Origin of the sequence: Sphingopyxis sp. (assembly GCF_035565275.1) — a bacterium.
Taxonomy (GTDB): Bacteria; Pseudomonadota; Alphaproteobacteria; order Sphingomonadales; family Sphingomonadaceae; genus Sphingopyxis.
This window is the reverse complement of sequence record NZ_DATMST010000153.1, coordinates 1-57671: the sequence shown is the minus strand read 5'-3', so window position 1 is coordinate 57671 and position 57671 is coordinate 1. Positions and strand designations below refer to the sequence as shown.

Below are 57671 nucleotides of genomic sequence, written 5' to 3'. Positions count from 1 at the left end.
TCGGCAGGGCGGCATCGAAACGCCGGTCGCGCAGCGCGTACAGGGTGTACTGCTCCCCGGCATAGTCCAGCTCGCCATAGGCGACCTTCTCGTAGCGATCGGCCAAAGCGTCGATACGCGGCAGGATATCGAGGTCATATCGACGCAATCGCGACTGACGGCTTCGCCATAGCTCGACCTCGGTCTCGCCCCAAGGCTGCCCGACGGTGCCGACAGGATAGAAGTGCGGATGGTTCATCATGGTTTCGATCGTTTCAGTGCCGGAAAATTCTTGTGCCGACCGCGGTGCAGCCTCGGCCGGCCTAGCCTCTCCGAGCATCGCTCGGCCAGAAATTTCTGGATCGGGCATGCGGGATTGTGCCGTGGATTGTCCTCGGCGCTTGAACTGGGGATCAGAAGAGAAGGAGGAAAAAGCCTCCGCGCTATCGATGGCAACCGGCCAGCTCGCTAATGGGATCCGGCCGGGACAAAGGCTCTAGGCGTGCGCGTCGTCGAATTTCAGTCCGCTCGACCCCTCACCGAAACCGCTTTCGATCCGCCTCGCGATCCAGCGGATGCGATTTCCCTTTGCGTCTCGCGTCATGCTTGGCACGCGCATCACTTTCAGGCCGGTGCGGGGCAATTCTTCGTCCATCAGGTCGAACGGGGTCGCGGCAAGGATGCGGCCTTTTGCCTGCTCCGTTCCCGTCATCGTCCCTTTGCGCAGCTTGAAACCGCCGCGGCCGGTGGTGGGGACAGGGACGAGCGGAATCCAGTTGTCGGGCACGCCGGTCATCAGCCGATAGGTAAGGTCGGCATTTTCGGTGCCCTCCGCACGTTCGGGCCCGGTCAGCGCGCGTCGTCCCCGACGCGGATCGCCGCCCGCGTCGGGGACGACGCGCTCCACCGCCCAGCCCATGTTCGCCATTTCATCGCGCAGGAAATTGACCTGTTCGATCGGACGCCCCTCGTGGACGTCGAGCGAGGAGGGCGGGACGAGCAAGCCGTCGAGCGCGTCGTCGCCGCGGCTGTTGCGAAACAGGCGGAAGCGCGCGTCGCCCGCGCCATCGGCGCTGCGTGCCAGTGTCTCGGTTTCGCCAAAGCTGTCGCGCAGCGTCACCGAACCAAGCTCTGTGAAGGCGCCCGCTGGTATATCGAGCGGCGTCAGGAACCAGTCGCAGCCATAGATCATCGCGAATTCGATCAGGCACAGCCGCGCGAGATCGTTGGGCTGAACGTCCATCGCGCCGAAGTTCGCCGCGCTGTCCTCGAACTGCCACAGGCGGTCGGCGGGCATGCCGCTGTAGCGAAGCGGGCTGGCGAATGAGGTCAGGTCGATCTCTTCGTCGCTTTCGGGTGCTTCGCCCGGCAGCGCAATGGGCGCCCCGCTTGCATCGAAGCTATACCAGTCGATCGCCCCGCCTTCGTGCATCGGCGCTTCGAAGCCGGCTTGCCCATCGCCCGATCCGGCGCGGATCGCGAAGCGATATTCGAGATGCCGGGGCAGCCAGCTCTCCGATGTCGCAAGCGGCGAGACCTGGGTGCGATACCAGTCGAGCCAGGCGGTAGCGGCATCGTGTGCGGCCGCCGGCGCTCCGGCAAGCCAGGGCGTGTCACCGGCCTCGATCGCAGCTGCGATCGCTTCTCCATCGGGGCTGCGTGCGCCAATCAGCCGCGTCGCGGCGCCGACGTCGGAGGCGGGAAGGGTGAAGGGATAGGCTGCAAGCAGCGTGGCACCGGCATCGAGACCCGCCTCGCCGAGCATCACGATTAGCAGGCCGGCTGCTTCGGCGCGCGCGCGAACTCCCGGCGCGGCCTCGCGCGGTTCGCGTTCGATCGCCTGATCGAGCAGCGCCCCGGGAGCGAGCGGCACCGCCGAAGCGGCGCCCGCGGGTTTCCATGCCGATACGCGTTTCGCCCTCGCCTTGACCTGGACCGTCAGCGGCGTTCCGGCGTCTTCGCCCGAAAATTCCGCAAACTGCCACTGACGCCCGAGCATCCACAGCGGGTCATGCACCGCCATTTCGAGGCCCGGCGTCGGATCGCCGCTGATCGATTGAGGTTCCAGTCGCGTCAGCGCTGGCGGGACCAGATAGATGCCGATGTTGATGCCTTCGCGTGCGACCTCGGCGAGGCTGCCGATCAGCGGAATATGCCTGGTGTCGACGATACTCATATCGCTTGCCTCCCCAGATAGGGCATGATGCTGACCGCCGCGGCGTCGGTAAGAAGCTCCTTGTAATCGAGGATCTTTTCGCCTTGGAGCGACCAGCTTTGCGTATAGATTGCCGGCAGGATCTGGCCCGCGACCGCCGTATGTTCGAGCCGCACCGTGCGCAGCTTCGCGAGTTCGATCGTATCGTCGAGTACCGCTTCGATCCGCGCGCTGCTCCACGGTTTCGTATCGGGCGGCACCGGTAGCAGCAGCGCCTGCGGCGGGCGCGCCGACGCGGCGCGGGCGTGCATCGCGATCCCGCTGACGTGGCGGGGCGGCTTTTCCGGGTCTTCGGGTTTGATCCGGTGCGGCGGCTCGGGCAGGTTTTCGGTGAATTGATCGACCACCAGGGCGACGGTCGGCTTGCCCGGCCCGTAATCGGGCGTGGCGTCGATCAGCCAACTCGTGACGGCGCAATCGGGCGGTGCCGGTAACGGCTCCGCCACCCAGCTTTCGGGCATTTTTTCGCCAAGCGCGGCGATCTGCGCGATCCGTGGTCGGGCCGAAACACCCAACGCCTCGGCCAACAGCAAAACCTCGTTATAGCGCGACACGCCATCGCGTACCGAGCCCATGTCGGCGAGCCAGCGGCGCACGGCGGGTGTGGTCGCGCCGACGGGCGGCGTCTTGAGCGCGCTGTCCCAGACTTCGGGCGTACCGGCGGCCGGATCGAGCGGGGCGAGAATCCAGAAGCCGTCCCCGAAAACAGCCCGGCCGACCTCGACCAGCAATTCGCGCGTCGTCTCGCCCGCCAGCGCGGCGACGGCGCGTTCATGCCGCTGCCGCGCGGCAGCGAGCGCCAGCGCCGCGACATCTGCGCGCTGGCCGCCCATCGGCGGCGCGACGCCATAGGCGTGGAGCGCGACCAACGCCTGTTCGCGCCCTGCATCGTCGTCGATCGCATCCGCCAGCGCGTCGATGGCCGCCCCGAAACCTGCCAGCGCCGTCTGCGCACGCGTTGCCGTAGCCGTGAGCGTCGCAGCGCCGGTTTCACGCAGCTTTTCGACGACAAGCGCAAGATCCTCTCCGGCAGCTGGGGTAGCAGTAGCCAGAAGCTGGCGCATGGCGGCCGCGAGGACCACCGCTTCGCCCAGCGCGATCGATCCGGCGGGCCACGCCGGATCGGCGGTGTCGGCAAGAAGCGTGTCGGCAGCGAGCCCCAATGCCGTGCGCAGGGCGTTATATAGGCTGATCTGCTCGGGCGCGCCATAGACGAGGTCGAGCGCGCAAAGCCCCGCATCCGCCAGCGTGCGCCGGCCACCGGCGTCACTATGCACGACAATCCGCGCGGGATCGCCGAGACGGGCGGCAGCCCACCCCTCGATCTCCGGCGACGCCTTGGCGCGCGGGCGCTGATCGTTCCACGACGTACCGCCGCCGACGATCAACAGCTTGTGAGTGACGATCGCGCCGCCCGCGGGAGTCAGCGCGACGTCGGGGATCGGTACGGGCGAGTCCCCCGTCGCCGCGGCGTCGATCGCCGCCGAGGCCCGTTCGGTATTGCCTTTGACGAGTTGGTGCACCGATTCGGCAAGCAGCAGATCGGCGACCGCGTCGAGTGCCGCCGCCGCGTCGGCGATATATTTATCGAGACGGTCGATCTGGGGCTGGGTCGGCGCCGCCCATGTCGTGACATAGGGGTTGTTCTCGGGCTTGCGGCTGATCGCCGCAATCACGCCGTCGCGCCCGTTTTTCCACATTTCGGTCAAGCGGATGCCGTCGACGACGTTGCTGGGCGCCAGCGCTTCCTGCGCGGTCGTCTCCGGCTCGTCGCGATCGGTCAGGCGACCCTGGACCAGCGGCGCGGCGACGCGCAGCGAAAAGATAAACGCATCGAGATCGCCGACGTGCATCGCGCGTTCGATACGGTAACCGATCAACGCGGCGAGGCTCTGCCCTTGGCGAATACCCTCTATCAGGTCCATCGCATCGCGCACGCGTGCGCTCGTCAGGTCGATGGCAAAGGCTTTGCGTTCGTGGGCGCGATAGGCACCGCGGAGTACGCCGGCAGTCGCGGCGTGCGGAACGCTCGGCGCGTGGATATATCCCTCGCTCTCGCGGGGCCCGGCCGGGACGATGCCTTCGGCCCAGCCATAAGCGCCGATCAGCGTCGCGCCCGGTTTGGCGGCGCGCCGCGTGCGCCGGCGCCGCTCGACGAGTGCCGTGACCCACGCATCGAGGCGGTGCGACGCGACATCGAGCGTTTCGCCGACGAGAATCCGGCGCTCTTCCTCGCCGATCGTCTCGTCCGCGAGCACCGCGAGCGCCTCGCGCATGTCATCGAGCTCGGCGCGCGCGTTGGACCAGGCGTAGATTGCAAGATCGGCGAAGATCTTCCGCGTCGCTTCGGAGGTCGCGGTGATCGCCATCTCGGCATAGGTCGTTCGCGCCGCCTCGATCGGCTGATAGGCGTTGATGCTCGCGGCGGGATCGATGAATGCCGCGAAGATATCCGCCTGCGCTTCATAGACGATGGGCTGCGGCACTTCGATCTGCTCGGCGCTGCGGATGAAAGCGTTGCGGAGGCGGGTGTCGGCCGATGTCGCGGCGACCAGATCGGCAAGCCGGCCGCGGCCACCTTCCGCCGCGACCTTCTCGTTGATCTGCTCCCAGCCCAGCAGGACGAGCGCCTGGAACACGCTTTTCGGCGCGCCGGGCGAGCCGCCATCGAGGATTGCACGGCAAAAGGCGGCGTCGCCCGCCAGCGCGAAGGGCAGGCGCACAGGGCGTGCCTCTTCTTCGAGCGAGACCGGCATATTGGTATAGCTCGCATTGTTGAGCGCCTGCCAGGCGAGGCCGCCGATCAGCAATTCGGCTTCGGCATCGGTGTCGACCGCGCCCGCAACCTCTTCGTACAGCATGCATGTCGGCCGCGTGACCGCGCCGCGCGCGTCGACGGCGCGGCTGACCGGACCCGCGCCGAGCAGTTCGATCAGCGTCTCCGATATCCGGGTTTCGCCGTTCACGATATGCGGCACATTGCGCAGCGCGGCGCGCCATTCGGTCCGCACGCGCCGCAGCAGGTCGATCATCTGCCCTTCGAAACCCGTTCCCGACCATTCGGCATCGGTTGCAGCGACGGGCAGCAGGCCATAGGGCTGGTCGCCAACGCGGATCGCGGGCAGCGGGCCGCGGCCATAGACTGCGTCGCGGTGGAGCCGGCGTGCGTCGGCTTTCTGCATGTCGCTGAGCTTCGGGCCGCCCATCCCGTCGCACTTGTCGAGGAAATTGCCCCAGGTCGGTCGCCACAGCGCGATATTCATCGCGCGTGCGCGCCATGCCTCGGGCCGCGCGGCTTCGGGCACATCGGCAAGCAGCGCCGGATCGATCCCTAGAGCTTCGGCGACGACCGCTGCATTGGCGACAGGCTCGGCTGTTGCGGGATCGAGGCCGGGAGGGGAGGCCGCGCGTTTCGCGCTCCAGGCGCTGCGGCCTTCCTCGCGATTGTTGGTCGGCGTGCCCTGCGGCAGGAAACCGATGCCGCGCGACAGATCGTGCGATTCAAGCAATGCGCCCAGTTCGGCTGCGCCCTTCGCTCCGTCGATGCTGCGGCGGATGCCATAGACGAGCAGGCTCTCGACGCGTCCGCCGGGTTCGGCAAGCTTGACCGTCACCGCCATCCCCGCTTCGACCGCATCGTCGTACCGCACGATCCACTCGGCACCCGGCGCGACGGGAACGCCGTCGACCTCGACGAGCGATTCTTCGGGGCCTTCGAAGATGCCCATCGGCAGCGGCGACTTGATCGCCTTGCCATTCACCCGGACGGTGCCACCCTTTTGCCGAGCGACGACGACGAACTGGTCGGGCAACAACCGCGCGGCGATCGTCAGCGGATCGGTCGGTGCGATCTCCGGAAAAGCGGGCTCGCTCGCGCCGCTGCGGTCGGCGAGGTTGGTGGGACGAAGTGCATGCGCGATCCACCCCGCACGCGACGCACCCACCGCGCCGACCAGCGTCGCCCATGCCTGTTCCTGCCCGGATTCACCGGCCGACCAGACGCCGCGCCAATAGATTTCACCCGCCTCGCGTTCTTTCGTCGCGAAGCTGCGGTTGAGCCGGTCGATATGAATGGTGTCGGGATAGATGCGAACGCGCAGATGCTTGCGATCGGCAGTGTATCGCGTCTCGACACGCAGGGGCAGCAGGATCAGAGGCGTGTCCGATTCGACCGCGCAAGGGTCGATAAATCGGCCCAGATCGGGCAGTTCGAATTCGCGGTCGAGTTGGCCGAGACCTTCGTGCAGCTCGCGATATTTGCCCGCCGCCGTCTCGCGCTGGCGCCCGAGCCGCTTTTCGGTGGCGAGATCGCCCACGCTGCGGGCGGCAGTCATCGCTTCGTCGATCTCGCGCATCTTCTGCGCCGCCGCGTCGATCTTTGCACCGGCCCTGGTGCGCGCGGTTTCGTAGCTCGCACGTTTCTGGCGAAGCTGGCCGAGGGTGGGTTCGCGTGCCATCTCAATTGCCTCCGATGAGGGCGCGGGCATAGAACATCGCGCGCGCAGGACTTTGCAGCAGCGCGTGCGCAACTGCCGCGCTGTCCTGTGCCCAGGGGAAGACGTCGCCTTCCTTGGGCTTGATGTTGAAACCGGGGCTGGTGCCGACGAAACCGCCCGCCGCCGTGCCGAACGTGTTCCAGCCGATCTCGTCGCGTACCACCGATCCGTTGCCCGCCGGGCGCGTCTGGCCGTTGCTGTCGAGCCCGAAACGCGGTGCGGTCGGATGTTCGCCGATCATGAACCACCAATGCGCGCCGCTCGCGGTCAACTCGTCGATCGTGAGGTCGAAGCCCACGCACAGCGTGTCGGGCTGGATCAGCGCGTGGAACAAGGGCGCGCCCTTTTCCCCCGGAGCCGGCGGATCTTCGAACCCGACCGTCGCCGGATCGCTGCCGCTGCCCTTGACCGCAAGGAACATCGCGTCGGGATAGCGCCGGATGAGCTCTGCCTTGATGACAAGGACCGCGCGGCCCTTGATTTCGCCGTTGGCGGCTTGTGCTCCCCCGATATGGCTGCCGAGCTTGCCGGCGCCGAAACGATGGATGTCGCGGACGATCTCATCCTTGTGCGCATCCCAGAAACGGCGGAAATAGGTGCCGCGCTGGTCGGTAGGATAGTCGCGCCACAGCAGTTCGCGTCCCATCTCGTCGGACAGGCCGACGAGGAACGCTTCGGTAAAGCGGGGGTTGGTTTCGAGGACCGTCACGAAATCCGATGCGCTCAGCGCGCCGAGTCCGGGAACGAGCCAGTCCATGTCGTAATCGGCTAGCGCCTCGTACATCGGCCGCGGGAATTGCGTCCCCGCCATGATCGGCTGGATCCGCAGGTCGTCGAACCACCGCGTATCGAGCCAGTCGGGGAGTTTCGGTCCCAGACGCGCGCGCGCATAGGCCGTTGCGGTCCGCGCCGGCGCGAGGTCGGCGAGTAGCGCCTTATGGTCGAGCTCCAGCTTCGGCAGGACTGGCTGATGCGGTATCTCGAAGGTCCCGATACCGCTGATCAATGTGCCCAGGTGCGCCGCGACCTCACTCCGCTTCACGACGCCTAGCGTGCCCAGCGTCTTCGTCAGTCCTTTGGAGGCTTCGGTCTGGAACCGCTGGACCGACATCGCAGCGCCGCGGCGGCTCGTGCCGGCGCGGCCGATCGCCCGCGTGCGGCCCCGGGCCGGGGGCATCCCGATCACCCGCCCGCTTACCCGCAGCGGCTCGATCGATCGTCCGAGCGCCCGGTCGAGCTTGTCGAGGCGCGTCAGCGCCGATGCCGCGACGCTTACCCCGTCGGTCTCGGCGATCGCGACGAGCATCCCGGTGAGCGCTTCGACCTTTTCGGTCTTGCGCGTGGTGCCGATCGCGCTGTCGACCTGCCGCGCAATCTCGCCCACCGCGCGCGCCTTCAGGTCGATGTCTCCCTGACCGATCGACCATTCCGACACGGGGCGCGCCATCCTGGTGGCGGTGGTTGTCGCCGCCTTCATCCGGCGATCGAGCAGCGCGGGAGTTACCGCGCCGACCGCAACGCCGAGGCGCCCGGCGATGATGTCGGGAATCACATCGATCGCCTGTTCGCGAACCATGCGGATGCCGCTCAGTTCGGCGCGCGGGATCTGGAAGTCGCGATATGCCTCACCCGGCCGTACGAGCTGTTCCATCGCGGAAAAACCTGCGGTCGTCGCGCGCAGGTGCAGCGCGGCGGTGCGCCGGAACGCGGCGCTCATGACGGCGGGCGCAACCTGGCTTTCGCGGACGCGGGCATAGACGGTCCGGCTGTCGTCGACGCGCAGCTTGCCGTGCACGGGGCGCAGCGTCTGGGCAAGGGTTCCGGGTTTCAGCCGGTCGAAGATACGCTCGTGCAGCCGCTCGGCAACATAGCGGCCGAACTGGATCTGGCCGAGGACGCTGTTGAGCCGGCGAATCTCGCCCACCTGTGCCCATGCCGCCTGAACGAGCTTTTCCTGATCCATCTGGACCACGCGCGTGCCGATGCCGGCGACGATGCGGTCGGCGGGCGAGGTGTTGAGACCGACGAACCAGTCGTTATCGAAATTCGCGGCGGGCATGTTTTCGGGAAGCGAGGCCAGCCCGCGCTGGAACCGGGCATAGAGCCGGGGGTCGACCCGCGGGAGATCGGCATCCGACGGGCCGGGCGACACGGTGTCGCGCAGGATTTCGCGCCGCCCGACGCTCCACGCCGCCTCGTCGGCACCATCCGGGGCAGCGGCGGGAGAAACGAGCGCGGTGCGCAGCGTCAGGATATTGCCCCCGGTTCCGTTGGGCATCGCCGGTGCGCCAAGCGCGGCCGACGTATCGACCCGTCGCCGCCCGATGGTATAGGGGGCGGGAATTCCTTTCAGCCGTTCGACGAGGGTTTCGAAATCCTTCGCGCTGCCGCTGGTGAAGATCCAGCTGTCATAGACCGGCAGCCGGACTTCGCCCGTTTCGCCGCGCCGCCAAGCCGGGTCGAGCGTGCCCTGACCCGGCCGGCCCAGTCCGGCCTGCGCTCCGCAATCGAACGTCGGGACGACCGCCGCTAGATAAGTGATGCCCGGTTCCAGCCGCCGGGGGCAGAGCAGCCGCGACAGATTTTGTGCGCCATGCGCGTCGGACAGGCGGGTCGGAGCGTCGATCCCGGTGCCGCCCTTCACCTGCGCATGTGCCCACGCCCAGCTTTCATCGAGCGGTGGCAGCTCGGTGCCGTCGACGACGAGTATCGGGGGCAGTCCGGGTTCGTTACCGACGATCCGCGCCGCATCTTCGCGAACGACGACGAGCGCGATCCACGGCTGCAGCGCGCCGCCGTTCACGCCATGCGGGGTAAAGAGCCAGGGCAGTTCCGGGCGATCGAATTCGACATGTGCGATCCGCGTGGTTTCGACATCATTCGATCCGGGGGCGGGAAAGCGCCGGATGATCTGGCTGCGGTCGATTCCGATCACATCGCCGGGACCGTAAAGCGTCAGCGGACGCGGGGCCTCGATCGCGTCGACCCCTTCTGCCCGCACCTCCACGGTGAGCAGGCTTTTGGCGCGATTGCCATCCAGTTCGCCACTGAGCCCTGCTGAAAGGCCAAGGCGAACCCATGGCATGAAACCGAAACGATCGAGGACGACATTCTCGGGCTCGAAGGGTTCGAACGGCACCAACGCTGCGTCGGCGCGAATATTGACGAAGGATTTCAACGTACCGTTCATGACGCTATCCCCATTCCGACGATCTGGACGCGCGCGCCCGAAGCGATCATCGCCTCCGCTTCGCGGGCGGCAGCGGTCGTGGTGATCAACTCCGCCGCGCCGACGGTTGCGAGCGTGTCGAGATCGCGGACGGTCTTGAGCCCCGGATCGAGCACCGTCACCGGTTCGGCGCGCGGCGGAAGATAGGGGTTGCCGCGTTTCTTCACCGCGAGCGCGGGGGCGCCCGAATTCAGGATATGCGCGGCGGCGGGGGTGAGCTGCATCGCGAGGTCGCGGCGCAGGCCGCCCTGATGCGGGAAGATCGTTTCCCACTGATAGGCGACGTTGACCTCGCCCCCGGCGCGCGGACCATAGCTCGCCGCGATGCGGACCCCGGCGGGGAATTGTTCGAAATCGGCGCGCGCGACCTTGTCGTCGTCGCTGAGATTGAGAAACTGGCCCGGCGGGAACAGTTCGGTCAATTCGGATGCGGCGGCTGCTGGCAGCCCGTCGATCTTGGGTTCGGCCAGATAGAGCCGGCGCACGCTGGTCCGGCAGGCACCGATCCGGTCGATTTCGGTTTCGAGCGGCACCGACTGCTGGATCAGGTCGACGGTCGCCATCGGGTGAATCAGCGGCGGCGCTTCGGGATCGACCCGCAGCCGTACGTACTGATCCGCGCCCGCAGGCATGTTCGCGCGCCACCCGCTGTCGCTGCCCAGCGCGGTCGCAACGGCCTCTTGCGCATCGACCACCGGCGGCAGCTCGGTATTCTTCTCGCCCCATGTGATCGGGCCGACGGGGAGTTCGGCTTCCCACCAGAGGAATTCGACCCCGGCATAGCCTTCGAGCCGCCACGGATGGACGCCCTCGATGCTGCCGCGAAACGTGACCGACGCGACGCTGTGCCCGAAGGCTTTGAGCGAGACCGACGCCCTGATCGCATAAGCGAAGTGAAGCTTTGGCGCCCATTGGAAAAGCGCGTTCACCTCGATGCTGCCTTCGCCCGAAACCGGGCCGATCTTGGCCTTCAGATAGGCCGCGCCGCCCCATTGCACCGAATTGGTGGTGAAGGCGCTGTAGCCCGAGACATTGAAGGTCACGCCCTTGATCGGCGGATCGAGCTTGATGCTGATCCGCTTCATCTCGCCGAGCATCGGCGGGCCCTGATACCCCGGATAGAAACCGCCGGCCGAAAAGGCGACGCCGGCGTCCGATGCCCAGCCGATATAGATGCCGAGCGATCCGCTGACCGGAATCTTGGCGAGGCTCGAATTGCGCAGTTCGATCCGCGTGACGAAAGCGTCGGCGGTGATCGGACTTGCGATATCGGCGTTAAGATCGATCAGCTTGAACTTGTTCTTCTCGTCGAGCTTGGGCGGAACCGACAACGACACGCTGCCGATCAGCGTGATCGGCGATTCCCCGGGGATCGAGATCATCGCGCCCAGCTTGGCGCGGATCAGGCCGCTCTGACTGCCCCAGCCGAGTTCGGCGATCGGCCCGATCACGAAAGCGCCTTCGCGATAGGGAAATACCGTTTCAAGCTGCTGCAGGATCGTCGGCGCCGCGCCGACCGGATCGTCGGGAAAGAGCAGGTTGGAAACGACCCCGTCGGCAAGCGCCGCCATCAGCGCATCGGGATCGAGTGTGCGGTCGATCGCCAGAAGTCCGCCGAGCCCGTTGAGGGTGAAGCCGAAGCTCAGCTCGATCGCGGGGACGAAGCGCAGCCCGATCACGATGACGAACGACGAGGGATCGACCGTGAACAGCCCGACCGCCGTCGCCGAGACCGGCCCGATCTTCAGTTCGAGCGCGCCGCCATAATCATTCTGTTCCTCGCGGTGGCGCAAATAGCCGCCGCCCTTCACGATCCCCGCGTCGACCTTGATGCCCATCCCGTCGGGCGGGCGGGGAACGACTTCGAGCGCGCCGCCCGTCGCGTCGCTCCAGCGCAGCGAAACGCCGAGACCTTCCGCGACTATGGCGAGCACCGATCCACGCTTGCCCGCCACCGTGGCGGTCACGTCGATCCGGCCATTGCCATCGGCCTGTTCGGGGCGCGCGATCGTCAGGTCGCGAAGTTCGGCGTTGCCGCCGCCGACGCGGATCGGAAGCAGCATTCGCCGGTCCTTGCCCTCGCCGAACGTCAGGCCGTCGCGCGTGTCGAGAGTAACGAACACCCCCTCGCTCTTCGCCGCATCGCCGGGCAGGGGGTGATCGAGCAACCCTTTCGAGGTCAGTTCGGCGGTGACCGTCGTCTTGATCCGGAAGCCGAGAAGCGCATCGCCCGAAAAATCGAAGAAGGCCTGGAGCTCGCTCTTTTCGAGTTGGATTGCGCCAAGGTCGCCGCCGGGAAGCTCCGTAAGGGATGCGGTGATCGTCGATTTGTCATGATCCCAGTCGAGCTTTTCACCCAGCTTGCGCGTGCCGTCGTCGAGTCCGAACAGTTCGCGGCACAGCTCGTCGAAATCCTCGGTCATCCCCTGTTGCGCGAGCAGGAAGGGGTGCGCCCAGGGCGCCGTGATATTGCGGATGTCGTTGCGGACGATTTCGCGGCGGCCGGGATCGGTTTCCTTCGCCGCTGCGGCATCGGCGAGCGCCTTGATCGCCTTGTCGAGCGCGGTCATTGCGGTGGCGAGGCTGGCGATCGCCCGCGCCAGCCCCTCCCAACTGAAGGCGGCGTCGAGTTCGGTGCCCATCTTGCCGATTTCGGTGGCGAAGGTCGACAGATGCGGCTTGACCGCGTCGATCAGCGCGGTGCCGGTCGCCGCGGCCGTTTCGACATCGTCCTTTACCTTCTTGAGCGCGGCCTTGGTGTTTGCATCGCGCGCGCCGTCATGCAGCGATCCGACGAGCGCCCTCGTGTCCGACGCGGTCGTTCCGACGACCGATACCGCTGCCGAATGGATGAAAGCCGAGCAGCCATGAAGAAGGGACTCCCAGACATCCGCCATCCGCTTTCCTCCACTATCTGAAGATTTCCCAGCGATAGGGGGCGAGCCGGGGCGGCTCTTGGACGGAAGCGCCAAGAGGGACAGGCTGTTGCGAAATCAGGTTTAAAGGAGGGGGCGGGCACTCATCCGAGCCGCATTTGTTTCAACCAGGCACAAAATCTGTCTATTGCTTTGGACGCATACTTGGGTGGATGCGCAATATGCGATAATGAATGGCCGCTTTGAGGCGGATGCGAGTTGAAAGCAGAAATTCCGGCCATGAGCCGAAGAGCGGCTCGACAACAATGCACCTCGTGTCAGCGATTCAAGCCGTAATTTCCCTGTGCCCGAAAGCGGTCATTCCGTGGCCGATGGACGATCCCTTGTCTTGCTCGCGTATGCGCCCTCTTGCAGATAACTGAGGGTCTCCGCGGTGTAGAAGTAGCGAGACTGGATTGTCGACAACGCTGATCTGAAAGAATCGCCGATGACCCTGTCAGCGGCCACAAAGCGCGAATGCTAGCCCAAGGCCAAGAACCGCTCGATCAGCGTGTAAGTTAGAGGAGGCGCTTCTTGCATCGGGTAGTGCCCAGCCTCGGCAATTTTCTCAACCAGCAAATCCGGACAGAGCGGCGCCAGTGACTTGCGGACTGCTTGAGCCCGCATGATCTCGGCATCACACTCTCCCGTCAGCGCGAGAACCGGAACGCTGACCGGCAGCTGTCGATCGGGCAACCCCTGCCGCGCGAACATCTTCACAAAGCCGGCCGCCGCTTTAGGGTCTGCCGTCTCACGCCATCGCGCTTCCTTGAAGATTTGCCATTGCGGCGACAGCCGATCGCCCCACATCGCCTCGAAGCCCGCCATTCGCTGCGCGTGATCCCCCAGCGCGACGCTTTCGAGATAGTCGAACGTTGGCTCGTCCACGCCCAGCCCGGCAGGCGGCGCCGGTGCCGTCACCACGATCCGGCTGATGCGCTCGGGGAAGATCTGCCCGAGATGCAGCGCGATCAGGCTACTCATCGAGTGCCCGACCACGGCGAACTTCGTCCAGCCAAGCGCGTCCGCGACAATCATCACATCTGCGGCAGCTTCCGTTACCGTGTGCTCGCCGGGGAACGCCCGGGAACGCCCGTATCCGCGCAAGTCGACAAACGCCCAGCTGAATCGTTCCCCGTCCAGCAACGGCCGGCACATGTCCCAGCTGGTCGTATCGGAAATCCAGTCATGAAGCAGGACAATACGGATCGGACCCTCGCCGACAACGTCGTGGCCGATGATCGTCATTGCGTATCTCCATCTTTTCGTTCGGTCGATAGCCAGCTTTCCGCCAGTTCTACCCAATAGCTGGCGCCGATCGGCAGAATGCGGTCGTTGAAGTCGTAGCCGGGGTTATGCAGCATGCATCCACCTTGATGCTCCGGACCATTTCCGATCCAGACATAGCTGCCGGCCTTGCGCAGCAGCATCCATGCAAAGTCCTCCGATCCCATCACCGGGCGTTCGTCGCGCAGCACGTTATCGGGACCAACGATGCGCTCCGCCACGGCGGCCGCGAATTCGGTCTCTGCCGGATGATTGAGCGTCGGGGGGTAGCGGCGGTCATATTCGAACGTGACCGTGGCGCCATGCGCGGCTGCGATGCCTTCGCACAGCTGCCGCATTCGCTGTTCGAGATGATCCTGTACGGCGAGGCTGAACGTGCGCGTCGATCCTGCAATGGTGGCGGTTTCAGGCAATACGTTGGTGCTATGGCCGGCATTGAACATCGTGACACTGACCACGGCCGACTCCAGCGGGTCGATCGTCCGCGCCACGATCTGATTGAAAGCGAGCACGATCTCGCTGGCGACCGAAATGGCGTCGATTCCGGTATGGGGCCATGCCCCATGCGCGCCCCTGCCGGTCACCTTGACCTCGAAGAAGTCGGCGGAGGCCATCATCGGGCCTGGCCGTACGACGATCTGTCCCTCCGGGATCATCGGAAAATTGTGCATGCCGAACACAGCGTCCATCGGAAACAGCTCGAACAGCCCTTCCTCCGTCATTCGTCTGGCGCCGGCTTCATTCTCTTCCGCGGGCTGAAAGATGAAATGGACGGTGCCGTCGAAGTCGCGGGTCTGCGCAAGATGGCTTGCTGCGCCCAGCAGCATCGCCATATGTCCGTCATGGCCGCAGGCATGCATCTTGCCAGCCGTGCGCGACGTGTGCGCGAACCGGTTGCTTTCGTCGAGATGAAGCGCGTCCATGTCGGCGCGAAGGCCGATGGCGCGGCCGCTTTCGCCAACGCGCAACGTGCCGATTACGCCCGTGCCCGCAAGCCCGCGTGAAACGGCGATTCCCCACTCGCCCAACTTCGCAGCGATGAAGTCGGCCGTCGCATATTCTTCATAGGCGGTTTCCGGATGGGCATGGAGATGATGGCGCCAATCGCGCATTTCTCCGGCGAGTGCCGTAATATTGTCTCGAACGGGCATGCTCGCTCCTCAAATGCTGCGCCCGGTCGCGGCCCAATATGTCGCGCGGATGCTCTTCTTCATTATTTTTCCGCTGTCCTCGCGCGGCAGGTCGGACGCGATCTTGATCAATTTCGGTGTGCGCAGGCTGCCCAATCGGTCGCGCAACCAGTCCGAAATTTCTTCGGGGGTACATGTTGCGCCTTCGAGGAGTTCGACATGCGCACAGAGGGATTCGCCGAATTCCTCGGCGGGAATGCCGAACACCGCGCAGTCCTTGACGCCCGGCATGGTGACCAATGCCTGTTCGATTTCGGCGGGATAGATATTCACACCGCCCGAGATTACCATGTCTCGTTTGCGGTCACGCAGAAACAAATAGCCGTCCTCGTCGAGATATCCGATATCTCCAACCGTAATAAGGTCACCGCGCTGCACTTCGGCTCGTTTGTCGGGCATGCCGATATAACTGAAATCCGGGAGGTTGTAGTTACGGCAAAACACTTCGCCTTCCTGATTTGGCGGGAGTTCTTGACCGTTGTCATCCAATATCTTGACGATGCAATTCTTGAGCGGACGGCCAACCGTGCCCGGCTTCGCCAGCGCTTCATCGCTCCCGTGGATGGTCACGGTTCCGGTCTCGGTACCGCCATAGAATTCGTGGATCACCGGCCCCCACCAATCGATCATCTGGTGCTTCACTTCGATCGGGCAGGGCGCAGCGGCGTGGGTCACGCGCCTAAGCGATGTCAGATCGAATTGACCGCGCAGCTTCTGGTCGAGACGGAGCAAGCGGATGAACATGGTCGGGACCATGTTGAGATGCGTGATGGCGTAGCGCTCGACCATCTCAAGGAGGGCCTGTTCGTCGAATTTGGGCTGCAGCACCATCAACGACCCTGGCTGGGCCGCACGCATTCCCGAAAAATTGGGGGCCGGGTGATAGAGCGGTCCGGTCGCGACCGACCGGATTGGCGCCCCTTGCGGAACCCCCATGATTTCGTCGACGATACCGAACATCCGTTCGCGCGCTTCCTCCGCGGCAGGCGCGCGAACGACCCCCTTGGGACGACCCGTTGTGCCGGAGGTGTAAACAATGCTGCCGCGCAGGCTGTTGGCGAGTTCGACGCGTTCCGATTGCGCTTCGAGCCAGTGATCCCAGTTAACGTCGCCTTCGGCGACGGCACAGACTTGCGCGGATAAACCAAAGATGTCCATGATTTCGGCTGGGGTTTCGACCGACAGCACCGCGCAGCCAGCCGGCACGTTTCCGCCCAGCTTCGCAAGAAGGTCGGCGTGGGCAACAAGGACGCGGGCATTACAATCCCGCAGGATGTAGCCTACATCCTCGGCGGTACCGTGCCAGTTCACGGGAACGGGATAGGCATCGGCTCCCTGTGCCCCCATGGTCGCGACAAAGAATGGAATATCGTTCCGTAACAACAGGGCGACGGTTTCTCCGGGCTTGACGCCGAGCCGTTCGAACCCGCATGCCGCGCGCCGAACCATGCTGGCCAGGCGCGGGTGATCCACATGACGCTCGCCAGCAACGATTCCGGTTATTTCTTTGTCGAAGTTTGGCACTGATGTCCCCGTGCAACCTGTGGAGCGTCTCTCTTAGCGCAGCGCGTTGTGACGGCCCATTCCCCAATAGTGGGGGGGGTGTGGGCCAAGCCGCGGCTCCGGGGGTGTGTCCCCCCCCAACTTGGGGACTTGAGGGCAGCACCAATTTTTCTTCATTATAAAACGAACAGGGAGCAGGAGCGGGATGACAGCCATGGTGCCGATGAATACCGGGGTCGTTTATCCCGGACCCGCGCAACGCAACTACATCATCGGCACGATATTTCTTGCCGGGTTGTTCGGTTTTCTCGACCGCCAGATCATCTCCTTGCTGGTCGTGCCGATCCGGGCCGACCTGAATCTGAGCAACACGCAGGTCAGCCTGCTGTATGGCTTCGCGTTCGTGTTCCTTTTTGCAACGGCAGGGCTGTTCATTGGCCGCCTGATCGATCGACACAACCGACGAACGATCCTGGCGATCGGTGTGGCGGTTTGGAGCCTCGCTACCATCGCGTGCGGACTGGCGCCGGACTTCACATGGCTTTTCCTGGCGCGCGTGGTCGTCGGCACCGGAGAAGCGTGTCTTGCGCCCGCGGCCTGCTCGATCCTGGCCGATTGCTTCCGCCCCGCTTACCGCAGCCGCGCATTGTTCGTGTACATGCTGGGCGCATTCGTTGGCCTCGGGGCTTCGATGATCGTCGGCGGGATCGTGTTCGAGATGGTCGAGCGTGAAGGATGGACCATCGCCGGCATCGGCTCTTGGCGACTGGTGTTCGTGCTCATCGGGGCACCTGGCCTTTTGATCGCTGTCCTGGTGCGCATGATGCCAGAACCGACCCGCAAAGGCGTCGTACTGACAGAAAGTCTGGAGCCGGAACGCATTGTGCCTTATCTCAAGCGCCATTGGCGCCTGTTTCTGGCCGTCTATGTCGCTCAGGCGGCAATGGCCTTCTGGTCCTATGGCATACACGCGTGGATGCCGACCTATTTCATCCGAAGGTTCGATCTTTCGATAGCGACCTTCGGCACGCAGATGGGCTTCATGCTCGCCATAGGGGGCATAGTGGGTGCTTTTGTCGGGGTTCAGCTATGCGACCGCTGGACGCTTCGTGGTACGCCGGCCGCCAAGTTTCGGGTTGCCGCGATCGGATCGATGATTGCGATCCCGCCCATGCTGTTGCTCCCGTTTGCTGCAGTGCCATGGCAAGCATGGACGTGCCTCGCCGTGCTGGTGACAGCGGGTCCGTTTTCGTCGAGCACCGGAACGATCATGATGCAGGACCTGTTTCCAAATCGAATGCGGGGGCAGGGAACGACACTCATGCTGTTCATCATCAGCCTGCTGGGGACGTCCGCCGGTCCGTTGACCGTCGGTTTGCTCATCGATCGGATGGGCGACGAGCCCGCGCACATCGTTACGGCCATGATGTTGGCCTCACTGCCGGCGCTCATTCTGGTGCCGGTGATGTGGCTGAGTTCCATCCGTCGCTATGACGCGGTGAGGCTCCCCATATTCAAGGCCGACACGGCCGCTGATTAAGTCATCCGATATTTGCCCGGTGTCGCTTCGCGTGTTAGCCTTTGGCTTTAGCCGGAGAGTTGCGTGTGATCCAGGATGTTCCCAGTCTCCGGCAGTTGCGCGACTGCGCAAAAGGCTCTGCCGTGCAGCATGTGAAGCGGGCAAAACAGCTCGGCTTCGGCCATATGCTACTCAGTTTCGAAGAATCGTCCGATCAGATGGGCCTGCGGGTCGAGCGCCCATCGGTTTGCATCGCACATGGAATTGCGCCTGAAGTCCATCGCCAGTGGGCGTCCACCCGTTTCCAGCAGGACCCGATGCGCCGCATGAAGGCGTCGGGGGACTTCGCCGGTAGCGGCAACAAGCCACTGCTGTGGGAAAATCGCCAGGGCCGCATCATCCTGTCCGACGGCACGCCGAACATGACCGCAGTGGAAGTGGATACGATGCGGTGGGTGTATGATTACGGAATGCGCACCGGGGTAAATGTCCGCCTCGATGTCGCCGGCAGGGAGGTGTGCATCTCCTTCTACTCCGAGCGGTCACGCGAGGAGATAGCGAGCCTCGATGACGCGATGGCGATCCTGTTCTACCTCTCGCACATGATTGCGGGAGACCTGAAGGATGAGTTGACGCGGGAGATGACGCCGGGTGCGGTCAAGCTGACCCGGCGCGAGACGGAGTGTCTTCGCTGGGTCGCCCTCGGCAAGAATGCGCAGGAAACCGCCGTCATCCTGGGCCTGTCCGTACAGACGATCCGCGACCATCTCAAACGCGTGCGATCGAAAATGGGCGCCACGACGCGTGCGCAGGCGCTGATGCGCGCCTGCTCGCTCGGCTTGATCGATATGCCGCAATAGGATCAGAAAATCGAATAGCCGCCGTCCACGACGAAGCTTCCACCCGTCTGATATCGCGAAGCGTCGCTCATCAGGTAGACGGCGATTCCGGCAAAGTCCGACGGCGATCCCCAACGGCGCATCGGGATACGCCGCAAGACGTTGTCGATGACGCGCCGATCGGCGAGTCCGGTTGCCGTCATGTCGGTTTCGATCCAGCCGGGCAGAATGGAATGCGCGCGGATCCCATGCGGCGCCAGTTCCACAGCCAGCGCTCGCATCAACGATTGAACCGCGCCCTTGCTTGCGCCGTAAGCCGCCGAACCCGCTGCGCCGTTTTCCGCGGCAAGCGAGCTGGTGCCGACGAGCGTGCCGCTGCATTGCCCGGCGATCATCGATTGCGCAACGGCGCGCAAGGTCAGCAGCGTACCCTCGACATTGGTGCGCAGCACGGGTTGCCAATCGTCAGTCGAACTGTTGGCGACGGACTTGCGAGGCCCGCCGACACCGGCATTGGCGAAACAGCCGCTGACCGGGCCCAGTGCGGCAACCGTTGCGTCGAGCGCGACCGCGACATCCTTCTCGTCGCGGATGTCGCAACGCACGGCGATGCCGTGGCCCGCGAGACTCAGTTGGAGTTCGTCAAACGCCGGGCCCGGCAAATCCCAGCCCGCCACGCTGGCGCCGGCCGCCGTCAGTCCGTCGACGATGCCGCGACCGATCCCTGATGCTCCGCCAGTCACGACGATCGCGCGCCCGGCAAGATCGAACAAGGCGTTCCGCACCTTTATGCGCCCACATATCGCGGAGTACGACGCTCGGCGAACGCGGCAAGGCCCTCCGCCGCGTCGGCGGTGTGAAAAATCGGCTCCGATATCTCGCTTTCCAGCGCCATCCCCGCTTCGATCGTGGTGCTGCGGGCGAGCCGCGCGGCATGGCGGATGGCCTGTACAGCGAGCGGAGCCAGACCAGCGATCCCGGTCGCAATTCGCAGTGCGGCGGCGAGCGTGTGCTTCGGCTGCGTGACATGATTTACCAAGCCGTGAGACAGCGCCTCTGCGGCCGTCATCGCTCGACCGGTGAGCAGCATCTCCATGGCGATCACCCAAGGCAGCTGGCGCGGGAGCAAGACGGTCGAGCCACCCGCCGGGAACAGCCCCCATTGCACTTCCTTCAGCGAAAGCGTCGCCGAGTCCGCCATGACGCGCAAGTCGGTTGCCTGGATCAGTTCGACGCCGCCGCCGATTGCCTGGGCCTGGATCCCGGCGATGACGGGCTTTCCCACGTCGAAGGTGCGCAGCAAGGCTATGTCCAGAATCTTCGGATCGGCAAGCACCCGCCGATCCCACTCATCCTCCGGCGCTCGCAGCCCTTTGCCTAGCGGCACAAACCGCTTGAGGTCCGCGCCGGCGCAGAACGCCCGGTCGCCGGCGCCCGTAAGGACGATCGCCCGCACCGCGTTGTCGGCCGCCAGCGCACGCCAGCAATCGGCGAGTTCAACCGCGAGCTGCGGGCTGAGCGCGTTCAGGGCGGCCGGCCGATTGAGCGTTACTGTGGCGACGTTCGCTGCATAGTCGATCAGCAGCGGAGGCTCACTCACCGCGCTCTCCCGACGCGGCGATTTTCCTTGCTACGCTCTGCGCGGTGCCCTCCGCCATGATCGATGCCCCATTCTGCAATTCGTTGTTGGCATGGGTCAGCTGGTGCATCGCGAAGCTCTGGCGCATCGCATGCGCGCGCCCGGCCTGGTCCTGGGCATGGTTGATCGCCATCTTCGCCGCGCGAACAGCGAATTGCGGTTTGGCGGCGATCGCCTGAGCCATTTCCAGCGCCGCCTGTTCGAGGGTGGAACGCGGCACCACGCGATTGATCATGCCGAGCCGGTGTCCCTCCGCCGCCGACATCCAGTCGCCGAGCATCAGGAACTCCTTCGCCTTGCGCGTGCCGAGTTCCCAGGGGTGCATGAAATATTCCGTACCCATCACCCCCATGGCGACGGTCGGATCGAGAAACAGTGCGTCTTCCGACGCCAGAATGAGATCACAGACCCATGCCAGCATCAGCCCGCCACCGATGCACTTGCCCTGCACCGCGGCGATCATCGGTTTGGGCAGCGCCCGCCAGCGCTCGCACATGTCGAGATAGATTTCGGATTCCTGACTATATCGCCCCTCCGTGCCGCCGGCGTCGAAGTCGCTCCAAAGGCTGACGAGCGGCCAGAGGCCTTCACCCGTCTCTGTCAGATCATGGCCCGCTGAAAAATGCGGATCCTCGCCTGCCAGGATGATGACTTTGACGTCCGGGTCGCGCGCCGCGGCCTGGAACGCCCCGTCGAGTTCATAGGTCATGCGCAGACCTTGCGCGTTACGCGCTTGCGGCCTCGCCAAGACGATCCGCGCAATACCGGGTGCGGGCTGCTCGTATCGAAGATGTTCCAGCGTTTCGATGGAAATTTGCGTCATTGCTTACTTGCCTTTGAATCGGGGTCGGCGTTGAGCGCGAAACGCGGCGACACCTTCGAGGAAATCAGCTGTCGAAAAGGCGATGCCCTGGGCGGAGGCTTCCGCCATGAGAAAGGCGTCGCTGGCGCCGGTCGCCGCCACGCGGATCAATTTCTTGGCAAGCCCCAGCGCGACGGTCGGACCGGCAGCGAGATCTTCCGCCACCTTCATTGCGCGATCCGCCAGGTCGGTGTCTGGCACGACTTCGCTGACCAGCCCGAGTTGCAACGCGGTCGCGGCGTCGATCGGCCTGTCGCGCAACAGGATGTCGGTCGTACGATGCAATCCGATGGTGCGGTGAAGCGTATGGATAAGCCCAAGGTCAGGTACCGCGCCAACACGCCGGAACGCCGGGATCAGAACTGCACTTTGCGCCGCGAGAAGGACGTCCCCGGCCACAGCCAGCGAAAAGCCGGCGCCGGCGGCCGCCCCGTTGATGGCGACGACGACAGGGACCGGGAGAGTGGCAATTTCCTGCGTTATCGCCTGCGACTGAGCCATGAAGCGCGCCACTTCGGCAGGAGACAGCGTATCCAGCGCGGCGAGGTCGCCGCCCGCGCAAAAGGCATCGCCCTTGCCGGTCAGAAGCACGCATCTGACCTGCGGATCGCGACCAGCCGCAGCGATCGCTGTTCGCAGGCTCAACGCAAGCGTTTCCGACAGGGGGTTGCGGCGATCAGGATCGTTGAGGGTAAGCGCACACACCGCGCCGCGAACAACGGTTTCCACTAGAGCCATATTCTGGGGTCCTTCGCGCAGTACATGCGTGCCACATGCCATGGTTGTCGTTAGTTGCTTGCTAGCAGCAGACGGAGAGTGGCCCATCCCCCCTAAACTGGGGTCAATATTTGCGGCGCAAGCCGATACGATCGATGCGGGCGACGGCAGAGCTCTGACCAAGCCCCCCCCCCCCTCAACTGAGGGATGGCTTCTCGACGCCGTCCGGGCGAATCTCGAGGCCGAAGTAGCAGCGAGGTGTATGATGCGAAGGTTGGCCCGCGCGGCTGTCTGTGCCCTGATGGCCATGACGCCGCCGCCTGCGTCGGCGGCAACGGCGGATGAATCCACGAAGTTATGGCGATTGGATTGCGGCCGATTCGATGTCGCAGCCGACGCATTTTCCGACAGCTTTGCCTATGGTGAAAAGCGGATGGAACTCGTCGGCAGCTGCTATCTGATCAAGCATCGCGGGCGATTCCTGCTGTGGGATGCCGGGTTGCCGTTGGCGCTGATCGGTCAGCCACTCGACCCTCGCCAGGCGTTGAGTGGAACGCTGGACGTTTCTATCGCGGATCAGTTGAAGCAGATCGGCGTTCGCGCGGAGCAGATCGAGCTGCTTGCGATCAGCCACAACCACTCCGATCATGTCGGTCAGGCCGAAGCATTTTCCGCGGCAACGCTACTGATGGGGAAGGCGGATTTCGACGCGCTTCGCAAGCCCGATCCGCCGTTCGGTGCCGATCCCGGACCGCTTCGTCCATGGCTCGACGGGGCTCGCGAAGCGAATGCAGTCGAAGGCGATTATGACATCTTCGGAGACCAACAGGTCGTCATGCTTCGTCTGCCCGGGCATACAGCTGGACATTATGGCCTGCTGATCCGCTTCGCAACCGGTTCAATCCTGCTAAGCGGGGACGCGGCTCACTTCGAGGCACAGATCGCGCGGCGCGGCGTTCCGCCATTCAATGTGGATCGCGCCAATACCCTTGCCTCGATTGAGCGTCTTCAGGCTATAGCGGCCAGCCAAAAAGCGATCCTGATCATCCAGCACGATGGCAACGACATCGGTAAGCTTCCCCGCTTTCCTGCGTCCAGGCAGTAGCGCAAAGGCGCAGCCAATACGGTGAACCCCGGCACGATGCTGCGGGGAGGGGGCGCAATTAAAGGCTCAGGCCACCGCCGACGACCAGCACCTCGCCCGAAACATAATCGCTGTCCGGCGAGCAGAAAAAGTAAACGCTGCCCGCTGCCTCCGTGGGCGTGCCGGATCGTCCCAATGGGATCATCGCCTTCAGCGAGCCCCGCATTGCCGGTGGGACGCCGGTTTGAATTTGCTGCCCCTCGATCTCGATCGACGATGCCGGATCATCATTCGCTTTGGTCAGGCGCGTTTCGATGAAGCCGAAGGCGACGCAGTTCACGCATACCTTCAGTCGGCCCCATTCCTTAGCCAGCGTCCTGGTCATGCCGATGACCGCCGATTTTCCCGAGGAATAGTTTACCTGCCCCGCGTTGCCCGCTGTGCCCGCCAGAGACGAGATGTTCACGACCTTGCGGATAACTTCGCGTCCCTCGGCTGCCTCGCGCTTCGCCCATTCCCGCCACGGCTCGCTTGCGGCTCTCAGAATGCGGAACGGCGCGGTCACATGGACGTCGAGCATCGCCTGGAACTGCTCGTCGGTCTGGTTCTGGATCATGCCGTCGCGCGTGTATCCGGCATTGTTCACGATGATGTCCAAGCCGCCAAAGGCGTCCAACGCGGATTGGACGAAGCGCTCGCCGAAGTCCGCTTCGGTCACATTCCCGATGCAGGCAATCGCCTGCCCGCCACGCGCGCGAATCGCAGTGACGACTTCCGTCGCGGGATCTTCATCAAGGTCGTTCACGACCACATGCGCGCCGTGGTGCGCAAGTTTTAGCGCTACGGCGCGGCCGATGCCGCGCCCCGACCCGGACACGATTGCGACCTTGCCAGCCAAGGCACCCCTCACGGGTGCTTCAACGCCAGAGGCGTTCATGCAACCTTGCCGTACAGCGTGACGACACACGCGCTCCCCAGACCCAGATTGTGCTGAAGCGCGAATCTGGCGTTTTCGACCTGACGGGCGTCGGCCGTGCCGCGGAGCTGGTGCGTCAGCTCATAACATTGGGCAAGGCCGGTGGCTCCGAGCGGGTGTCCCTTGGACAGCAGGCCACCGGAGGGATTCGTCACATGATCGCCGCCATAGCTGTTACGGTTGTCGCGAATATAGGCCTCCGCGGCGCCCGGCTGGCAGAGTCCAAGTGCTTCATAGGTGATAAGCTCGTTCGGAGCGAAGCAGTCGTGCAGCTCAACGACCTGAATGTCCTCGGGGCCAGTCCCCGCTTTCGCGTAGATCTCGTTCGCAGCCTTGCGCGTGGTATCGTAACCGACCACCGACATCATCGAGCGGCCTTCCCAGGTGTCGGCATAATCCGTGGTCATGGCCTGCGCGACGATCTCGACCGGCGCGTTCAGCCCGTGTTTCGCCGCGAAGCGCGGTGAAACCAATACTGCAGCAGCGGCACCGCATGTCGGCGGGCAAGCCTGAAGGCGAGTGACCGGCCCATATAGATGCTTCGATGCCATCACTTCTTCCAGCGTCACCGGTGCGCGGAATAGCGCCAGTGGATTGTTCGCGGCGTGCCGGCGTGCCTTGACCGATACCAGGCCGAAAACGTCGTCGGCAATCCCGTAGCGCTGCTGATAATCGAGTCCCGCCCCGCCAAATTGCTGTGCCGCCATCGGCACGCTATCGTCCCAACCCAGGACTTCGGCCTGTTTTGACAGGTGAAAATCCAGCGTGCGTTTTCGGTCGTTGAACACCATGCCGAGCGCGCCGGGCACCATCTGCTCGAAACCGACCGCCAACACGCAGTCCGCCACGCCATGTTCGATCGCCTGACGAGCGAGGTAGAGCGCCGTCGATCCGGTCGAGCAGTTGTTGTTGACGTTGATGATCGGAATTCCGGTACAGCCCACGCGATAGATGGCGGACTGGCCCGCCGTCGAATCCGCATAGACAAAGCCGGCATAGGCTTGCTGAACCATGTCGTAGTCGATGTCGGCATCCTTCAGTGCAAGGCGGATCGCCTTCTCAGCCATTACATCCCAGTCCTCGCTCTGGCCGGGTTTGGTAAAGGGGATCATTCCGACCCCAGCGACACGTGCATTGCTCATAGTCACTCCTGAAGAAAAAATGATGATCAATAAATGTCAGTATATTTTCCGGATTATAGTTTGGAGCTATTCCTATCCCAAGCATCAGAAGGTATTCCGAGTTTACGGATATCGGTTTTTTGCACCTTTCCTGTTGAAGTCTTCGGAAGGGATTCGACAAATCTTACGTATCTGATCTTGGCGAACCTGGGGAGGTGCTTGTCGGAGAACGAGCATATATCTTCCGGAGCCAGCGATTTACCCGCCGCTTTCACGACGGTTATCATGATCTCGTCTTCCCCTCCGGATATCTCGGAAGGCACGCCGTACGCCGCTACTTCCACGATGCCCGGCATGGGCAGCAGGGCGTTCTCGATTTCGGCTGACGAAATATTGTGCCCACGCCGGCGGATGCAGTCTCGGATACGATCTACGAAATATATGAATCCATCCTGATCCATGAAACCTGCATCCCCGGTGTGAAACCACAGGTTTCGCCAGGCTTCCACTGTCTTTTCGGGAAGTCCGTGATAGCCCGCCATGAAACCGAACGGCGCTTTTGGTCGCACGACGATCTCGCCGGTCTGACCGGCCGGGCGGGCAATGTCACTGTCGGGGTCAACGATCTCAACCTCGAAATAGCGGTTGTAGACAAGGCCTGCCGCGCCGGGCGGTGTTTCGACACCCACGCGGCCCCAGACGGGGATATTCACCTCGGTCATGCCAAATCCGGACAAGACGTTCGCCAAGCCAAACCGGTCTTGCCAGATCTGCTGCAGTTCGGCTGGGTTAGGTGCGGCGACGATGGCGCGGAGTTGGTGGTCCGTATCGTCGCTGGAACGTGGTTGCGCGAATATAAAAGGCGCGACGACACCCAGCGTATTGGTCAATGTGGCACGATGCCGGCGAATGTCCGGAAGCCAGTCCTGCGCGCTGAACCGGGATTTCAGTACGACGGTCGCGCCAGCAATCAGGGACGCATAGACCTGCATGAACAAGCCGTTGGCGTGATACAGGGGCAGGGTCACATAATATTTGTCGTCTTCGTTCAGATCGAGGTTATCGATCGCGCCGAGACCATATAGAAAGCAATGCGCGTGCGGCATCATTACGCCTTTGGCAGGTCCGGTGGTGCCCGACGTGTACATGACATGGGCAACATCGAAGGCGCGCGGCGCGGCGCCGGAATATGACCCGCACCTTCGCCATTCAGTCAGCGGTGACAGGTGCAAGCCCGTGCCGCGCGCATCGAGCCAATCCGATGGGCCGGCAATGACAATCGATCGCAGAGACGGCACGCGATCGGAAATCTCCATGACTCTGCTGAGCATCGGCTCGGCCACGACGGCCAATCCGGCGCCGCTGTCGACGATCTGATGCTCGAGAAACGCGCCGATCAGTTCCGTGTTGAGCAAAACCGCGACCGCGCCGAGCCGGGCGAGGCCTAGCCAGACCGCAACGAAGTCGAGGTCGTTCGGCAGCATCACGATCACCGAATCGCCTGAGCGGACTCCCAGATTGTAGAAATGTGACGCGACCTTGCCGGACCATTCGAACGCTTGTCCGAACGATACATGGGGCCCGTCCACAAGTTCGATGAACGTCTTTGAAGGTCGCTCTCGAGCTTGCCAAGCGAGAACGTCAGATAATGTCCAATGCGAGGACTGTCGTAGGAACTCGTACATGTCGCAATCCCGTGCTGGATCGGGCTCAGCGGTCGCCGCAGCCTAGGCGGCCGGGGCAAGCAGCGCTCCGATTGATGGGCGGTTCGGCTCGGCGCGCTCAGCTTCCATCCGCCAGGCGGCGGCACAGCTCCGAAGTCCCGGTAGCCAAGAAGAAGGAAAGGCGTTTGCGGACGGCCGCAACATCGCCCGAGCGACAAAGGCCGCCGGACAGTTTGTCGATTCGGCCGGTGTCTGCGAACGACAGCGACAGTGCGCCGGAGGCGAAGTTGTAACACCAGTACAGGTCTTCATCGCGCGCCTCGGGTAGCACGCGCTTCAAAAGTTCGATCAGCCGCTCGATCACGGGATCGAAAAACTCGTTCATCGCAGTGCCTCCCCACGAAGGCGTGCTGTTGACCAAGGCGACAAGTCGCAGATAGTTGCGCCATTTGTCACCGCCGACTTCCCAAAGATACAAGACGGGCTCCAGGAAGGCGGTGAGGCAACCTTCTACCGTCATCGCTGCGGTAGAGGCCTCGTAGCGGCGCATCGATTCCATTCGGCGCTCGTTGACCAACTCCGCGCGCCGACTGAACACCGCGTCGAACAAGCCGCGTTTCGACTCGAAGTAATAGCTCAGCAGGGCAGGGTCGACGCCAGCTTCGTTGGCAACCTGGCGAACCGTCACGCCGTAGAAGCCGTGCGCTGCAAACAGTGCTTCGGCCGCATCCAATATCCCGGCGCTCCGATCCGCGCTGCCATCGAACTTGGTCGGTCGGCCACGTGGCGTTGCGCGAGGGCTGGGCATCGCAACCTGGGGATCGCCGCCGCCCTTCTTCCGCTTTTCGCCCTTCTGCTGCTTGATATCGATGGTCAACGGCCTCTCCTAAGAGCCGCTATCCTGCTCATTTTCCCGTTACGAGTCAACTTATTTCTACGGTCGATGAAATATGTTGACCCGTACAATTTTTCGTGAATAATTCGGCGTTCCAAGGGTGGAACGAGTCGCGGATCAGAGTCTTTATCCGCCATCCATTCAACGGTCGTTGAATAATTAAATATAAACAAACATTATAGGGAGGGCGGCATGACAGCTCGTTTGAAGATGGACCTGATTGGTGGCGCTGCCGCACTTGTGTACGCGTTCAGCGCCTCGAGCGCGGTCGCGCAGACCGCCGAGGCGCCGCTAGCGGAAGCTGAAGCGAGCGAAGCGGATGCGGGGAAGTCATCGGACGACATCGTCGTGACCGCCAACAAGCGGAGCGCTTCGGTTTCGAGAACGCCCATCGCCATCACCGCGCTCGACGGTGCCGCATTGCAGGCAGCCGGCGTGACCGAGCTCAAGGACATCGGTAAAAGCGTGCCCAATGTGACAATCCGGACCATCGGTTATGCGGGTTCCGTCCAGGTCACGATCAGAGGTATCACCAACACCAGCAACAACCCCGGCGGACAGCCCACTGTCGCCACCTATTTCGATGGTGTTTATTCGCCACGGACTCAGGGGCTGATCGGCAGCCTTTATGATCTGGGTCGTGTCGAGGTGCTGCGCGGTCCGCAGGGGACGCTATACGGGCGCAACTCGACTGCGGGCAACTTCAATGTTTTTACCAATGAGCCGAAGTTCGATCTGGAGGGCTCGGCCGCGCTCTCATACGGCAGGTTCAACGATATTCAGGCCGAGGCGATGGTCAATGTGCCCGTCTCCGAAACGCTGGCGGTCCGTTTCGCCGGTTCGATCCGTAAGAACGACGGCATTTACAACACGAGCGGCGGCAGTGTCAGCACCGACCGTAACTATGGGATGGCCGACGATGTCTCGGGCAGGCTGTCGATCCTGTGGAACCCCAGTTCAGCATTCTCCTGGCGCGTTACCGTACAGAACGACCGGATCCGCGGAACGCCGGGTCTGGATTATCAGGTCAATACCAGCGGCAAAACGCTCGATGGCCGCAACCCATTCTCAAATCCGCAGGTGCCGGCATCCCCAAGCCCTTATGCGCAGATCGACAATCTGATGCTGCGATCTGCGATGCGACTGGACGTCGGAGGCGGCGCTTCGCTGTCCTACACTGCCGGCTACCAGAATCTGCGCCATTTTTTCCGTGCGTCGACCGGCGGCGCTGCCGTTTCGCTGGCCGACCTGATCCGCGACGGGCAGGATCAGAACACTTATCACGAGGTGAACTTCTCGTTCGAGAACGACAGGCTGTTCAACGTGATGGGTGCCAACTATTTCTATGAGGAAGAAAGCTTCTTCAATCCCGCGCATTTCAACCAGCTTGGCTTCGGCTATGTCGCCGGCAGTCCCGCCGGGCGGCGTGCGATCGGTTACAAGACGCGATCCTGGGGGATTTTCGATCAGCTTACCTACAATATCTCGCCGGAGATTCGCGCAATCGCCGGCGTTCGTTTCAGCAAGGAAAGATCCGAAGGAAATCTGAACGGCTCGATTGTGCTGATCTGCGGGATTGGTCAGACCTATGAGCAGCTCGAGCAGAGCCTTTATAATCCAGCGCACCCGGGATGCAGCGGAGCGCCGGGCGGGGCTGCCGAAGGATCCTGGTCCAAGACAACCTGGCGCGGGGGCCTGGAATTCGACCTGGATAGTCAGACGCTGGCATATGGCACCGTGTCGACGGGCTTCAAATCGGGCGGCCTCAATCGCCAGCTGCCGGGCATTCCGCTCGAGTTCGCACCGGAAACCGTGACGAACTACGAGCTCGGCCTCAAGACACGGCTCTTCGATCAGCTGCGCTTGAACATCGCGGCGTTCTACATGGATTATTCCAACCTGCAGATCGTGCAATTTGTGCAGGCCACTGGCGGGCAGCCGATTCAAACGACGACCAATGCCGCGCGAGCCCGCGTCTACGGCATCGAGATGGAAGCACAGTGGCAGATCAGCGACAATGATCGGTTCGCGGGCTTCTTCAATTGGCTGAATGCGCGCTATTCCAAATATCGGGACACGATCAATCCGTACACCGGTACGGTCGTCGCGTCGCTCGATGACAATCAGCTCATCAATGCGCCCGATTTCTCCCTGCGCGGGGAGTATACGCATACGTTCCGGCTCGCAAATGGCGCCACGATCGCACCGGGCGCTTCAGTCTATTGGCAAAGCCGCACCTATTTGCGCGAGTTCAACCTGCCGATGGACAGGGTGCCCGCCTACGCGAAGCTGGACGGCACCATCACGTTCCAAACCGCCGACGACAGGTGGACGATGCAGGCCTATATTCGCAACGCGACCAACAAGCTCGTGCGTAACAGCGCAAATGTCGTGCTCGCCGGCACGTATCTCAGCACCTACGAACAACCTCGTACATATGGTGTCCGGGCATCGTATCGGTTCTAGCGCGCGCAAGGGGCGCTTCCGGGCTGGAGCCATGCCCGTCTCGTGGCTCCTCGATGATGTACCGGAGGCAAGGGGCCGGCGATCCATAATGCACAAGGAAAAGCGTGATGAGATTCTTGGACATTCTGATGGCGTTTCCGCTGCTCGCGAGCTTGTCCGGATTGCCTGAGGCGGGGCGTCCCGAACGGCAGGTCGGAACCCTGCCGCTGAATCCCGCTGATGAGGTTTTGCAAACAACTGCGAACATGTCTGCCTACCTCATGTGCAGTTGTCTGTTCGTCGAAAAGGCGGATGAGCGGGCCTGCCGGTCGGACGTGGTTTCGACGGACAAGCGGCTGGTGATCGCGCCCGATTTCCAGCAGTCCCTGGTTCGCGTTTCCTACGGTCGCTGGAACGGCGTGGCGCGGCTGCAAACCCTCGCCCAAGGCTGCCGGCTGGATTGATGGATTGGCCCCCCATGATCGCTTGGCGGCTGTCGATCCTCACACACAGCACGCAAGCATCTGTCCGGGTGGGCCGCCTCTGCACGAGCGCAGTGTTTTCGACAAAGGGCCATGGGAGTCCGACATGATTCGCGCCACTTTTGCCGCCATCCTTCTAATTCTGTCTTTCGGCACCGGCTCAGCGAACGCACAGCCTGTTGCGGATTTGATCCTTCGTTCAACGAGCGAAGGCGCTACGCGCGCGGACCAGCGCCTGGCTACGGTGGTGGCGGATCTTTTCAAGGATCGCGGAGCCACGCGGGCCGTGCTGGTCGTCGAGGATGGGCGAGTGACAGCCGAGCGCTATGCAGAAGGCTATGGACCCGACACGATCTTCCCCGCCTATTCGATCACAAAGAGCCTGACGAGCACGATGGTCGGGATACTGAACCGCGCCGGGAAACTGGATATCCACGCTCCAGCAGATGTGCCGGAATGGCGCGGCCAAGGCGACCCCAGACGCGCGATCAGGCTGATTGACCTGCTGCAGATGAGTTCGGGGATCGATTCCAATGAGGATGTCGCCGATCTCAATTCGGACACGATGGCGATGTTGTTCGGATCGGGCCGGCACGATGTGGCGCATCATGCTGCCGATCATCCCCTGAAGTATCAGCCCGGCTCTTACTTCACCTATTCCAACAGCACCACCAACGTCATGAGCGGGATCGTGGGCCGGACCATCGGACAGGGAGAGCGCGGAGTCCGCGAGTTTCTCAATAAAGAGCTGCTTGGTCCTTTGAACATCCGCTCCGCCGCGCTGGGGTTCGATGATGCAGGTACGCTGGTTGGGTCTACCTATTCAGCTATGACTACGCGCGACTTCGCGCGCTTTGGACTGTTGTATGCGCGCGGTGGCCTGTCGCCGGGGGGCAGGATTCTGACGGAGGAGTGGGTCCGGTTCGTCTCCACGCCAGGCGCTGCGTCAGCTGGCGGATATGGCGGGCAATTCTGGATCGGCCCATGGTCAACCGACCCCGACGTCGTGGTACGCTGGCCGGCCGACGGGTTCAGTATGCGCGGATTTCAGGGGCAGATTGTGATGATCTCGCCCAAGCGGAAGCTTGTGATCGTGATCCTCGGAAATACTGCGTTGATCAAGGGAGTCGACGGGCGGGCCTATCGGGACGGGCAGGCCGCCAAAATCCTTGCTGCCCTGCATTAGTGGGACCCGAACGATATTCCAGAATCAGCAATGCCCGGCGCTAGCGTTGGGAGTGCGGCTGCATCGTGACGCGTGACAGCAGCAGAAATTCTGATTCAGGGGACGTCAAAGGAAGTTTACTCATGACCGATTTTGCGACTTGCCCGCAGCGTCAGATCGATCGCTCCCCGATGAGCAGCGGCCAATGGCTCGCTGTTGCCCTCGCGGTATTCCTTAATGGCCTGGATGGATATGATGCCGCTTCGATCAGCTTCGCCGCACCGGGATTGATGGCAGAGTGGAAGCTGGCGCCGGATGCGCTCGGCTGGGTGCTGTCGATGGAACTGATCGGAATGGGTTTCGGTTCGCTGATGTTCGGTAACCTTGCCGACCGGTTCGGCCGGCGATTGACCATTTTAGTCTGCCTGGTGATCATGAGCGTCGGGATGGGCGGAGCGATCGTTGCCAGCGATGTTCTGCAGCTTTCCCTGGTGCGTCTCCTGACGGGCCTGGGGATCGGCGGCATGATGTCGTCGCTGGCGGCAATCGTCAGCGAGCATAGCAATGCACGTCACCGCTCGCTCGTCCTCTCCATGATGGTTGTTGGTTACCCACTGGGATTGGTCGTGGGCGGCATCGTCGCGCGCAACCTCCTGCTGGTAACGCACTGGAGTTCGGTATTTGTTTTCGGCGCGGTACTGACCGTAGTTGCGCTGCCGCTCGCATGGTTCGCCATTCCCGAATCCGTTGCTTGGCTGGCGCGCGCGCGACCTGCAAGGGCAGTGGAGCGGATCAATGCGGTCCTGCGCCGCTTTGATCATGCGCCGGTGAGCCGTCTCGGCGAAATGGCGCAGTCAGAAGTGCGGGGCAACGCGGTGCTCGCAATTCTGCGGCCGCCGTTGGCACGGCCGACCATTTTGCTGACGTTGGCCTATCTCTCCCATGTTTCATGTCTCTACTTCGTCCTCAAATGGATTCCGTCGATTGTCGTGACGTTAGGCTTTTCGCCATCCAACGGAGCCGATGTGCTGGTATGGACCATGTGCGGAGCAGTCGCCTCCGGCCCGTTGTTTGCCGTTGCCGCCAACGCGATCTCCGTGCGTGGAGCGACGTTGATCACGCTCGCCGGATCGGCCATCAGCGTCACAATGTTCACGCGCGTTGGCGCTGATCTCACCGCACTGATCATGCTTGGCGTTGTCACAGGCGTTTTCATCACGGCAGCTTCAATCGGTTTCTACTCACTGCTCGCGACCGCGTATCCGGTTGAACTGCGTGCGACCGGCACTGGCTTCGGCATTGGCGTCGGACGCTTCGGCGCCTCAATCGGGCCAATTCTGGGCGGTGTTCTTTTTGCGGAGCAGTATGCGCTGCCGGACGTCGGTCTGATCATGAGCGCGGGGTCAGTACTGTCTCTTGTTTTCATTGTTGCGTTAGCGGGCGGCTCAAGTCCGAAAAATAAAAAGGGTTGCGAATAACGAATGACCCCTATGGTCGTCGTGACAGCTTTTCAGCACGTCCTCCCGAAAGCAGCCTGACTGCAATCGGCCAGTTCCACAGGTTGCCCGGAGTTTCGGAGGCTGATGACGGCAACGCTTGGAGCCGTTGTTTTTTAAGAGCTTTGCCCATGTCTGGTACGGGATTTGGGAGGAAGTCCTATGCGGGGGGTCGGTCATAGCTGCGGCAATTGCAATTCCCGGCGCCAGGCGTCGCTCTTCGAGGACAAGCTCAACGCATCGATCGCCGCCTATCGCATGCTGAAGCGCAATATCGCGACCTTCGATCCGCGCAGCGGGACCGGCGAATATTTTGTCATTCCGGTCGGCGAACAGGTCCATAAGGGCGTCGAGATCGAGATCGTCGGTTCGCCCGTTCCGGGTCTCCAGCTGGTGGCGTCGGCGGGGTGCAGGATGCCGAGGTGACAAGGAGCAATGACGGCCTCGCAGGGACGGTCCCCTATGATGCGCAGAAGTTCACCGGCGCCTTCCTTGCGACATATGAACTCCAGTCGGGTCCGCTCAAGGGGCTGGGTTTTGCCGGTCTCCAACCGGCCATTCTGGCTGGGTCAGGGGCCGAACACCAGTTCAAGCATCTGACGTTTCCAGATGGCAACCGACCGCTCGATAATAGCCATGTCGGGGTTGCGAATATATTCGACCGTCAAGCCGCGCGTAACCGCGTTGTTGAGCAGTTGAAGGGTCTGATAGGCCTCGTCATTGTCGATGCCTGCCGCGCGCAGGATCATATGACCCCATAAACGGACCCTGCGATCGAAGCGTCGTGCGCTCGGTCCGACCTCATGATCGAGGTCGGGATCGTTGCGGCGGGCGAGATGGATTTCGAGTACCGCCGCCATTTCGGGGCGGCTGACCATCCGATAGTTGGCGTCGATCAGATTTTCCATCGATTGCCGGGGCGTTGCGCCCGCCCGAATGGCCTCGGCATAGATGCGTGTGCGATAGGCCGCGAATTCTCCGGCTACCGCGGCCATCAGCCTGGCCTTGGTGGGGAACTGGTGCTGGATGGCGCCGAGGCTCATCCCCGCCGCATCGCGGATCGCGAACATCGTCGCCCCCGAATAGCCCTGCGAGCAGAGTACATCGCGCGCGGCCGCGAGCACCTTGGCGCGGGTCGCGGCGCTGCGGTCGGCCTGGCTGCGCCGGGGTCTGGTCATGGTCCTCGTCATGCCTCGATCATCTGCGATAGCTTGTGCGCGGGTGATAAGCGAGCCGCCTCAAAAAGCCACGGTCGCATTGACGCCGATCGTGCGCGGGCGGATGACGCCGGTCCCGAGCGCGCCGTTGACGTTTCGCGGCAGTCCCGCGACGCCGAGCAGCGCCTGCGTCGAGGTAATCCCTCCGCTATTCGTCAGATTACTGGCATAGGCGCTGATCGCATAGCGGCCGAAATCGAGCCCGGCGCGCAGGTCGACGACCTCATAGGCATCGACGCGCGCGAAACGCCCATGGACGGCGAGGTAGGCGGGATCGAAACTGCCGCTCTGTCGCGACAGCGAACGGATCGAGCCGCCGATCGACGCGGTGACGTCCGATCCCAAGTCCCATTGATAATCGGCGTTGAGGCTGACGGCATATTTGGGGGTGAAGGGCAGGCGGTCGCCCTTGACCGCACCCACCGCCAGCGGATCGGTATCGCCGCTGAGTCTGGCATCGGTGAAGGTGAAGCCGGCCGACGTCGTGAAACCCCGCGTCGGACGTAGTGTCGCGACGATTTCGGCGCCGTCGACCTTGGCGCTCGTCCCGTTCACATTGACGCCGAAGCCATTGACCACCGCGGCGAGCTGAATGTCCTGCCAGTCGATATGATAGAGTGAGACCTCGATCGAGGCGCTGCGGTCGGCGGTGTCGCCCTTGAAGCCGATTTCATAGCTGGTGACGGTGTCGGGCTCGAACGTCGTCGGCGTTCCCGGTGGCGAACCGATCGGAATGACGTTCGGTCCGCCGGGACGGTAACCCTTGGCGACGCGGGCATAGAGCGATGCCTGATCGCCGAATTTGACCTTCGGCGCCACCGACCAGGTGAAGACATTATCCGACGAGCGCAGGCCGTCTATCTCCGCGGCGCCGAGCAGCACGCCATCGGTCACCTGTTCGGCGCGCTGGCTGTTGTGGCTGTACCGGCCGCCGAAATCGACGTCGAACCAGGGCGACAGGTGCAGTGTCGCATTGGCGAAGCCCGCGATCTCTTCATAACGCGAGTCGAGATGAAACACCGCATAGTCGAAAGGCAGGTCGATCGGGGTCAGCACACCCGGGGTGCCGGGCACGGCAGTTTTCAGATTCTGGAAGATCCGCGCCTTCTCGTGCGTATAATATCCGCCGATCATCCATTCGAGAAAATCGCCGCCGTTGGACGCGAGGCGGAGTTCCTGCGTCCATTTGCGGTTTTCGGTCTGCTGGTCAAAATAGACGTAGGCGCCGCCGAGCGCCGCCGACAGATTGGCGGTATAATCGGCGCGGAACGACTGGAGCTGCTCGCCATAGCTCGTCGCCGACGTCAGCGTCACGCCGCCGAAATCATAGTCGATCGTGCCGTTGTAGAGCCGGTATTTCACATCGCTGAAGGTCGGCAGATATTCGGACTGGGTCAGGCCGCCATAGAGCGGTTCCAGCGTCGCGGGATCGGCCTCGACGATGCCGGGGGCATCGACATAAAGATTCTGGATCAGCGCGCTCAGCCGGATGCTGAGATCGGCGTCGGGCTTCCACAGCAGCGACGCGCGGCCGCCGTAATTTTCGAAATCATTGATGTTGCTGCGGACGTTCGATCCGGCGGTGCCGACCGAGTCGATATAGCCGCCCTGCTTGCGGTACGAGCCCGAGGCGCGGAAGGCGAGGGTGTCGCCGAGCGGGATGTTGACCATCGCCGCGCCGCGAAAGGAGGCGTCGCCGCCGTCGGTGAATTCTACCCCGCCGAGCGCCTTGGCCTCGAAGCTCGATGTCGAGGGCTCATTGGTCACGAACTTGAGGAGACCACCGAGCGAGCTTGCGCCATAGAGTGTCCCCTGCGGGCCGCGCAGCACCTCGATCCGTGCGATGTCGAAGCTGTCGAAATCGCCCGCAAGCTCGGACCCGTTCGCCAGGCCGGTGCTCGATCCGAAAGGCGTCTCGTCGATATAGACCGCGACGGTCGAGGCGACGCCGCCGGTATTGATCCCGCGCAGCACGAGCCGCCCTTGGCCGGGCGTGCCCTGCACCAGTTGCAGGCTCGGGACGTTCTTGAGGTAGTCGGCGAAATTGGTCGCGCCCTGCTGTTCGAGCGTCGCGCCCGATACGACGGACACCGACTGCGGCACATCGATCAGCGACTGCGATCGTTTCTGGGCGGTCACGACAATCTCCTCGCCGAAACCGGTTTCGCCGTCCTGCGCCCGTACGATGGCGGGCGAGGCGAGCGCGAGAGCAACGGCGGTGCCGCTCAGGGCCTTGGTCGGAAGTCGCATTGTCAGTCCCCTTATCGGATTTTCGTTGTTCGTTTCAGCGGTCGCGGCCGAGCGCGAAGCGCATGCCGTGCAGCATGGCGGCGGGCGCCGCCGAGACATGATCATCCCCGGCGAAGGCGATATGGCGGAGCTCGGTCAGGCCTGCGTCGCGGATGGCGTCGGCAAATTCCTTTGCGGCGTCGACCATCCGCGCCGCGCGGATTTGCGCCTGCGCTTCCTCCAGCGTTACCGCGATCCCGTCGGGCACGCTCGTCGGCAACTCCTGCTCCCTGGCGCCGACGTCGATGAAGACACGCGGCTGATCGGGCAGGGCGGCAAGCCGCTCCTTGAACGCCGGCAGTTCGCTCAGGATCGCGAAGCCGTTCCACCAGAGCGACGGGCTGCTCACGATGAAGGCACCAAAACTGTCGGGCCGCGTCAGCAGCGCGTGCGAGGCGAACAGCCCGCCAAGCGAATGGCCGAACAATATTTGCGGGCCATCGGCCGCCTTGGGATAGCGTGCCGCGATTTCCGGCCGCAGTCTGTCCGTCAGGAAGGCAAGGAACGCGTCCGCGCCCCCGCTCTCCGCGCCACCGATTGCCGCGGCGAGTCCGCCCAGCTTCTCCAGCGCTTCAGCCCCGATCGGCGGGGTGAGGTCGGCGGTGCGGAGCTTCAGGAAATCGGCATAATCGGCGTCATAGCCGATGCCGACGACATAATGGGCGGGAAAGGCCGCGACGCTCGACACCGCCCGCGCGATTTCGGCGGCCATTCCGAACAGCAGGTCGCCATCGACGACATAGAGGATTGGAACGCCGCTATCGGGTATCGGTCCCGCTGGCGGTGCGACGCTGATCGTCAGCCCGCCCCGGCCCGACGGATGGGGGAGGGCGAATTGCTCGAGCGCGGCGCGTACCGAAAAGGACATCGATCTTCTCCCGGCGGGTGGCCTGCCGCTTGACGCCGCCAGCCCCTTTCATCGATGCGACTCATCAACGCCATTTACAATAAAGTCAACTTGTTTATTATGGATCGCGAAACAGGCTCGGGGAGAGCGATATGGATATCCAAATGCCAAGGGCGGCCCAAGGCGAAGCGCGCGGGGCGACCAAATGGGCCTGGTACGGGCTCGCCGTGCTGCTTATGACGACGCTCTTCGCCTTCGTCGTCCGCCAGATGCTCAGCCTGGTAGCGCCGTCGCTCCAGACGTCGCTCGGCTTTACCGACTTGCAACTCGGCATGTTGCAGGGGCTTGGCATGGCGGTCTTCGCCAGCGTCGCGAGCTATCCGATGGGCTGGCTCGCCGACCGGTTCGGGCGCCGGCTTCTGCTCGCGCTCGGGGTCGCCTGCTGGTCACTGGCGACCGCGCTCTTCGCTTTTCAGGACAGCTTCGGGGGCCTGTTCGCCGCGACGATCGGAATCGCGATCGGCGAGGCGGGGCTCGCGCCGATCGTCTTTGCCCTGATTCCCGATCTGTTTCCCGAACGGCAGCGCAACACCGCGAATTTCATCTTCTACGGCGGTTCGCTGCTCGGCGCCGGGCTTGGCATGGCGCTCGGCGGCGCGATGTTGCAATGGCTGGCGGGAGCGCACATGTTGCCCGGCTGGCTCGCCGATATCGACAGCTGGCGTCTCGCGATGATGCTGATCGCGCTTCCGGGGCCGATCTTCTTCCTGCTCGTCCTGACGATGCCGCTCGGCCATCACAGTGGCGGGGCGGGATCGCCGACCGCTGCCGGCGAAACGGGTCCCCGCGACTTCATCCCCTATGCGACCGTGCATTGGCGCACGCTGGCCTGCATCTTCGGCTCGATTTTCGCGATGGCGGTCGCGATGACCTCGGGGTTGATGTGGTTTCCGCTGGCGCTGCCGCGCGCGTTCGGGATCGACCCGGCGACGGTGGGCGTCGGACTCGGTACCGCGATCACGATCGCGACGCTTGCCGGCGTGTTGCTTGCACCGCTGGCGCTCAGGTTGCGCCGGGGCGATGCCGACCTCGACCCCGTCAAGGTCGCCGCGATCTTCGTCGCACTGACCCCGCTTCCCGCTGCCTTGCTGCCTTTCACGACATCGGCCTTTCAGGCCTATGCCATCGCGGCGGTGCAGGGCGCGCTCGGCATCGCGGCCTCGTCGCTGATGCCGGGCGTGCTGCAAAATCTGGCGCCGCCGCACCTCCGTTCGCGCGTGCTGGCGCTGCTCGGCATCGTAAACGCGCTGGCGCTCGCCGTATCACCCTTGGCGATCGGCTGGATTTCCGGGCTGATCGCGGGGTCGCGCGGTATGCTCTACGCCATTACGATCGTCAGCCTGCCGGCGCTGATCGCCTCTGCGGTCCTGATAACCTTCGCACCCGGCCCTTATGCCTCGACTCTCCGGGCGATCCGGCCCGCGCTTTCAAAGGATCCAGCATGACGACGACGCGATCGACCGGTCCCGCCCCTCAGGACATGACCGACATGCGCGAGGCGATGGCGTCCGGGCGCGTCACCGCCTCCGCGCTGATCGATCGGGCGATCGAACGCGCCGAAGCGGTCAATCCGCAGCTCAACTTCATCGCCTGGCCGACCTTCGAGCGCGCGCGCGACCAGGCGGCGGAGCCGCGATCGGGTTCGCTCGCCAGCGTTCCGACGCTGATCAAGGACATGCTTCCCGAAAAGGGCATCCCCGCGAGTTTCGGCTCGGCCGCGTTGCGCGATTTCATCCCGCCCGACGACGCCCCCTATGCGCGAGCGATAACGAGCGCGGGGCTGATCTCGATTGCGCGCTCGGCGATGCCCGAGCTGGGGCTGAACGCCGTCACCGAATCGCCCTTGCTGGGTCCGACGCGAAATCCGTGGAACCGCGACCATACGCCGGGTGGCTCGTCAGGCGGCGGCGCGGCGGCGGTGGCCGCGGGAGTGGTCCCCGTCGCCCACGCGAGCGACGGGCTCGGATCGATCCGCCACGGCGCCGCGCCCTGCGGGCTCGTCGGCCTGAAGCCGTCGCGCGGCCGCAACGCTGGCGAAGAGGCGTTCCGGTCGATCGCCGACCTCACAGTGAACGGCTGCGTCAGCCGCAGCGTGCGCGACACCGCCGCTTGGCTTGAGGCGACGCAGACGCGTGACCCGAGCTGCCTGCCGCCGGTTCCGCTGGTGACCGCGCCGGTCGATTATCGTCTGCGCATCCATGCCTACAGCAAGGTGATGCGTACCGGCGCGCTGCCCGACGCCAGCGTCCGGCGGGTTTTCGGGGAGGCGATCGTCTTGCTCGACCGGCTCGGGCACCAAGTCTCGGACGCCGCCCTTCCCTTTGACGGACCGGCGGCCACCGAACTGCTCGGCACGATTACCGAAGGCATGTTCAGCCGCCGCCTCGGCATGCTGTCGCAGGCGATCGGGATCGAGGTCAAAGCCGCAGATCTCGAACACCGCTCGGCGACGCTGATCGCGGCGGGCGAGGTGGTCGGTGACGAGCAATTCGCCGCGGCCTGGACAGCGATGGAGGGCGTCGTTGCGGCCTATCTCGACCGGCTGGAGCAGGTCGACATCTGGATGACGCCGACGCTCGGCACGGAAATCCCGCGAATCGGCGTGTTCGGCCCCGATGTTTCATGGGACGATCAGAAGGACCCGCTGATCGATTATGCGGGCTATTGCTGGATCGACAATTTCGCCGGCACCCCCGCGATCAGCCTGCCGATCGGTTTCAGCGACAACGGGCTACCGGTGGGGATTCAGTTCGCGACCCGCCTTGGCGGCGAAGCCTTGTTGCTGGCGCTCGCCTATCAGTTGGAAGCCGCGGTCGAATGGCAGCGACATATCCCGCCGATATGGGTCGGAGACCGGTGATGGCGCAGACGTTCGGGGCCGTCCTTGGAACAAGAGCCGCGAGCGATGCGGGAATCGAAGAAGCGATCCGTTACCACGACGGCGCTGCCAGCTGGCGCGAGTTCGAGGCTCGAACGGCCGCCCTCGCACAGGCGTTGGTCGATCTGGGGGTGAAAGTCGACGACCTTGTCGCACTGACGCTCCCCAACGGGATAGACCATCACATCGCCAGTTTTGCCATCTGGCGGGCGGGGGCAACGCCCTGCATCCTCCCCGCAAAGCTGCCGGAGCGCGAGTTCACGCAATTGATCGAGCTCGCCGGGCCGCGCGTCCTGATCGGGCGCGGCGACGAAGCACCGGAGGGGATGATCCGGATTGGTGCTGATGCCGGGAACGCCCCGGTTGATCTGCCCGGCGACCTCGCCGCCGCTCTACGCGATGAAGCCGGCAAGGTCAGGCGCTCCGCTTTACGGAAAGAGCGGCTGGCATAACCGGCAACGAGGGCGTTTCACCGGATCTCACCCGAAACGGGCCACCGGAGACGGACGATAGCCCAAGTTCAATGTCGGGAGGCGCGAGATGCCGCTCTTTCGCCCGGCAAGGCGGCCGGAGCGATTTTCTGCGTCGGCGGCGAGGGCTTCTGCGTTCCGGCGCCTTCGAACAGGACGCGATTGCGGCCTGCTATCTTGGCTTGGTACAGCAGCTTGTCCGCGCGCTCGAAAAGCGACCGGAGTTCATCTTCGTCCGAAGCCGCGTCGCTAGACAGGCTCACGCCCATACTCGCCGTGACCGGCCTTGAAAGGCCGGGGACTGTCAGGGCCACCATAGCGGGAATCGCCTGCCTCCGGCGCTCCGCCAGGTCGAATGCTTCGTCGCCGCGCAGCAGGAGTATGAATTCCTCGCCGCCGAGACGGTAGGCAAGCACATTTGCGTTGGGCTGGAGTGCCTTGGCGGCGGCTTTGAGAACCGCATCCCCGACGGCATGGCCATGCATGTCGTTGACCGCCTTGAAGTGATCGAGATCGATCACAGCGAGCGTATCGAAACCGTCGGCGCGATGCCCGGTATAATGCTCCTCCAGAGCCCGGCGATTCAACAAGCCGGTCAGGGGATCGCATTCGGACAGGCGTTCGAGCAACTCGGCCTCGGTGCGCGCGCGATCGCGTTGCTTCTTGAGCGTCATGAATCGATCCGCAACGCCCATCGCTGTCGACATGACCTCGAATACGCAGCCAAAATAGAACAGCAGCATGGCGTCCTCGCTGTTCAGCGAGGGAAAAAGGCCCGTCACGAGCCGGGTCAGCCCGACCACGACCATCGGTGCCCAGCCGACCATCTGGAATTTCGCCGCCCGGCTGCCGCGCCGGAGGGCGTCGATCATCGACCAGATGAAAATCGCGAGAATGGGCGCGAAGCCCGCAGTATATATGGTCGACTGGATCGGGCGCGCGACAAACGGGAAAGCGGCGTGAAACGAGCTCAGGAATATGGCCGCGCAGGCGCAATAGGGCAAGGCGCCCCGAAGCTTTGGATGAAGGCGCCCCGGCTCGACGAAGCTGTAAGTGAACATGGCGCCCGACGCGACGGACAGGCCGAACATCATGGTGGCCATCCAGCTGAGCGTCATGACCGGGAAGTCGAGGAGAATGGCGGACAAGCCTGACGATATCAGGATGGTGAGCATCAGCGAGACGGCGAGCGCCGAATGCCAGACGACGAACGGCTCGCGCAATATGCGGTAAAAGGCCGCGTTGAACACGAGCGGCATCAGCAACATCCCGCCCAGGCCGGCCAGCAGGATCAGGAAGCGCGTGTGAGCCGGGCCGTCGGAAGGATCCGTCGAGGCGAGATAGGCCCGCTCGAGCGTCATGCGATGGCTCGGCCGATCGAATGCCACGATGACTTGTCGCGTTTGGGGCGACATGTTCGGCAAGCGGAGTTTGAAATATCCGCCGTAGCGCGAATTGAGGAGCGCGCTTGCGGGAACACTCGTCCGGCGTATCGCACCGTCGGCTTCGATCGACAGGATATGGACCGTTTCCAGCGCCGCGCGGCGGGATAACAGGTAATGGGGAGGCGCGTCGTTCGGATCAATTTCGAATCGGAGCAGGACCCGTTCGGCTTCGATCGAATATCCGCGGTCGCCGCAATGCCATCGCCGGGAAGACCCGATGGCGGCCGCCGGGCTTTCGGACAACGACCCCGATGCCCAGCAGGTGCTGTCTGTTCTGGATGTCGGCGTATTCGCCGCCGCGGGAGAGAAAGGGGCCAGCAGAATTATCAAGATGGCTATAGCAACCACCCTTTTCGCGACGACCCAGGACATGAGCGAACCCTGACACCGAAAACTTATGATGCAGTTAACCTCGATCGGCGGAGTCTGCATTGGCAAGCCGCCCGAACAAGGCGATCCGGACTAAGTCGTTGATGCCAAAGGAGTGTGGTGCCGCTCAGGACTCGAACCTGTGACCCCATCATTACGAATGATGTGCTCTGCCAACTGAGCTAGAGCGGCAACGATGGGCGCCTCTATCAGCGTGTCGGGACGAAGGCAGGCATCGTCAGGCAGAATCTGGGACTGCATCGGGCGGTTTTGCTCGTCTCGCAGGGGATTGCAGGCGGGGCTGCAAGACGGTTTCCTTTTCCGGGATTCGTCCCTTCGGAAGGCCAGGCTGCCATCGGGCAACCTGGGCCATCCCGCGAGGTTCTGGCGGCAAGATTACGCAGGCGTAACTTGCCGCCCATCCTTCGGCAATCCGGCCGCCGCTACCCCTGCCTGTCGCGCGATGGGAAAAAGATGTGCCGCTGCCGGTCTCCCGATCCGAACTCGATGAGCGTACGTGCCGGCTGATCTGCCCGATCGCGGCAGCGATGGTCGGCGTCTGCCTGACCGGGATCGGCATATTGCAGGTAACGATCAGCGTCGCGCGCCGCACCACGCTTGCCGACGACCTGCTGTCGATCGACGCGCTGCTTTTCCTGACCGCGATGCTGTCGTCCTATTTCGCCTTGCGCCTGAATTCATCGCGGCGGTTGCACCGGCTCGAACAACTCGCGGACGCCAGCTTCATCGCCGGCATGCTGTTGATGACGGTCGCCTGTTTCGTCATCACCTATGCCGTCCATATCTAGGAGCTGCGATGGCTCGCGGCGACCGGCAGCGTCAGGCGGACGAGGAGGCCGCTCGGGTGATTGGCTTCGAGCCGCATCGTACCGCCATGCAGGTGCGCGATCGTTTCGACGAGCGACAGGCCCAGTCCGGCGCCAGTCCCGCCGCGCGCCGGGTCGAGGCGAACGAAGCGCTGTACCGCTTCGGCGACCTGGCTTTCGGTAAGGCCGGGGCCGTCGTCGGCTACCGCGAGGCTTATGGTACCGTTTCCGGCGTCGCGCGCCTCGATCCGGATTACCGATCCCCCGGCGGCATATTTCAGCGCATTGTCGACGAGGTTCGAGAGCGCCCGCACGAGCAAGTCGCGGTGCGCGCGAACGCGCAGGTCCACCGGGGCGTCGACGACGATCGCGAACCCGCCGTCCTCGGCAAGCGGTCCGTAGACCTCTGCCATGTCGTCGAGGAGCGGGGACAGGAGAAAATCGGTAAACTGGTCGCGGCCGATACCGGCCTCGGCGCGGCTGATCTCAAGCGCGGTGTCGAGCAGGCGGTGCAGCGCGTCGGCTTCCTCTATCGCCGCGCCGATCGCCAGCCGTGCCTCGGCATCGTGGGTGCGTCCCAGCCCCTGTTCGAGCCGCGCCTTCATGCGCGACACGGGCGAGCGCAGGTCGTGTGCCATTGAATCGGTGACCATGCGCAATTCGCGCACAAGGCCGGCGATACGGCCGAACATGGCATTGATCGAAACCGCCAGCCGGTCAAAGGCATCGCCGGTCTCGTCGTGCCTCACGCGCGTGTCGAGCCGGCCGCCGACAAATTCGGTCGCGGCGTCGGAAAAGACGTCGATACGGCGTGCCAATATCCACGCGACGAAAGCCGCCATCAACCCCGCGATCACGACACCGACGGCCAGCGCATAGAGAAACGCCGCCTCGCTGGCGTCGGCAAGCTGGCGCTCAGCTTCGAGTGTCTCGCCGGTCAGCAGCGCCGCGCCGCCCGGAAGCCTTGTCGTCACCACGCCCATCGGTTTCGCAGCGGCTGTGCCTTCGCTGTAAAGCCGTATCTGCCGCCAGGGCGTGGTATCGGCGATCGAGGGGGGCCATCCACGTATATTGCCCGCGATCCGCCGTCCGTCGGGGCCCTTCAGCAGCACAATGAAATTGCGGTCGTCGCGGACTTTCAGGCGGTATTCGATCGCCTCGACAAGCCCTTGCAACCCTTGCTGCCGATATTCACCGACCAGGTCGTCGCGCGCGACTTCGGCCGCGGTGCGCGCGTCGGCGAGGATCGTCGCGGCGGTGAAGCGGTGAATGACGGTCAGGCCGAGCGCGAGCGCCGCGACCTGCGCCAGCACGAGCATGAAGGTCAGGCGGACGATCGTGCTGTTGAACTTTCCCCGCCCCATGCGCGCTAGTCCGGGTTGCCGAGCATGTAGCCCGCGCCGCGAATGGTGTGGACGAGCGGCTTGTCGAAGCCGTCGTCGACCTTGCGGCGGAGGCGGCTCACATGGACGTCGACGACATTGGTGCCGGGATCGAAATGATATTCCCATACCCCTTCCAGCATCATCGTGCGGGTCACGACCTGATCCTTGTGGCGGAGCAGATATTCGAGCAGCCGGAACTCGCGCGGCTGCAGGTCGACGCGCTTTCCGGCGCGGGTCACGCGACGGCTCAGGAGGTTCATCTCGAGATCCTCGCACGCGAGCAATGTTTCGACCGCCGCGCCGCCCGACGGCCGCGCCATCAGCAGCTGCAGCCGCGCCAGCAGTTCGGAAAAGGCGAAGGGTTTGGTGAGATAATCATTCGCGCCCGACGTCAGCCCCTCGACCCGCGCGTCGACGGCGCCCAGCGACGAGAGGATGATCACCGGGGTCGTGATCTGCGCCGCGCGCATCGCGGCGAGTACGGCCATGCCGTCGATCCCGGGCAGCATGCGGTCGAGAACGATTGCGTCATAGCCGCCGCCGGTCGCATGAAAAAGCCCGTCGCGCCCGTCGGCGGCATGATCGACGACAAAGCCTTCGCCGGTCAGGCTCTTGCAGATGAAGTCCGCCGTCGTGCGGTCGTCCTCGATCACCAGTATCTTTCGCGACATTGCGGCGATTCCCACGCTAGCGGCGCATCGCCGGTGCGGCCTTATACCGCCTCTCGCCGGCTTGGCGAAGGTGAAGGCTCACACCTTCGGCTTCGTCGTGCGGCATGGCTGCGGAGACCGGACGCCTTTTCGCGACGGGACGCGAGACGATATTATGGACCGCCGCAATGCCGAAGGCAAAGGCCATGCCGCGCGGCCCCGCAATATAGCGCGGTTCCCAGTGCGTCGCGAATTTGGCCTTGTAGTTTCGTAGCCCTTCGAACCCGTAAAAACTCTCGCCGTGGCGAAACAGGAAGGCAGCGCCGCGCGCCCATGCCGGCGCCAGCTTGCGCCCGTCGATCCCGGCCAATGGCGCGACACCGAGGGTGAACCATCGATAGGCTTCGGCCTGCGCATGCCGGATCAGGCGAACGAAGAGGAAATCCATCACGCCATAGGGGATGTCGCGCCTGTGGCGCATCAGATCGACCGATATCTCTTCGCGGTTCGGTGTCGCAAGGATGTTGGCAAAGGCGATGATGCGGCCGTCGACGCGTACGACCGCACAGGGGAAGTTCTGCATGTAGCCGGCGCCGAAGCTGCCGAGGCTGAACGCCTTTTCACGCTGTTTTTTCGCGTCGAGCCAATCGTTCGATACCGCTTCAAGCTCGGTGAGATGATGCGGCACGTCGGCCGCGGCGATGATATCGAAGGTCGCGCCCGCCTCGATGGCGCGGCGTTCGGCATGGCGCAGCGACTTGGCGTGCGGACCGGCGAGCGAAAAGGTGGCGAGATCGACGCGGGCCTCTTCGCCATATTTGACGATCGACAGGCCAAGGTCGATCGCCGGCGGAAGGCACGCGGCGCTGATCTGGTAGAGCAGGACCCGGCCCTGCGCCGCATCGGCGCGTTCGCGCAATCGCCACAGCAGGTCGGGCCAGCGTTCCTCGCGCCCGACCGGGTTGCCCATCACGATCCAGTTCGCGCCCTGCACGCGGTACATCAGAAAGGCGTCGCCTTCGTTCGCGAGAAGGAACTGCTTGTCACCGGTCCAGGCGAGGAAGGCGTCGCTATGATCGGTCACCGCCAGCGCGGGGCCGAGCTGGTCGAACGCAATGTCCCTGTCGCGTGCGGCGCGCGGCGACGGGGCGAACAGTTGCCAGAGGGCGAGGCCGGCGACCAGCACCGCGATGCCGAACAGCGCGCGCAGGAAGCGCGGCGCATCGCCATTGAGGGTGAACTGCCACCACAGGCTGCTGGTATAGGCGACATGTTTGTATGCGAAAAAACCCGCGAAGGCCGACGCCATGACCGCGGTCAGCGCGGCGGCGATCCATCCGGTCGACAGCGGCGCATCGAGCAGCGAGGTCGTGCGATAGAAGGCGGGGCGGCTCCACTGGAGCGCGGCGCCTATTGCTGACAGGACCAGCGCCTCCTCATAATCGCCGCCCTTGGCGAGCGAAAAGATGATCGCGGCGACAAGCAGGGCGCGCGTCGCGACGAAGGCGCCGTCGAGGCGGCGCAGCAATCCGGGCGCCAGGAACAGCAGCAGCGTTCCCGACAGGCTGGCGGCGATATGCGACGCCTCGACGAAGGGTAGCGGCAGGAAATGTCTGAGTTCGTGCATGCGGGCAGCTTCGGCCGGGGTCGCGCCCGACAGCAGCAGGATCAGCCCGCCCGCGAACACAAGCGCTGCGAGAAGCGGCGGCGCGAGTTCGCGAAGCAGCGACTGTCCGGCTTGCGTCGCCTGTCGTGCGGGTTGCCGCCAGGCCTTGCCCTCGTGCCAGACGAGGAGCAGCGCGGCGAACAGCAGCGGCAGCAGATAATAGATGACGCGGTAGGCGAGCAGGGCGGCCAGAAGCTGTGCCTTGTCGCCGGGGACGGCCGCGATCACGACGGCCTCGAATACGCCGAGCCCGCCGGGTACATGGCTGATCAGCGCCGCGATGATGGCGAGGGCATAGCCGAGGAAGAACACCGGATAGGCGGCGGCGTCAGGGGCGGGCAGCAGGACGAACAGCGCCGCGCTGGCGGCGGCGAGGTCGAACGCGGCGACGGCGGTCATCGCCGCGCTGCGCGTCGCGTTCGGCAGCGGCGTTCGCCAACCGCCGATTTCGATCGCTTTCACCCCGAAATGCCGCAGCAGCAACGGAATGAGGCACAATGTCAGGACCGCCAGCCCGGCAAGATGCAGCCAGTGAAGCGAGAGCCCCCGGTCGAAGAAGGGCAGAATCTGCCTGCTCGTCGCGGCCGCAAGGCCCGCGAGAAGGAGGACGCCGTTCCAGAAGCTCAGGCTGGCCAGCGCGATCACGCTGCCGATTTCGCCGCCGCTGAGGCCCGCCGCGCGATAGATGCGGTAGCGCGCCGATCCGCCGGTGAGCAACGCGAGCCCCAGATTGTGGCTGAGCGTATAGCTGGTGAAAGCGGCGAGCGCCCAGGTTCGCCACGGCAGGGGCCGGTCGATGGTCCGGAGTGCAAAGCGGTCGTACAGCGTCAGCATCGCATAGCTCGCAGCGGTCAGCAGCAGCGCCGCGCCGATCTGGCCCGCCGACAGCGCATCGAAGGCGTGGCGGATTTCATGCGGGCGAACCGAGTGCAGCAGCCGGAACAGCGCGGCGAGGCCGAGCGCCGCGACCATCAGCGCCGTGCCGATCGACACGGGCCGCCTGTTGCGCCGGATCCATTCGACGGCGTTTCCGGGCCGGGTCATTTCCGGATCCAGTCCTGGCGCTTGCAGATCAGCCCGCCGAGGATGCAGCCCGATATGCGCAGGCTGTTCGGCGTGCGGAGTTCGATCGTCGAATAATAGCGACGCCCCTGATCGGGAACATAGACGCGGCCGGTCCAGCGACCCGCGCCGCTCGCGCGGTAGTCGCTGAGCAGTTCGGTACCGACCAGCCTGTTCACGCCGGCCTCGCGCGCGTCGGCGACCGCCCCCGGACCCGCCCAGACGATGTTGCCGCACAAAAGCTGGCCGCAAGGGCGCGTTTGCACAATGATGGTCCCCTTCGGATTTTGCCACAGTCCTATCGGGGTCGCCGGCGTTGCGGCATCGGCGCCGCTGCCCGGCAGCAACAGCAATGCCATGGCCAAAGCCCTCATCTCATTCGCTCCTTGCGGTTTGCCCGCCGCCAATTGCGGGCAGGATTGCGGCTTCGAGCGCGCGGTCGTCGGATTTCAGCCTGTGCCCCCCGGGCAGGGTGATGCGGCGAACGTTCGGCATCCGCAGTTCGGGGCACAGACTGTCTGCTTCGTCGGCGCCGTGGATGCAGGTCACGGGTATCCAGTTCAGCCGCGACGCGGTCGGCCAGGCGCGCTGGTCGGGGATTTCGAGACCCGCGAGTTCGATCGGCGAAGCGTGGAAGATGATATCCTCGCCGGGTACGACCAGTACGACCGCTTTGATCGGGCGCCGGGCATCGGCGGATAATTGTGCAAGGCCGGCGTGCAGCATGTCGGCGCCGAAGGACTGGCCGATCAGCACGACACGACCGGTTTTCCCCAGCTTCATCGCCCGCGCCATCGCGGTCCGGATCAACTGCGCGGCGTCCTGCGCCGTCCGCCGCGGAGAGAAATAGGTCAGCGAATTGACCGTGACGATCGCATAGCCGCGCGCGTGTAGCCGCGCCGCGATCTTCGGGGTCATCCCGGTGCGGTTGCCCATGTCGCCTGACAGCATGACGATCGCGGGCCTTGCGGCACCGGCGTTCGCGGCCGGGATGTCGCGGAACAGCGGCCCGTTATAATAGCCGGCGTGCAGATAGGTCGCCGACGCGGCAATGAAAGACGCGAGCATCAGGGCGAGAAGCCATTTCCCCGGGTGATGTGTCGCGCGGTCGGTCGTCATGGCGGGCGGTTCCTATGTTTCAGGGAGCGACGATACGCCTGTGCCTGCATCGGGAAGCTGGCCCATGGATTACGATATTGTCATGTCGCGGCCATGCCCCGGATGGATCGCGGGGGTTAGAAGGGGGCGTCCAAGACGGGGACCATCCCCCTGAAACCTCTCGCCGGTTCCCGTCTGGACATTCCGGTTCACCGCATCCGCTTTCACGCGGACCTATGGAGTGAAGAATATGGCAAACTTTCGTACCCTGGTCGGTCTCGGCCTCGCATCGACGATGATGATTACCGCACCGGTCTTTGCCTCGACCACTGCTGCCAAGCCCGCCAAGCCGGCCGTCGCTACCAAGACGGCGACCGCCACACCGTCGAAGCGCGCCGTCGGCACCCATCCCGCCAAGGCAGCGCATGGCAGCGCAAAGAAGAGCGCTTACTGACCCTGCCGTTACGGCAAGACGAACAAGCAGGCGCGGAAGGGCAGACCCCGGCACCCGCCCAGCCCTGACCCGCCGGCCGTCCGGCCAGTTCCCATTCTCGCGGGAGCTGGCCGGTTCGCCGTGTCTGCAATGCGCTTGTGATCGGCCTGACAGTCAACGCCCGCCAGTCGCCAAGGAAAAGGGCGCGGGAGTTTCCTCCCGCGCCCCGATCCTGTCCTGATCTGTCTTTGATCAGAATTCGTACGATACGCCGATCTTCAGACGCCACACCGACGAGCTGATGTTGATCTGGTTGTCGCTCGCGATGTTGTCGAGCCCGTTGAAGCCCGAGATCACGTAGCGGCCCTGGTTGTCGACCGCCCCCACGGCCGGTGCGATCGTGGTATTGCCATCGCGCACCTGCGCACGACCTGCGGTGGCAATGTCCTGAAGACCCGCGAAGTTGCGGCGCTTCTGCGCGTTCCAGTCGCTGTCGAGGAAGTTCAGGAAGTTGTCCATCATCGCATAGAGCTTGATCTTGTCGTTGCGACCGAACAGGCGGCCCGGCCCCGGCAGTTCCTGCGAGAAGCTGAGGTCGACGTCGAAATACCAGTCGTTCGTGCAGGTGTTACGCGAAATCGTCCGGCCGCGCGCCTTGTTTGCGCACTTCAGCCCCGAAATATAGCTGTCGAGATCGGACGCATTCTGCGCTGCGGTACGGACCACCGCGCCCGCCGAATTGAGCGTGTCGATGAAGACGACGTTCGGATCGTTCGGACCGGTGGGGATATAGGCGAGCGCGTTTTCAAAGCCCGACGCACTGTCGTTGAACTCGCCACCACCGGTGAAGGTCAGGCTGTACGGACGTCCCGACCGCGCGATGAAGCTGATGCCGATGCGCGTCGACAGATCCTCGAAGAATTCCTCGCGGAAGGCGAGGTAGGTCGAGATGTTGTGCCGGCTTTCATAGAAACCGCGCGCCGCCGCCGGGTTCTGGCGATCGAACGCGGCGACGAGGTCGTAGTTCGAACCCGCCGTCGAGTTGTACATGCTCCGGCGATCCTGCGAATCGGTATAGGCATAGCCGAGGTTGAAATCGACACTGCCGTTCTCGGTGAACAGCCCGCCGTCGAAGGTCTTCGACAGGATGAACGACGCGTTGTGGCTGCGATAGCCGGCGCTGTTGGTAAGCTGCAGCTCGTCATCGCGGCTGGTGCTGAAGCAGGCCGCAGTCACGCCGGTGTAGACCGGGCCGGGGTTCAGGCCGACCAGTTCGGCGTTGCAGTTCGCGGCATTCGGGTCGATCGAGGCATAGATCGGTCGTCCGTCGACCGTGAAGCCGTTCAACCCCTTGGTGATGTTCGGGGTCTGCGACAGGTCGACGAGCGTGAACGGGTTGCGATACTTGCTGTAGATATAGTCGAGGTTGACGTTCCAGCCGCTGAAGAAGCCCGACGGGGCGAAGTTCAGTTCGGAATTGAAGCCGATGTTGGCGCGCAGCACCGACGGCATCTTGATATTCGGGCTGATCGACTGGGTGTCACCCAGACCGCGAGCAGCGCTGTCCGACGCCGATTGCTGGAAGCAGCCCGGAACGCCGGTGAACTGGCCGTTGGTGACGACGCTGATCTGGCCGTTCGCGTCCTTGATCGGGGCGCACTGGGCGTCCGAGGTCGTGCCGGTGGCAAAGCCGCGGCCGTCGTTCTGGAACGCGTTCCCGAACCATACGAGCGGGTCGCCGCCGGAGAAGATGCCGACGCCGGCGGTCAGCTTGGGCCGGCCGAACACGGCGAAATCGTCCATGTCATAGGTCAGCGCGAGTCGCGGCATGACGATCGGATCGAGGTTGCTGAAACCGGTCGTGTTCGGGAAGCCGTAACGCTGCTGGAACACCGCATTATACTTGGGCTGGCCGCCCGAATACCAATCGGCACGCACGCCGACGACGGCCTTCAGGCGATCGGTAACTTCCCAGTCGTCCTGCGCGAAGATCGAGTAGGTCGACCGCTTGAACGCTGCCGCCGCGTCGCGGACGTCGCCGGTCGCCGAGAAGTTGCCTTCGGCACCGACCGCCGCACCCGAGTTGAGCTGCGCTGCGGTGGGATTGGTCGTCGAACCGCGCGCCAGCAGGCCGGCGCGCAGATCGTCGATGTTCTCGAAATAGAGCGTACCGGTGGCGTTCTGGACGAACAGGTTGAAGAGATCGGCGCGGTTCATTTCGAACCCGACCTTCAACTGATGTGCGCCCATGTCGAGCTTGGCAACCGCGCGATAGGCGTCGACCGTGGTCTGCAGATCGTTCGCGGCGCGCGAGAAGCCGGGCCCGGCCAGAATCTGGCCGAGGTTGCCGTCGCCGTCGTCGACGCCAACGATGATGCGCGGAATCGGATTGTCCGACTGCGCTTCGCCGCCGCCGATCGGATCCTGCCGGTCGGTGACCTTCGAACGCGAATAGCGCAGTTCGGTCGAGAAATTGTCGGTCCACTGCGAATAGAGGCGGCCCGAATAATAGTCCGACTTGGTGCCGCTCAGATAGAAGGTGTTGAGACCGGTGATGCGCGGGTTGCTCGCCGTGGTGCTGAAGTCGTCCGGACGGGTCGTCGCTTCCTCAAGGCGCTGATAGGTCAGCTCGAGGCGGTGATCGTCGTTGACCTGCCAGTCGAGACGACCGAAATAGCGGTCGTTTTCGAACGGGCGGCTGCGGACCAGCGGGCCGGTCTCGATGCCATAGACGCTGCTCAGAATGTCGGACACTTCGTTGAATGCCTCGACGGGAACGCCGGCGAGTTCGTTGGCATAGTTTGCGCCTGCCGGGCCGTCGTCCTGCGACTGGCCGGCTTCCTGATGCTCATAGGCGCCGAAGAAGAACAGGCGATCTTTGATAATCGGCCCGCTCAGCCACGCCCCCCAGCGCTTTTCGGCCTCGACTGGCGCGACCGGCAGGCCCTTGACCTTGTTGCCGCGCATGCCGTTGTCGCCATATTCGAAGAAACCGCCGAAATGATAGTCGTTGGTGCCCGACTTGGTGACGACGTTGATCGCGCAGCCCGTGAACGAGCCATAATCGACGTCGAACGGCGCGAACTGGACCTGCGTTTCGCGAACCGCGTCATAGGGGATCGGGGTCGAACTGCGCGAAGAGAAGCCCGTGTCGTTGAGGCCGTAGATGTCGCCCTGGCTGATGCCGTCGACGGTGAAGGCGTTGCCGCGGTCGTTGCCGCCAAGGCACGAGATGCGGTCCTGGCCTGAACCGCCGTCATCGCGGTCGAGGCTGACGCGCGGGTCGAGGCGGATGATGTCGCGGACGTCGCGATTGAACGAGGGCGCGCTGGCGAGCACTTCGGTCGAGAAGCTGGTGCCGGGGCCGACTTCGAGCTGCGTCACGCGGACGCGCGAGCCGGTCACGACGATTTCGCCGCCGCCCGAGGTGAGCGAGAAGGCAAGGTCGGTGCTGCCCTGCAGCGTCGTGTAGATGTTCTGGAGCGTCTGGCCCTCGAAGGTGTCGGCTGCGACCGAAACCGTGTAGGGACCGCCCGTCGTCAGGCCGGAGGTGTTGAAACGGCCATCGGCGCCGGTCGTCAGCGTGCGCGCGGCGCCGGTGCGGGTGTCGGTGACGACGACGGTCGCGCCGCCGACCGCGGCGCCGTTTTCGTCGTTGACCTGGCCCTGGATGCCCGTCGTGATCTGCTGTGCCTGGGCCGGCGCGGCGACGACGGTGGCGACGCTGATCGCCATCAGGCTAGCCGCGATCGAATAACGAAGTTTCATGTCAGGATGTCCCCTAATTGCAGTATGCGGCAGGCGCGCAATATGGGGCGCGCTTGACCTGCGAGCGCCCCTGAAGCCCGCATATGGCACGATTGTGACAGCAAATGTGACAGTGCAAGCCGCGAGCGGCGAGCGGTGTGCGGGAAGATGGAAAAAGCGCGAATTTGCGTAAGGCGCCCGATTTTATCCACAGGCGCGGATGTGTTTTTTCCGGAAACTGTTGCTGCAATGCAACATAAAAAAAGGGCGCCCCCAAGGGCGCCCCCTTTGCGACTCAGGCAGCGTCGCCCGCCGCTTCCTTCGCCTTGTCGGCATAGACACGCACGGGATCCTTGCGGCCTTCGACGACATCCTTGTCGACGACGATTTCGACGACGTCGGTCAGGTCGGGCAGGTCGAACATCGTGTCGAGCAGGATGGCCTCGACGATCGAGCGCAGCCCGCGCGCCCCGGTCTTGCGTTCGATCGCCTTCTTGGCGACCGCGACCAGCGCGTCGTCGGTGAAGGTCAGCGCGACCTCCTCGAGGTCGAACAGCTTCTTGTACTGCTTGACCAGCGCATTCTTGGGCTCGCCCAAAATCTTGACCAGCGCATCGACGTCGAGGTCCTCGAGCGTCGCGATAACGGGCAGGCGGCCGACGAATTCGGGGATCAGGCCGAACTTCAGCAGATCCTCGGGTTCGATCTGCTTGAGCACTTCACCCGAGCGCCGCTCGTCGGGGCCGGCGACATGCGCGCCGAAACCGATCGACTTGCCCTGCAGGCGGTCGCCGATGATCTTTTCGAGCCCGCTGAACGCGCCGCCCGCGATGAACAGGATGTTCGTCGTGTCGACTTGCAGGAATTCCTGCTGCGGATGCTTGCGGCCGCCCTGCGGCGGAACGCTCGCGGTCGTGCCTTCCATCAGCTTGAGCAGCGCCTGCTGCACGCCTTCGCCCGACACGTCGCGCGTGATCGACGGATTTTCGGCCTTGCGGCTGATCTTGTCGATTTCATCGATATAGACGATGCCGCGCTGCGCCTTTTCGACATTATAGTCGCTGGCCTGCAGCAGCTTCAGGATGATGTTCTCGACATCCTCGCCGACATAACCCGCCTCGGTCAGCGTGGTCGCATCGGCCATGGTGAAGGGCACGTCGAGGAAGCGTGCGAGCGTCTGTGCGAGCAGGGTCTTGCCGCTGCCGGTCGGACCGACGAGCAGGATGTTCGACTTCGCCAGTTCGACGTCGTCGCCGCGACCCGAGTTGGCGAGGCGCTTGTAGTGGTTGTGCACCGCGACCGACAGCACGCGCTTGGCGGTGTTCTGGCCGATGACATAATTGTCGAGGTGCTGGCAGATTTCGAGCGGCGTCGGCACCGCGCCGTCCTTGCGCGCGGCGATCCCGCCCTTGATCTCTTCGCGGATGATGTCGTTGCACAGCTCGACGCATTCGTCGCAGATGAACACGGTCGGCCCGGCAATCAGCTTGCGGACTTCATGCTGCGACTTGCCGCAGAAGGAGCAGTAAAGGGTGCTCTTGCTGTCCGAGCCACTCAATTTCGTCATAAAACTTCCTATGGCGAGCCCGAAAGGGGCCCTGCCGCCTTTATCCTAGTCCCCGGCCACCCAATTACAATATGGCAATTGGGTGACATGGGTTCAATGTCCGCATGGCACCAAAGCGTCAGGCTAGCGTCAAGAAACGCGGTTAGCGGAGCCTTGCGTCGGTGCAGGCGGTGCCGGCCCGCTCTCCCTCTCCCGGTCTCCCGACAGGCATTCTGCGAGAGGCGGGAAGGGGGAGCGAGCCGGCAGCGTAACACTGCCGAATCAGGGCGTGGGACCTTCGCTGACGTCCTTCGCCGCGTCGTCGCCGGGCAGGCCCGGGCGGCGGTCGTACACATGGTCGACCAGGCCGAACTCCTTCGCTTCGTCGGCCTCGAGGAAGGTGTCGCGGTCCATCGCCTTTTCGATCTCTTTCAGCGACTTGCCGGTATATTTTACATAGAGGTCGTTCATCCGCTTGCGGATGCGCAGGATTTCCTTGGCCTGGATCTCGATGTCCGAGGCCATGCCGCGCGCGCCGCCCGACGGCTGGTGGACCATGACGCGGGCATTGGTCAGCGCGACGCGCATGCCGGGTTCGCCCGCGGCCAGAAGGAAGCTGCCCATCGACGCCGCCTGGCCGATGCATACCGTGCCGACGCGCGGCCGGATGTACTGCATCGTGTCATGGATCGCCATGCCCGCCGTGACGACGCCGCCCGGCGAGTTGATGTACATATAGATGTCCTTTTTCGGATTTTCCGATTCGAGGAACAGCAGCTGGGCGACGATCAGCGATGCCATATTGTCCTCGACCTCGCCGGTGACGAAGACGATCCGTTCGCGCAAAAGCCTTGAGAAAATGTCGAAGCTGCGTTCGCCGCGGCTCGTCTGCTCGACGACAACGGGAACCAGAGCGGCTAGCGGATCAATCATCGAATATTCGTCCTTCGTTTCCAGGATGCCGCGCCGAGAACCGGCGGGCTGGCCCCTCCAGCGTCCTACATCGTCGCCAAGCGGAGCTCTTTCAAGGGGGCAAAAAGAAGGGGCGGGAAAGTCCCGCCCCGACTGGATTGTCTGATGTCGCTTCAGTCGCCCTCGCCGGGTTCGGGCGAGAAAAGCGTCTCGAACTTGTTCTCGACGCCCTTGAATTCATCGGCGTCGGCGGGGCTGTCCTTCTTGACCGTGATGTTCGGCCATTCGGCGCTGAACTTCGAATTCACTTCAAGCCATTTCTCGAGACCGCTCTCGGTGTCGGGCAGGATCGCCTCGGCGGGGCACTCGGGTTCGCAAACGCCGCAGTCGATGCATTCGTTCGGATTGATGACGAGCATATTCTCGCCCTCGTAGAAGCAGTCGACGGGGCACACCTCGACACAGTCCATATATTTGCACCGGACGCAGGCATCGGTGACGACGTAGGTCATGGGTAACGGCTCCCTTTGTCGGCGGCACCCTTGCCGTCCGGACAGAACATGGACCCGCCTCTATGCCGCGCGGGCGCGGTGCGTCAACGCAAAGCGACAGTTGCGAATCACTCTCATTCGATAGGCAAATCGGTGCGTCTGCGGGGGACAGCTTTCCTGTTCCCCCCGATAGCTCAGCTCGTGCCGGCGGGATCGAGCCGGACGTAACAGGCCTGCGCTTCCGGCGCCGGGCCGCGCCGCGCCGGGAGCGAGAGAAGGCGGATCACCTCGATCCGCTCGCCGACGGGCAGTACCAGCGTGGCGCCCGCGTGGACCGCGGCCGATGCCCGCGTCATCCGCCGCCCGTCGAGCCGGATATGCCCCGCGGTGACCATCGCCTGCGCGATGCTGCGCGAGCGTGCGAAGCGCAGGTACCAGAGCAGCTTGTCGAGCCGGATGCTCCCCGCGGCGCCCGGACTCGTCATCAATCTTTGCGCGCGTCCGCAAGCAGGGCCGCGAGGCCCGCGAAGGGACTGTTCGGTGACGGCCCGCGCCGTTCGG

44 protein-coding genes and 1 tRNA gene (1 of these 45 running past the window's edge) are annotated in these 57671 nt (G+C 63.9%); 14 read left to right on the top strand and 31 right to left on the bottom strand.

The window, feature by feature from the left end; translation table 11 throughout:
• The 8 genes from VN047_RS10765 to VN047_RS10730 all read right to left on the bottom strand — a co-directional run.
• On the bottom strand, positions 1-349 hold the start of the coding sequence (locus VN047_RS10765; RefSeq protein WP_325542517.1) for a M14 family metallocarboxypeptidase. Its footprint begins 683 nt before the window's first position; the window shows 349 of its 1032 coding nt (coding positions 1-349); its start codon is at positions 347-349; the stop codon falls past the left edge of the window.
• Between the two features lie 126 nt (positions 350-475).
• Positions 476-2155 carry a hypothetical protein gene (locus tag VN047_RS10760; protein ID WP_325542515.1) on the bottom strand — a complete coding sequence of 560 codons (1680 nt, stop codon included), beginning with the start codon at positions 2153-2155 and terminating at the stop codon, positions 476-478.
• On the bottom strand, positions 2152-6651 hold the full coding sequence (locus tag VN047_RS10755; protein WP_325542513.1) for a hypothetical protein: 4500 nt from the start codon (positions 6649-6651) through the stop codon (positions 2152-2154). The genes VN047_RS10760 and VN047_RS10755 overlap by 4 nt, the downstream gene beginning before the upstream one ends.
• Position 6652: 1 nt before the next feature.
• Positions 6653-9880, bottom strand: coding sequence for a hypothetical protein (locus tag VN047_RS10750; protein ID WP_325542511.1), 3228 nt, complete (start codon positions 9878-9880; stop codon positions 6653-6655).
• Positions 9877-12816, bottom strand: coding sequence for a DUF6603 domain-containing protein (locus tag VN047_RS10745; RefSeq protein WP_325542509.1), 2940 nt, complete (start codon positions 12814-12816; stop codon positions 9877-9879). The genes VN047_RS10750 and VN047_RS10745 overlap by 4 nt, the downstream gene beginning before the upstream one ends.
• Positions 12817-13314: 498 nt before the next feature.
• Positions 13315-14082: an alpha/beta hydrolase gene (locus VN047_RS10740; protein WP_325542507.1), complete on the bottom strand. Its 768-nt coding sequence runs from the start codon at positions 14080-14082 to the stop codon at positions 13315-13317.
• Positions 14079-15233 (bottom strand): M20 aminoacylase family protein, encoded by a 1155-nt coding sequence (locus tag VN047_RS10735; RefSeq protein ID WP_325542530.1) that lies wholly within the window; start codon positions 15231-15233, stop codon positions 14079-14081. Before VN047_RS10735 ends, VN047_RS10740 begins: the two co-directional genes overlap by 4 nt.
• Positions 15234-15281: 48 nt before the next feature.
• Positions 15282-16835: an AMP-binding protein gene (locus VN047_RS10730; protein ID WP_325542505.1), complete on the bottom strand. Its 1554-nt coding sequence runs from the start codon at positions 16833-16835 to the stop codon at positions 15282-15284.
• A gap of 184 nt (positions 16836-17019) precedes the next feature.
• Between VN047_RS10730 and VN047_RS10725 the strand changes: the two genes are divergently transcribed.
• Together VN047_RS10725 and VN047_RS10720 are read left to right on the top strand one after the other, a co-directional pair.
• On the top strand, positions 17020-18354 hold the full coding sequence (locus VN047_RS10725; RefSeq protein WP_325542503.1) for an MFS transporter: 1335 nt from the start codon (positions 17020-17022) through the stop codon (positions 18352-18354).
• 65 nt (positions 18355-18419) lie between these two features.
• Complete coding sequence (locus VN047_RS10720; protein ID WP_325542501.1) at positions 18420-19193, top strand: helix-turn-helix transcriptional regulator; 774 nt, start codon at positions 18420-18422, stop codon at positions 19191-19193.
• A gap of 2 nt (positions 19194-19195) precedes the next feature.
• Here the strand turns inward: VN047_RS10720 and VN047_RS10715 are convergent, their stop codons facing one another.
• The 4 genes from VN047_RS10715 to VN047_RS10700 are packed head-to-tail and all read right to left on the bottom strand — an operon-like array spanning position 19196 to position 22411.
• The gene (locus VN047_RS10715; RefSeq protein WP_325542499.1) at positions 19196-19957 is read right to left on the bottom strand and encodes an SDR family NAD(P)-dependent oxidoreductase; all 762 of its coding nucleotides are present in this window, start codon (positions 19955-19957) and stop codon (positions 19196-19198) included.
• Positions 19958-19959: 2 nt separating this feature from the next.
• Positions 19960-20772, bottom strand: coding sequence for an enoyl-CoA hydratase-related protein (locus VN047_RS10710; protein ID WP_325542497.1), 813 nt, complete (start codon positions 20770-20772; stop codon positions 19960-19962).
• Entirely contained in the window at positions 20765-21634 is an 870-nt protein-coding gene (locus tag VN047_RS10705; protein WP_325542496.1) for an enoyl-CoA hydratase, read from the bottom strand. The genes VN047_RS10710 and VN047_RS10705 overlap by 8 nt, the downstream gene beginning before the upstream one ends.
• A 3-nt stretch (positions 21635-21637) precedes the next feature.
• Positions 21638-22411 carry an enoyl-CoA hydratase/isomerase family protein gene (locus VN047_RS10700; protein WP_325542494.1) on the bottom strand — a complete coding sequence of 258 codons (774 nt, stop codon included), beginning with the start codon at positions 22409-22411 and terminating at the stop codon, positions 21638-21640.
• A 280-nt stretch (positions 22412-22691) separates the two neighbouring features.
• Between VN047_RS10700 and VN047_RS10695 the strand changes: the two genes are divergently transcribed.
• Positions 22692-23495 (top strand): N-acyl homoserine lactonase family protein, encoded by an 804-nt coding sequence (locus VN047_RS10695; RefSeq protein ID WP_325542492.1) that lies wholly within the window; start codon positions 22692-22694, stop codon positions 23493-23495.
• Positions 23496-23553: 58 nt separating this feature from the next.
• On the opposite strand, the gene VN047_RS10690 is transcribed toward VN047_RS10695, so the two are convergent.
• The 4 genes from VN047_RS10690 to VN047_RS10675 form a co-directional block, all read right to left on the bottom strand.
• On the bottom strand, positions 23554-24411 hold the full coding sequence (locus tag VN047_RS10690; protein WP_325542490.1) for an SDR family NAD(P)-dependent oxidoreductase: 858 nt from the start codon (positions 24409-24411) through the stop codon (positions 23554-23556).
• Positions 24408-25592, bottom strand: coding sequence for a lipid-transfer protein (locus tag VN047_RS10685; RefSeq protein WP_325542488.1), 1185 nt, complete (start codon positions 25590-25592; stop codon positions 24408-24410). The genes VN047_RS10690 and VN047_RS10685 overlap by 4 nt, the downstream gene beginning before the upstream one ends.
• Positions 25593-25645: 53 nt before the next feature.
• Positions 25646-27256, bottom strand: a complete 1611-nt coding sequence (locus tag VN047_RS10680; protein WP_325542486.1) for an AMP-binding protein — start codon at positions 27254-27256, stop codon at positions 25646-25648.
• Positions 27257-27353: 97 nt separating this feature from the next.
• Positions 27354-28112: a TetR/AcrR family transcriptional regulator gene (locus VN047_RS10675; RefSeq protein WP_325542484.1), complete on the bottom strand. Its 759-nt coding sequence runs from the start codon at positions 28110-28112 to the stop codon at positions 27354-27356.
• A gap of 210 nt (positions 28113-28322) precedes the next feature.
• Between VN047_RS10675 and VN047_RS10670 the strand changes: the two genes are divergently transcribed.
• The 5 genes from VN047_RS10670 to VN047_RS10650 all read left to right on the top strand — a co-directional run bounded on the left by VN047_RS10670 (position 28323) and on the right by VN047_RS10650 (position 34144).
• Positions 28323-30596 (top strand): TonB-dependent receptor, encoded by a 2274-nt coding sequence (locus VN047_RS10670; protein WP_325542482.1) that lies wholly within the window; start codon positions 28323-28325, stop codon positions 30594-30596.
• Positions 30597-30703: 107 nt separating this feature from the next.
• A complete protein-coding gene (locus tag VN047_RS10665; RefSeq protein ID WP_325542480.1) occupies positions 30704-31039 on the top strand; it encodes a hypothetical protein in 336 nt (111 codons plus the stop codon).
• A gap of 124 nt (positions 31040-31163) precedes the next feature.
• On the top strand, positions 31164-32243 hold the full coding sequence (locus tag VN047_RS10660; RefSeq protein WP_325542478.1) for a serine hydrolase: 1080 nt from the start codon (positions 31164-31166) through the stop codon (positions 32241-32243).
• Positions 32244-32365: 122 nt separating this feature from the next.
• Positions 32366-33700, top strand: coding sequence for an MFS transporter (locus tag VN047_RS10655; protein WP_325542476.1), 1335 nt, complete (start codon positions 32366-32368; stop codon positions 33698-33700).
• 180 nt (positions 33701-33880) lie between these two features.
• Entirely contained in the window at positions 33881-34144 is a 264-nt protein-coding gene (locus tag VN047_RS10650; RefSeq protein WP_325542474.1) for a hypothetical protein, read from the top strand.
• 143 nt (positions 34145-34287) lie between these two features.
• Here the strand turns inward: VN047_RS10650 and VN047_RS10645 are convergent, their stop codons facing one another.
• The 3 genes from VN047_RS10645 to VN047_RS10635 are packed head-to-tail and all read right to left on the bottom strand — an operon-like array spanning position 34288 to position 38092.
• Positions 34288-34896 carry a TetR/AcrR family transcriptional regulator gene (locus VN047_RS10645; protein WP_325542472.1) on the bottom strand — a complete coding sequence of 203 codons (609 nt, stop codon included), beginning with the start codon at positions 34894-34896 and terminating at the stop codon, positions 34288-34290.
• A gap of 60 nt (positions 34897-34956) precedes the next feature.
• Positions 34957-37185, bottom strand: coding sequence for a TonB-dependent receptor (locus VN047_RS10640; RefSeq protein WP_325542470.1), 2229 nt, complete (start codon positions 37183-37185; stop codon positions 34957-34959).
• Positions 37186-37219: 34 nt separating this feature from the next.
• On the bottom strand, positions 37220-38092 hold the full coding sequence (locus VN047_RS10635) for an alpha/beta hydrolase (RefSeq protein ID WP_325542468.1): 873 nt from the start codon (positions 38090-38092) through the stop codon (positions 37220-37222).
• A gap of 143 nt (positions 38093-38235) precedes the next feature.
• Between VN047_RS10635 and VN047_RS10630 the strand changes: the two genes are divergently transcribed.
• Genes VN047_RS10630 through VN047_RS10620 form a run of 3 tightly spaced genes read left to right on the top strand, consistent with a single transcriptional unit; the run spans position 38236 to position 41461 of the window.
• Complete coding sequence (locus tag VN047_RS10630) at positions 38236-39576, top strand: MFS transporter (protein WP_325542466.1); 1341 nt, start codon at positions 38236-38238, stop codon at positions 39574-39576.
• Positions 39573-40991: an amidase family protein gene (locus VN047_RS10625; protein ID WP_325542464.1), complete on the top strand. Its 1419-nt coding sequence runs from the start codon at positions 39573-39575 to the stop codon at positions 40989-40991. The genes VN047_RS10630 and VN047_RS10625 overlap by 4 nt, the downstream gene beginning before the upstream one ends.
• On the top strand, positions 40991-41461 hold the full coding sequence (locus VN047_RS10620; protein ID WP_325542462.1) for a class I adenylate-forming enzyme family protein: 471 nt from the start codon (positions 40991-40993) through the stop codon (positions 41459-41461). The genes VN047_RS10625 and VN047_RS10620 overlap by 1 nt, the downstream gene beginning before the upstream one ends.
• Positions 41462-41529: 68 nt before the next feature.
• On the opposite strand, the gene VN047_RS10615 is transcribed toward VN047_RS10620, so the two are convergent.
• Positions 41530-42840, bottom strand: coding sequence for a diguanylate cyclase (locus VN047_RS10615; protein ID WP_325542460.1), 1311 nt, complete (start codon positions 42838-42840; stop codon positions 41530-41532).
• A gap of 301 nt (positions 42841-43141) precedes the next feature.
• Here VN047_RS10615 and VN047_RS10610 point away from each other — a divergent pair, with 301 nt between their 5' ends.
• Positions 43142-43309: a hypothetical protein gene (locus VN047_RS10610; protein WP_325542458.1), complete on the top strand. Its 168-nt coding sequence runs from the start codon at positions 43142-43144 to the stop codon at positions 43307-43309.
• 102 nt (positions 43310-43411) lie between these two features.
• Here VN047_RS10610 and VN047_RS10605 read toward each other — a convergent pair.
• Positions 43412-43485 (bottom strand) — tRNA-Thr (locus VN047_RS10605).
• 284 nt (positions 43486-43769) lie between these two features.
• Between VN047_RS10605 and VN047_RS10600 the strand changes: the two genes are divergently transcribed.
• On the top strand, positions 43770-44102 hold the full coding sequence (locus tag VN047_RS10600) for a hypothetical protein (protein WP_325542456.1): 333 nt from the start codon (positions 43770-43772) through the stop codon (positions 44100-44102).
• Here the strand turns inward: VN047_RS10600 and VN047_RS10595 are convergent.
• Genes VN047_RS10595 through VN047_RS10575 form a run of 5 tightly spaced genes read right to left on the bottom strand, consistent with a single transcriptional unit; the run spans position 44099 to position 50002 of the window.
• The gene (locus tag VN047_RS10595) at positions 44099-45484 is read right to left on the bottom strand and encodes a sensor histidine kinase (RefSeq protein ID WP_325542454.1); all 1386 of its coding nucleotides are present in this window, start codon (positions 45482-45484) and stop codon (positions 44099-44101) included. The genes VN047_RS10600 and VN047_RS10595 overlap by 4 nt on opposite strands.
• Before the next feature lie 5 nt (positions 45485-45489).
• The gene (locus tag VN047_RS10590) at positions 45490-46176 is read right to left on the bottom strand and encodes a response regulator transcription factor (protein ID WP_325542452.1); all 687 of its coding nucleotides are present in this window, start codon (positions 46174-46176) and stop codon (positions 45490-45492) included.
• A 16-nt stretch (positions 46177-46192) separates the two neighbouring features.
• Entirely contained in the window at positions 46193-48865 is a 2673-nt protein-coding gene (mprF, locus tag VN047_RS10585; RefSeq protein ID WP_325542450.1) for a bifunctional lysylphosphatidylglycerol flippase/synthetase MprF, read from the bottom strand.
• On the bottom strand, positions 48862-49257 hold the full coding sequence (locus VN047_RS10580; protein ID WP_325542448.1) for a DUF2147 domain-containing protein: 396 nt from the start codon (positions 49255-49257) through the stop codon (positions 48862-48864). The genes mprF and VN047_RS10580 overlap by 4 nt, the downstream gene beginning before the upstream one ends.
• Position 49258: 1 nt before the next feature.
• Positions 49259-50002, bottom strand: coding sequence for an AcvB/VirJ family lysyl-phosphatidylglycerol hydrolase (locus VN047_RS10575; RefSeq protein WP_325542446.1), 744 nt, complete (start codon positions 50000-50002; stop codon positions 49259-49261).
• Between the two features lie 229 nt (positions 50003-50231).
• On the opposite strand from VN047_RS10575, the gene VN047_RS10570 reads away from it, so the two are divergent.
• Entirely contained in the window at positions 50232-50435 is a 204-nt protein-coding gene (locus tag VN047_RS10570; RefSeq protein WP_325542444.1) for a hypothetical protein, read from the top strand.
• 231 nt (positions 50436-50666) lie between these two features.
• On the opposite strand, the gene VN047_RS10565 is transcribed toward VN047_RS10570, so the two are convergent.
• From VN047_RS10565 to VN047_RS10545, 5 genes are all read right to left on the bottom strand, one after another.
• Positions 50667-54182: a TonB-dependent receptor gene (locus VN047_RS10565; RefSeq protein ID WP_325542442.1), complete on the bottom strand. Its 3516-nt coding sequence runs from the start codon at positions 54180-54182 to the stop codon at positions 50667-50669.
• A 274-nt stretch (positions 54183-54456) separates the two neighbouring features.
• Complete coding sequence (clpX, locus tag VN047_RS10560) at positions 54457-55728, bottom strand: ATP-dependent Clp protease ATP-binding subunit ClpX (RefSeq protein ID WP_325542440.1); 1272 nt, start codon at positions 55726-55728, stop codon at positions 54457-54459.
• 261 nt (positions 55729-55989) lie between these two features.
• The gene (gene clpP, locus VN047_RS10555; RefSeq protein WP_062185127.1) at positions 55990-56640 is read right to left on the bottom strand and encodes an ATP-dependent Clp endopeptidase proteolytic subunit ClpP; all 651 of its coding nucleotides are present in this window, start codon (positions 56638-56640) and stop codon (positions 55990-55992) included.
• Positions 56641-56792: 152 nt separating this feature from the next.
• A complete protein-coding gene (gene fdxA, locus VN047_RS10550) occupies positions 56793-57131 on the bottom strand; it encodes a ferredoxin FdxA (protein WP_058537747.1) in 339 nt (112 codons plus the stop codon).
• A 173-nt stretch (positions 57132-57304) separates the two neighbouring features.
• Positions 57305-57595: an RNA-binding S4 domain-containing protein gene (locus VN047_RS10545; RefSeq protein ID WP_325542436.1), complete on the bottom strand. Its 291-nt coding sequence runs from the start codon at positions 57593-57595 to the stop codon at positions 57305-57307.
• Positions 57596-57671: the final 76 nt, after the last annotated feature.

Excerpts from the sequence above, each read along its gene's own strand:
- VN047_RS10760 (WP_325542515.1), bottom strand. The coding sequence starts at position 2,155 with ATGAGTATCGTCGACACCAGGCATATTCCGCTGATCGGCAGCCTCGCC.
- VN047_RS10755 (WP_325542513.1), bottom strand. The coding sequence starts at position 6,651 with ATGGCACGCGAACCCACCCTCGGCCAGCTTCGCCAGAAACGTGCGAGC.
- VN047_RS10750 (WP_325542511.1), bottom strand. The coding sequence starts at position 9,880 with ATGAACGGTACGTTGAAATCCTTCGTCAATATTCGCGCCGACGCAGCG.
- VN047_RS10745 (WP_325542509.1), bottom strand. The coding sequence starts at position 12,816 with ATGGCGGATGTCTGGGAGTCCCTTCTTCATGGCTGCTCGGCTTTCATC.
- VN047_RS10740 (WP_325542507.1), bottom strand. The coding sequence starts at position 14,082 with ATGACGATCATCGGCCACGACGTTGTCGGCGAGGGTCCGATCCGTATT.
- VN047_RS10735 (WP_325542530.1), bottom strand. The coding sequence starts at position 15,233 with ATGCGCGATTGGCGCCATCATCTCCATGCCCATCCGGAAACCGCCTAT.
- VN047_RS10725 (WP_325542503.1), top strand. The coding sequence starts at position 17,020 with ATGACAGCCATGGTGCCGATGAATACCGGGGTCGTTTATCCCGGACCC.
- VN047_RS10705 (WP_325542496.1), bottom strand. The coding sequence starts at position 21,634 with ATGACGCAAATTTCCATCGAAACGCTGGAACATCTTCGATACGAGCAG.
- VN047_RS10700 (WP_325542494.1), bottom strand. The coding sequence starts at position 22,411 with ATGGCTCTAGTGGAAACCGTTGTTCGCGGCGCGGTGTGTGCGCTTACC.
- VN047_RS10695 (WP_325542492.1), top strand. The coding sequence starts at position 22,692 with ATGGCCATGACGCCGCCGCCTGCGTCGGCGGCAACGGCGGATGAATCC.
- VN047_RS10690 (WP_325542490.1), bottom strand. The coding sequence starts at position 24,411 with ATGAACGCCTCTGGCGTTGAAGCACCCGTGAGGGGTGCCTTGGCTGGC.
- VN047_RS10685 (WP_325542488.1), bottom strand. The coding sequence starts at position 25,592 with ATGAGCAATGCACGTGTCGCTGGGGTCGGAATGATCCCCTTTACCAAA.
- VN047_RS10680 (WP_325542486.1), bottom strand. The coding sequence starts at position 27,256 with ATGTACGAGTTCCTACGACAGTCCTCGCATTGGACATTATCTGACGTT.
- VN047_RS10670 (WP_325542482.1), top strand. The coding sequence starts at position 28,323 with ATGACAGCTCGTTTGAAGATGGACCTGATTGGTGGCGCTGCCGCACTT.
- VN047_RS10665 (WP_325542480.1), top strand. The coding sequence starts at position 30,704 with ATGAGATTCTTGGACATTCTGATGGCGTTTCCGCTGCTCGCGAGCTTG.
- VN047_RS10660 (WP_325542478.1), top strand. The coding sequence starts at position 31,164 with ATGATTCGCGCCACTTTTGCCGCCATCCTTCTAATTCTGTCTTTCGGC.
- VN047_RS10655 (WP_325542476.1), top strand. The coding sequence starts at position 32,366 with ATGACCGATTTTGCGACTTGCCCGCAGCGTCAGATCGATCGCTCCCCG.
- VN047_RS10650 (WP_325542474.1), top strand. The coding sequence starts at position 33,881 with ATGCGGGGGGTCGGTCATAGCTGCGGCAATTGCAATTCCCGGCGCCAG.
- VN047_RS10645 (WP_325542472.1), bottom strand. The coding sequence starts at position 34,896 with ATGACCAGACCCCGGCGCAGCCAGGCCGACCGCAGCGCCGCGACCCGC.
- VN047_RS10640 (WP_325542470.1), bottom strand. The coding sequence starts at position 37,185 with ATGCGACTTCCGACCAAGGCCCTGAGCGGCACCGCCGTTGCTCTCGCG.
- VN047_RS10635 (WP_325542468.1), bottom strand. The coding sequence starts at position 38,092 with ATGTCCTTTTCGGTACGCGCCGCGCTCGAGCAATTCGCCCTCCCCCAT.
- VN047_RS10630 (WP_325542466.1), top strand. The coding sequence starts at position 38,236 with ATGCCAAGGGCGGCCCAAGGCGAAGCGCGCGGGGCGACCAAATGGGCC.
- VN047_RS10625 (WP_325542464.1), top strand. The coding sequence starts at position 39,573 with ATGACGACGACGCGATCGACCGGTCCCGCCCCTCAGGACATGACCGAC.
- VN047_RS10620 (WP_325542462.1), top strand. The coding sequence starts at position 40,991 with ATGGCGCAGACGTTCGGGGCCGTCCTTGGAACAAGAGCCGCGAGCGAT.
- VN047_RS10615 (WP_325542460.1), bottom strand. The coding sequence starts at position 42,840 with ATGACGCTCGAGCGGGCCTATCTCGCCTCGACGGATCCTTCCGACGGC.
- VN047_RS10610 (WP_325542458.1), top strand. The coding sequence starts at position 43,142 with ATGGCGGCCGCCGGGCTTTCGGACAACGACCCCGATGCCCAGCAGGTG.
- VN047_RS10595 (WP_325542454.1), bottom strand. The coding sequence starts at position 45,484 with ATGGGGCGGGGAAAGTTCAACAGCACGATCGTCCGCCTGACCTTCATG.
- VN047_RS10590 (WP_325542452.1), bottom strand. The coding sequence starts at position 46,176 with ATGTCGCGAAAGATACTGGTGATCGAGGACGACCGCACGACGGCGGAC.
- mprF (WP_325542450.1), bottom strand. The coding sequence starts at position 48,865 with ATGACCCGGCCCGGAAACGCCGTCGAATGGATCCGGCGCAACAGGCGG.
- VN047_RS10580 (WP_325542448.1), bottom strand. The coding sequence starts at position 49,257 with ATGAGGGCTTTGGCCATGGCATTGCTGTTGCTGCCGGGCAGCGGCGCC.
- VN047_RS10575 (WP_325542446.1), bottom strand. The coding sequence starts at position 50,002 with ATGACGACCGACCGCGCGACACATCACCCGGGGAAATGGCTTCTCGCC.
- VN047_RS10570 (WP_325542444.1), top strand. The coding sequence starts at position 50,232 with ATGGCAAACTTTCGTACCCTGGTCGGTCTCGGCCTCGCATCGACGATG.
- VN047_RS10565 (WP_325542442.1), bottom strand. The coding sequence starts at position 54,182 with ATGAAACTTCGTTATTCGATCGCGGCTAGCCTGATGGCGATCAGCGTC.
- clpX (WP_325542440.1), bottom strand. The coding sequence starts at position 55,728 with ATGACGAAATTGAGTGGCTCGGACAGCAAGAGCACCCTTTACTGCTCC.
- clpP (WP_062185127.1), bottom strand. The coding sequence starts at position 56,640 with ATGATTGATCCGCTAGCCGCTCTGGTTCCCGTTGTCGTCGAGCAGACG.
- fdxA (WP_058537747.1), bottom strand. The coding sequence starts at position 57,131 with ATGACCTACGTCGTCACCGATGCCTGCGTCCGGTGCAAATATATGGAC.
- VN047_RS10545 (WP_325542436.1), bottom strand. The coding sequence starts at position 57,595 with ATGACGAGTCCGGGCGCCGCGGGGAGCATCCGGCTCGACAAGCTGCTC.